The following is a 57,671-nucleotide window of genomic DNA, read 5'->3' on the forward strand; positions in this document are numbered from 1 at the left end:
AAGCCACCTCAAAAATAACTGATGCTAACCTGAAAGAAGATCTGCAATACTCCATAGCCAATAATCACATCCTAAAATTTGGATTTAACATTTTGCATCATGACATCGCCCCTGGAGATATAACAACCACTAAGGCATCGGCTTATAATAACAGGCATGTAGAACAACGCTATGGATATGAAACCGCCGCTTACCTAAGTGATGAGTGGAAAGTGGGTAATCATGTAACGCTATTATATGGAGTAAGGTTTAGTTATATGTTTTTATTAGGCCCCGGAACATTTAAAACCTTTGATAGTAATGGTGCCACTACATCTTCTATAACTTATAAGGCGGGATCGGTGGTGCGGCGGTATTTGAACCCGGAGCCCCGCTTTTCGGCCAGTTATTTAATTAATGACGAAAACTCGCTTAAAGCCTCTTATAGCCGAAATACACAAAATATACATCTGCTCAGTAATTCTACCAGCAGCACCCCTGTTGATCTGTATGTGATGAGCAGTAAAAATATTAAACCCGAGATAGCCGATCAGGTATCTACCGGTTACTTTAAAAAGTTTAACAACAATGCCTATGAGTTTTCGGCCGAAGTTTATTATAAATGGATGCAAAATCAAATTGACTACAAAGACGGTGCCCAGCTTTTAGTTAATCAGGATGTAGAATCACAGTTAACCTATGGTACAGGAAGGGCATACGGCATTGAATTATTTTTAAAGAAAAAATATGGTCGGTTCACAGGCTGGGTAGGATATACGCTATCCAGAACTGAAAGGAAATTTGATGTCATCAACAACGGAAGCTATTATCCTGCACGGCAGGACCGAACACATGATGGTTCTGTGGTGGGTATTTATCAGTTTAGTAAACGTTGGACTTTCTCAGGAACTTTTCTGTATGGTACCGGGAATGCGGTTACCTATCCCACAGGGAAATATAATATAGGCGGTATAACCACTTTTTCTTATTCTAAACGGAATAACTACCGCTTGCCTTCATCAAACAGATTGGATATAGGTGCTACGCTTGAAGGAAAAGAACATAAGCGGTATCACTCCAGCTGGACATTTAGTATTTATAACGTATATGCACACAGAGATCCTTATAGCGTAACCTTCAGGGATAGCAAAACTGATCCAAACATGACGGAGGCTGTTGAAACCAGCATTTTCGCTACACTGATTCCTTCTGTCACCTGGGATTTTAAATTTTAACTTAAATATAATCATATGAAAACTCCCCTATTTTATTTGATGTTATCCCTTATCCTGCTGACCGTTTCATCCTGTGATAAAGTGATTGATGTACGGTTAGACAATGATTCAGACAAACTGGTGATTGAAGGGAATATTACTAATGTTTCAGGTACTCAAACCATAAAGCTGAATACCAATGTTGCCTTTTCAAATACAAATACCTATCCTTCGGTAACGGGGGCGCAGGTGAAGGTGAATGATCAGTATGGTAATGTTTACGCGTTTCAGGAAGGCTCACCCGGTATTTACACTATACCCAAAATGGCAGGAATTACAGGAGGTGTTTATAAATTAAGTGTAACAACTAAAGGTAAAACCTATGAGGCCAGTTCCAAAATACCTGTGCAGGTGGCTTTAGATAATGTGAGGGCTTTTAAAGATAATTTTAGCACTGATGAAAACAAGAAAAAGATAACGGTTTATTATACCGACCCCAAAGGCTTGGGCAATCAATACAATTTCTTACTGTATGTTAATGATGTACAGGTTAAACGCGTTTTCGCTAATAATGATGACTTTACAGATGGCAATAAAGTAGCTTTTGATTTAGCGCAGGACGATATAAGTATATATGCCGGAGATAAAGTAACCGTTGAAATGCAGAGTGTTGATAAAACTATGTATACCTACTGGTATACTTTAATGCAACAAGGTTTTAAAGGCCCGATTGGGGGGGTAACGCCATCAAACCCACCTAACAATATTACCCCGGAAGTATTAGGGTATTTTAGCGCCCATACCATCCAAACTAAAACTATTACGGTGAAGTAAAATAAGAGATCTTTACAAGGATAATCCCGTATACTTCTACTTTTCGTGCATGAAAGTAAAAGTATACGGGATTACTGTTAATTAGGCCGTTGGCCTCTCTTTATATTCCTCACTTATGTTTACCCGCAGGCGTTTCATGGGGGCCAGCTCAGATTCGTAAACCTTCTTCTCACCATCACCCAAAGCGGTTTCTATATCGCGGATATCACGTACAAGGCGTTGCAAGCCTTGTGGCTCAACAGAAGCAGCATGATCAGATCCCCACATTGCACGATCGAGCGTGAAATGACGTTCTACAAAGGTGGCGCCCAGCGTAACGGCTGCTACGGTCGTGGCCAGCCCGGTTTCGTGGCCGGAATAACCAACCGGGATACCTGGATATTTGGCTTCCAGTGTTTGTATCATTTTCAGGTTAAGTTCCTGCAACGGACATGGATAAGCCGAGGTAGAGTGCGCGATGAACAACGGATAATTTTCATCAAATGCCATAATATAATTCATGGTAGCCTCTATCTCTTTGATGGTTGACATACCGGTCGACAGCATTAGCGGTTTACCGGTTTCCAGGATGCGCTGTATCAGTGCGAAATCAGTTAATGATGCCGAGGCCAGTTTATACATAACGGTATCAAACTGTTCCATAAAATCAACTGATGGCACATCCCAGGCAGATACGAACCAATCGATACCCAGTTTTTTGCAATATTGATCTATCGTGGCGTATTCGGCGATGCCAAACTCTGTTTTACGCTTATAATCAATGTAAGTGATACGGCCCCATGGAGTATCGCGCATAATTTCCCACTGATCTTTAGGTACACAGATCTCTGGCGTACGTTTCTGAAATTTAACGGCATCGGCTTTAGCGGCCACAGCTTCGTCAATCAGTTTTTTGGCTGTTTCCAACGATCCGTTGTGGTTAATACCAATTTCTGCAATGATATAGCTTGGCTGGCCTTTGCCTATCACCCGGCCATTATTTAAGGTAATGGTACCGTTAAGGCTACTGGCCGAAAACGTATTGCTTTTAATATCGATGATCAGTTCGGCAAATTCGCGGAAGCAGCCTTCACCGCCGTTTAGTGTGCAAATAACATCCGCCTGATTTTTGATGCGGGGTAAGGCATCTGCAGGGCATGCGGTTAAGCCAGCCAGCCTCATTACTTCCAGATCATTATGATCATCGCCTATGTAGGCTATTTCTTCGGGCTTTAAGGCCAAGCGGTCGCATATCTCTTTAAAAACAATCACTTTGTCTTTTATACCTAAATGCAGCTCTGTTATTTGTAGTTTTTCGGCTCTTTTAGCTATTGATGGTGATAATTCACCGGTGATGATACTGGTTTGTACACCCGCATATTTGCGTAAACGTTCAACACCCATGCCATCGCGCATGTTAAATTTTTTCAGATCCTCACCATTGCTGCCGTAATAAACTCCGGCATCTGTTAATACGCCATCGCAATCGGTTATCAGTAATTTGATACCGGCCGCTTTTTGTTTTAAAATTTCATTCATCGGGTTTGTGAATTAAATTGCCAATCGGCATAAGCCTTTCGCAAAATCCATTTTTTAGGTTGTGACCTTCAGGGGTCTTTTATTTTATATAAGTAATATTTTCCTTTACAAACCGGACAAACCGGATTTATTATAATTGATTAAATGTAAGGCGGCAGCTTTTACATAATGCGAAGTTTAGATTATGAAATTATTAAGTAATGGCCTGTAAATTAACCCTGTATTTACAAGGTAGGTTTTAGAGGAAGGATATACGGAATAAGGATATAAAGAATAAGGCTTTTTCTTTACTTCCTCAGTCCTTGTTCTTTGCTCCTTATGTCTTTGCTCCAAATAATTGAATGGTATTTCTTAATTTTGGAGTTCGACTTTTTACCCATGCCCGAAAAAGAAAAACTGAGGATAGATAAATACCTGTGGGCCATCAGGCTTTTTAAAACACGTACCCTGGCATCTGATGCCTGCAAGGCAGGGCGCGTAAAACTGGATGGCAAAAACATCAAGCCATCCTATGAAGTAAAAATTGGCGATACTTACCAGGTAGCTAAAGGAATTGAACGTAAAGTAGTACGGGTAACAGGCTTGCTCGAAAACCGCGTAGATGCCAAAACCGCGGTGAATTTTTATGAAGATATAACTCCTGTGGAACAAACCCAGGCCTTCAAATCCATGTTTCACGCCCCAATATTAAAACGGGACAGGGGTACGGGGCGCCCTACCAAACGCGACCGCCGCGAAATTGACGATCTGAAGGATGATTATTTTGACAAGAAGGAAAAAGGGAGCGAATAGGGTGGCATTTCTAAAGAATAAAACAGGGTGTCATGGTGAGCCTGTCGAACCATGGTAGGCAGGCCTCTGCGCGCGAGTCTTCGACGGAGCTCAGACTGACAAGCCCTTCTGATATATTCTTTCCTGAGCGTAGCAAAGGATGACAAGCTTGTTTGTTTTTTAATAGTCTGTTTTATTTTCGGTTGTTTCCCAAAGCTTAAAGGCTGTCATGGCCTCATCGCGAAGTAATTGTACAAAAGGTAATTTACGTTCAGCCATCGGGGTTTCCAGTTCATTATAAATAAAATGATCGTCAAAGCCAATAGCTGCAGCATCGGCCTTGGTATTAGCATAATAAACTTTATCAATACGCGCCCAGTAAATAGCGCCCAGGCACATAGGGCAGGGCTCGCAGCTGGTATATATTTCACAACCCGACAGATCATAAGTTTCCAACTCCTGGCAGGCCAGGCGTATCACCGAAACTTCGGCGTGAGCAGTTGGGTCATTGGTAGGTACCACACGGTTGGCGCTGCGGGCCACAATCATTCCATCCTTTACTATAACGGCGCCAAAAGGGCCGCCGGTGCCCTGCTTTACATTATATTCAGATAGTTCAATAGCTATCTGCATAAACTTTTCGTGAACCGTATTTTGCATATACTTCTAAATTAAAAAAACCTCAGCCGAAGTTGAGGTTTTTAAAGTTAATATTTTATGATTTTTTTGAAGGTTGATCTCATCTGCATATTTGCACATCCGAGATCTGCACATCCGAAAACTTACTTCTTGTCTTTAGCGTAAGCTTCGTTCAGGCGTTTTACCACATCGGCAGTAACATCTAATGATGGATCGCCATATAGTACGGTAGGGTTAGCCTTTGAATAGGTTAACACCAGTTTGTAGCCTTTTTCTTTAGCGTAAGTTTTTGTAAAATCAGCTATCTTATCATATAGCTTGGCGTTTTCAGTGGCCTGCGCATTCTGAAACTCTGCATTGGCATTTTGCTGATAACCTTGTAATTCCTGTTGCTTACGTTGCAGACGCTGTTCTGTAGCCTGGCGCTGATCGGCGGGAAGAGTAGCTGCATTTTTTTGATACTCTGCAACCTCACGCTGAAAAGCCTGACCTTTAGCCTGCAGGTCACCTTGTGAAGATTTGCCTTTATCTTCCAGGCGTTTTGACATATCTTTAAAATAGTCGTATTTGTTAAGCAAGCTATCTGAATTTACATATACGATAGATTCTTTAACCTCTGCTGGTGCGGTTGTAGCAGGTTTGTCGGCAGTTTTATTTTGATTGCAGGCGGCTATGCTCCCGGCAATTAATATCCCTAATGTGAACTTTGTTAATGTTGAAGCCGTAGTTTTCATTTAATTAATTGATTTTTTCGTGTTTTATTTAGCTGGCGGTCGTTAAAATTTGCGCCTTTATTTATTCTTATCAAACTCCTTTGTGCAATTATAACGTTTTGTGCAGCTGCACACGAAGGTTTATCTTTTTTAAGTAAAAATTTTGACAAAGATAATCTTTCATTACAAGTATCCTAATTTCATTGTCTGAATCAGAATTTAGGAATTGTAGAATTTTCAGAATTTTGACGGATCAATTTTGTTAATTCTTTAATTCTGTAAATTCTGATTCAGACAGTATTCCACACAGCGTTTTTTATCAACAACTAATCGTTAATCTCGTGTTAATTTCGTACTTTTGAAGGTTGTTGTACTAAATAAATATGAGCGAAGAAAATCAGGACAAATCCAATTATTCAGCAGATAATATACAGGTATTAGAAGGTTTAGAGGCGGTGCGTAAACGTCCCTCTATGTATATTGGTGATACAGGCGTTAAAGGTTTGCACCATTTAGTATATGAAGTTGTCGATAACTCCATTGACGAGGCCCTTGCCGGTTACTGCGATACTATAAATGTTACTATACATAAAGGAAATTCCATTACCGTTGTTGATAATGGCCGGGGGATACCTACCGGCATCAATACTAAAGAAGGTAAATCGGCACTGGAAATAGTAATGACGGTTTTACACGCCGGTGGTAAATTTGACAAGGATACCTATAAAGTATCCGGCGGTTTGCACGGTGTGGGTGTAAGTTGCGTAAACGCGCTTTCCATCCACATGAAAACACTGGTTTACCGTGAAGGCAAAATATTTACCCAGGAGTATGAAAAAGGTAAACCGCTTTTTGAGGTTAAAGAAATTGGTGTATCTGACCATACAGGTACTACCCAAACTTTTCAGCCCGATCCGGAAATATTCCAGTTCACTACCGAATACAAATACGAAACGCTTGCCGGCCGCTTACGCGAACTGGCATTCTTAAATAAAGGTATCCGCCTTACTTTAACTGATGAACGTTTCCCTAACGAAGATGGTTCTTTCCCTTCGGAAGAATTTTATTCAGAAGGTGGCTTGCGCGAGTTTGTTAAGTTTTTAGACACAACACGGGTATCTATTATCCCTGATCCTATTTACCTGGATGGTATAAAAAATGGCATCCCGGTTGAACTGGCTTTTCAGTATAATGATACCTACTCCGAGAATGTATTCTCCTATGTAAATAACATTAACACTATTGAGGGTGGTACCCACGTTGCCGGTTTCCGCCGCGGACTAACCCGTACGCTGAAAGCTTATGCCGATAAATCGGGCTTGTTGAAAAACATGAAGATCGAAATTACCGGCGATGACTTCCGGGAGGGCCTAACCGCGGTAGTATCGGTAAAAGTGCAGGAGCCACAGTTTGAAGGACAAACCAAGACTAAGTTGGGTAACAACGAGGTAATGGGTGCCGTGGATATGGCAGTGGGCGAAATTTTAGGTAACTTCCTGGAAGAAAATCCGAAAGAAGCCCGGTTAATTGTTAATAAAGTGATACTGGCCGCTACTGCCCGTGCAGCTGCCCGCAAGGCCCGCGAACTGGTACAACGCAAGAGCGTGATGACCGGATCTGGTTTGCCAGGTAAACTATCTGATTGTGCTAATAACGACCCTTCACTTTGCGAATTATACCTGGTGGAAGGTGACTCGGCGGGTGGTACCGCCAAACAGGGCCGCGACCGCGAATACCAGGCTATTTTACCTTTACGTGGTAAGATCCTAAACGTGGAAAAAGCCATGGAGCACAAGATATATGAGAACGAGGAGATCAAGAATATGTTTACCGGTCTTGGTGTAAGCCGCGGTACACCTGAAGATGATAAGGCGCTTAACATGTCTAAACTACGTTACCATAAGATCATTATCATGACAGATGCCGACGTGGATGGTTCACACATTACTACGTTGATCCTTACCTTCTTTTTCCGTTATATGAAAGAGCTGGTTGAAGCCGGTTATGTTTACATCGCTTCGCCGCCATTATACCAGGTTAAAAAAGGCAAAGAAGCAGAGTATTGCTGGAACGATGCGCAACGCGATGCCGCTATACAGCGCCTTAAAGGTGCCGGTAAAGAGGAGAGTGTACAAGTACAGCGCTATAAAGGTTTGGGTGAAATGAACGATATCCAACTTTGGGATACCACCATGAATCCGGCAACCCGCACACTGAAACGCGCTACAATTGAAAATGCCGCCGAATGCGATCATACCTTCAGTATGCTGATGGGTGATGAGGTAGCACCACGCCGCGAGTTTATTGAGCGCAATGCCAAATACGCCAAAATAGATACATAGACTATTAAATCCCCTGATGATATACAGATTAAGCCCTGCTTTAGCAAAGCGGGGCTTTTTGTGTTTTTTAAGTTTGTATGTAATAAATACTAAGCTGTTACTGCTTGATGCCGGTGATCATATATTTAATTTTCGTTTACCCTTGCTACACCTTCAGATGTCATTATTATTCGTTTTATAGTGTCATCGGCGTTGTAGTATAAGTAGTCGATACAAACAGAGCGCCTGTGGCTTCCACCACCTGGCAGTGCGCCGTTATGGTAAAAGAAATAAGTTTTTCCTTTAAAATCAATAATGGCAGGTCGGTTTGTTTCACAATTGCCAGCTATTTCGCTCAGTATCCCTTTAAATTCCCAGGGGCCGTTGATATTTCGGCTCCTCGCATAAGCAACTTTTTCTGGTGAGCCATAACCATAAGAAAAGTAATACCATTGATTTTTTTTGTGCAAATGCGCTCCTTCCATAAATTTTGGCAGTAAGAAAGTTTGGATGGGGCCATCAAGCTCAATCATGTTTTTCTTCAATTTTACATAATAACAAGTTATGCTACCCCAAAACAGGTAAGCCTGGCCGTCGTCGTCAATTAAAACAGTGGGGTCCATGTTGGCTTTATTATTATCTGTCGGTGGGATCATATTCTGTGTGATCAGAGCATTTCCAAGTGCATCGTAGAATGGCCCCGAAGGATGATCGGCAACTGCTACACCAATTGCTTTTCCCTCAATAGTGGCGTGGGTAACGGCTGCATACCAATAAAATTTACCATTCCGGCTGATCACTTTAGAGGCGTAGGCATCACCGCTTGCCCAGGCAAAGTCTTTAGCTTTTAAAGGAACCGGGTGTTCCTGCCAGTTTACCATATCTGCTGATGAAAAACATAACCAGTCATTCATTACGTAATCATCGATACCTTCAGGAGGTTCGTCATGTCCGGTATATAAATAAACGATATCATTATGCACTAAAACTGTTGGATCAGCAGTGAATTTATGCTTGATAATTGGGTTTGTGTGGGTTGATTGGACGTCTTTCATACCATTATCAAGCATATTTCATACCGAATAAGTGAAAAACGACATGTTTTTGTCGTGAAATTGCTTAAACTATCTGGTTTTCAGCTTTAGCACCTGCTTTCCATAATCAATCACGGCTTTATATTTCATCAATATATCACCACCCAAAACGCCTAATACCTGCGGGTGACCCATCTGGCTGTAAGCTATGTTAATGGTAGAAAGATCAAGCACCGCAACTTCAAAATCAGCGATGGGCATATCGCCTATCCGCATACCGCTGATGACTGCTGTGAATGATTCCATGGTATTGGTGCCTAAACCGGTGGAGAGCCTGTCGCTGGTCAACACGGCCATAGTTTCATTCGCTTCGAAAAGTGCTGTGCGGTCAAATGCTGTTTTAGAAGCCCCGGTATCCAATACTACAGTAAAAGCTTTGCCAAATAAATTAACCTCCAACAGTGGATGAAAGCCGTCATCATGCAGGTCAATGATCTGTAGAGGGATAGATATCATTTATTTATAATTAGTGAATTAGTGAGTTAGTGAATTAGTGATTCTCAAAGCTCAACTGTAAAACGAACAAAAATGAACATTTCATTCAATAATTCACTAACTCACTAATTCAATAATTAAATTAAAATGGGTAACCAATAGCCAGGTTAAATACACTGTAGCGGAAATTCATGTCCCATTCTTTTTTTCCTGGTCGTGAGTAGGGGTATCTAAGCGGTACGCCCAAATCAGTACGTAATACCAATACAGAAAGGTCAAAACGTAAACCAAAGCCCGCGTCTACAGCCATATCATTTAAAAAGTTTTTGGTGAAAACTGCTCCGGGTTGTAAACCATTGGAGTTTTTTAGCCATATATTACCGGCATCCATAAACAAGGCCCCATATACTATGCTAAACAGCTTGGGCCGGTATTCGATGTTAGCTTCAATTTTGATATCACCCGACTGATCAGGGAAAAAGTTACCAGCCGCCACCTTAACAGCATAGGAACCCGGACCAATAGTGCGTGCCTGAAAACCACGCAGACTGTTAGGTCCGCCTATGAAAAATTGCTGGCTGTATGGAAGCTGCGTTGAGTTGCCATAAGGCAGGCCAACACCCACCAATAACCTGCTGGCAAACTTGCTGTTGGGACCTGTTTTATGAAAAAACCTGATCTCGTTCTCTATTTTAACGTACTGGTTAAAGTTGGCGCCGAAAATTTGTTTCGCTTTGCCGTGCACGCTATCAGCTCCGGAAATGATACCATATAAATTGTTCGATAAACTTATTTTGCCATTATAGTAAAAAGTGTTGGTGCGATTGTCCTCGGTGGTATTGGTATAGGTATAACCATAGCTCGGGCCGAAAATAAATTGTTTATCAATAACATGTTTTAAAGCTGGATTGGTATTTTTTGGATTATTAATACTATCCACGTACAACTGTGATATATGTTGAGGATTAACAAAATTGAAATTGAAAATATTCAATTCATGTGAGCGATGAACCGACTCTTTCCACTGATATCCAAATGAGGCATTAAAGGAATTTAGCCGGTACAGCTTTTGACGATCAACCAATGTGTATCCCAACGTTAAATTAGTATGGGGAATGTAGGCATTATCGGCCTTAGGATAAAAAGGACTTATAAAACGGGGCCACGACAGGGTTGTTTGAATACCCGCCTGGTACACATTAAAACCGTTGTTATTACCGCCAAATTGCACGTCGGTGCTACCAAACAGGGTTACCTTTAGTGCCTCGCCACTTTTAAACGCGTTTCGGTTAAGCCAGTTAATATTTACCTGTGTACCGGTATAATTGGCCGATGTAGTACGCCCCAATAATTCGAGTTGTAATGATTTCTTTTTATAGGGTGTTAAAAAATAGTACACATCCAGCTTGGGTGAATCGGTTACATCTTCAAACCGGTTTTTTACAAACTTGTACGGCCCGAGATTAACAAAACGGTTTAAGGAATTATTATGATTGGTACGGTTATATACTTCGCCAGGACGCAATAAAACGGTATTGGCAAAAATATAGCTGTTCACTGTTTTTCTTTTTTCAACAATGTTGTACCAGCGATATTTTTGTGCTTTATCCAGATTTAAGGAAGTATCACGCAGGGAGTAGCTTGGGTATACATATATGTTATTAATCGTATAAATTTCTTGCGCTCTCTCTGAAATATCGCGTTTAATGGCTACAAAAATATCAACCTGGTGACCAGTTATGGTACTATCAACCCGCATGATCAGGTTTTCGGGGGCGAAGAAATAAAAACCCTCTTCCTTTAGTTTGGCATCAATGCGTATACGTTCATTTTTAATAATATCCAGATTATAGTTGTTCCCCGGTTTCAAGAGCGTTTGCGCGGCTGTTCCGGCCACGGCTGTATCAATACTTTCACTACCTGTTGGGAAGATTACCTTTCGTATTTTGTAAGCAGAACCGGTTAGCACGCTGTATACAGCTTTAGCCGTTTTTTTCTTGCCAACGGTATCTCCGTTAACCTGGGCCTGAAAATAACTCTCATTCTGCAGCCTGTTTTGTAATATATCGCTATTATTCTCCAGGTTAACAGAACTTACCAGAACTGGAGGTTCGCCAAATTTGGTATTGAGCCAATGAGCAAGGCCCTTGGTCTTTTTTGTACGGGTTTTATTATATATCCAAAGTTTAACCCTTAAACCCAATATAGCACTATTGGGTTTGGGCCGCAGTAGGGTCTGCAGCTCTTCGGTTAATGCTTTGGCATCACTTTTTTTAATATCCTTATCCTGAATTTTTACTTCGCCGCCGGTATACAATTTCTGACCCGAAGCCAGGTATTTGGTATTGCTGCAGGCGTTCAACAAAACAGTAAATATGAGTATATATCTAAAGTGCTTGATCATAAGCTTAATTTGAGGTAGTTGTTTGTTTTTTCTTTTCCTGCTCTTTTTGTTCCTCAGCTTTTGCCGCGTCATTAGCTTTATTAGTGGCCTCGTCCTGTGCTTTTTTCTTATCTTTTTCCTGCTGCAAATATTTGCGGCGCATTTCGCGTTCCTGTGCCGTACGCTTGCGGAATATTTCTCTGAAACGATTATAATCCACGGTGAGCGTGAACCCTAAACCTGTTTCAATGATTTGTCCTTGAAATACAATAAACTCATCGCGACGGTAGGCACGCAGCGTATAGCGCCCATCCTTACTCAGCTTATAATTCGCGGATACGTCGCCCGCAATATTGGTTGCTTTTTGGCCTTCCTGATTACCTTCCAGGTTAAAGTTATTACCAACGGTTACCGTAAGTCTGTCGTTCAGGAACCGTTTGGACAATCCAACATTCAGATCCGTTCGGTTAGTGGCAGTTCCTGTAGAATAGTCTTCACCCGATGTTAAGCCGAAGTTCAGATCTACACCTTCAATAAGATCACCCGCCAGTCTGTTTAGCTGATCGCTTAGCAGGCTGCTTACACTATTACGCACCAGACCTTCGGCCGAAAAACCTGCCCCCTGGCTTTGCAATGGATTATCACCTATAAAATGTCCTAACACCAATACACCAAGTACTTGCTTGTTCATCTCATTAGGGTCTTGCCGTACCTGGGCCAAACGCGTATTAATGTTGGCAATTACATCACTTTGTACGTTATAGGAGCTATCAGGCAGTACAATATCAAAGCTGATATCAGGGGTAAGCAGTTGGTTTTTAAGGCTCAGGTTTACATTAAAGGGTAGTTTTTGCTTGTATAGACCTGTGCTCTCAGTACTTTGCTTTTCAACCAGATCAATAGGAGGAACATTGGCCACATAAATCGCCGTCAGGTTGATATTGGCGCTGGTTGGGTCGCCGGTCCAAACAATAGTACTGCCTTTTTTAAAGTTAAACTTACGTTTTACAGTAGCATAGGATAATTCATAAGAACCCGAATTTACTTCATAGGTTCCTGTGAGATTGATCTTACCGCTCGGATCTATAGCTGCATTTAAGCTTGCTTCGCCTTTCAAGTGCACCACATCACCATTGTTTTCATCTATAACAACGGTAAAGGCAGCATTTTTATTTACATTGATGGTTGCCGATACATCCAGACCCTTTACATTTGATTTTTTCAATGAATCAAGCTGCCTGGCCAGTAATATGGAATCTAATTTAGGTGCGTTCTGATCAATAAATTCTACCACACCTTTCCGGTCCTCCACACTCGGATCAGTAGTGGGCAGCACTATTGTCATATCTGTTTTTTCGTTTACTGTCAGGTTGGCGTCCACAACAGGTTTGTCCATATTTCCCCTCACTTTAATACGGGTATCCAGGAACAATTTTCCATAATACAATTTGTTATCATCCTGGGTAGAGTTCATTGCCCTGAAATTGCGGGCGTTGATATCTAAGCCAAAAGCAAAATCGGTATACGTTTTGGTGAAAATGCTACCGCTGATAACGGCTTTGTTGTTGGTAGAATCAACTAAGGTGAAATTATTAAAACGGATGCCTTCGTCGTTAAAAGTGATGCTTTCCTGCGGCATGCGGAAGTACGAATTGAGCATGACCACATTAAAGCCAACTTTATTAAAGTTAATATCTCCACGCACTGCCGGTGCTGTGGTGGTGCCGGCTATTTTGAGCTGACCGGTTATGTTACCCGATGAATTGCGCAGGCTGCCAAAGCTAAAGCCCTCAATGCTTTTCATATTGAGGTTTACAATATTCAGGTTCATATCAAAGCGGCTTTCGGGGTTGGTATAGTAAGTGCCGTTCAGATCAACCTGGTTACCTTTACCCGTAATGCTCATGCTGGCGGCATAAGCGTTCTCGGTTTGATTATTCACTTTAAGGGCTATATTACCCACAGTGTCACCCTTGAAATTAAAGTCTTTAACATCAATAGCCGCTGTAAACAAGGGTGATTTCTGGAAATTACTGATCTCGGCCTTACCATCAATTACGCCGCCAACCAGCAAGGAATCCTGCTTGGCTATTTTGGTCAAAGCTTCGATTCTGAAATTATTAAAATTAACGGTAACAGGCGCATTAAACTCTTGCGGATTGCTGTTTACGCTGAGTATTTGATTGGTGTTTGAAATAGTAAAATTATGTGCCAATATTCCTTTAGGGCCATATTGCAGGTAATTGTCGGGATTAACAGCCCAAGGCATATAATCAAGCAACAGACCGTCTTGCACAAAACTAAACTGGTATTGATTGGTTAAGATGCTGAACACGCCGGCAAGCCTGTAACGATCCTTTTTGGCCGCATCGCGTACTTCCAGGCTTACGTTAAGCTTATTATCCTGTGCCTTGCCCGATATACTGGTATATAACAGGTCTAAGGATGAGCCTACTTTTATTTCGTCAGCAGCTAAATTGTAGTTTAGGGCGTTGTTGTTGGTATTAATATCCAGTTTGACGTTGTTAACCGTATTGGTGCCATAAATAACCTTTGGTATAGAACCTTTAACCACTAATTCGCCCGACTCACTGTTAAAACTGCCATTCAGCAGGACAGGATCAAGCTGTTTCAGATCGGGCGCAAATTGGGTAAGCAGCGGCGTTTTAACCAGGCGCGCGTCAAATACAAACTGTTGCGGCGAGGAGTGAGTGGTAAGTGGTGAGTGTTGAGTAGCTGGTTGTGGGTTGCGGGTTATGTGTTCAGTTTTTCCACCTTTCACCTTTACCCTTTCACCTTTGGCCTTTTCACTTGCCAAGGTTGTATTGAAATATTTATTGATCACATCCTGCAGGGCATCAGCTATCTGGGTTAGCTTGTATTTTCCAGCCATGTGAGCTGTCATAATGGGGGTTTTTAAACGCAGGGTGCTGCTATCGGCATTAGCGGTGGATTTAAGGCTTACCGTATCCAGCTTTATCCGCTGTCCTTTATTTACCACCAGCAGATCAGTGGCCAATATATCGGCGTTCAGGTAATCCGGATCGGCGGTAGGTACGTTGGCCACCATTTTACCATGAAAACGCATATCGTCCTTTATAAAATTTAATTTTTGCAGGTTAATGCTATCAACCAATAAAGTTCCGTTAACCGATGGGTATTTGCGGTTCAAATAAGCTTTGGCATCCAGATTGAAATTAATGTTAGGATCCTTCATGCGGGCAATGGCCGTGTAATTGCCATTTTCAGAGCTGCCTTTCAACACCAGGTTTTGATAGGTATAACCCTTTACATAAGCTTTAGTAAGGTTGCCGTTAAACTGTATGCTGGCCTTTTTAGGGTCGAGGCTTACGCCCTTTAGGCTGGCATCCATCGTTATTTTACCAACCATTTGCGGCTGTTTGGTTAAAGCGCCAACATTCAGATCATTGGCCTTGATATGAGCCGTATAGATTTCCTTACCTTTATGCTCACCATTTTTCATGGCCGCGACCAGGTCAACCGCGCCATCGCTGGAGCGCAGGCCCATTTTAGTATCAAAGTTGGTCATGCCGCCTTTAAATGTACCTTTCAGGTTCATTTTTTCGGGGATGCTTACATTAGGAGGGATGCTGCCTGCGGGAGCCAGTTTGGCAATATCTGCGCTGCTGGTGGTAAAATCGACTATGTTAACATCAAAATAAGCTTTATTCACATCGGGTAAACCTTTTATTTTGGCTGATGCCTTAATATGGGTACTGCCTAATCCGCTTACCTCCATGCTGGGGATATCCAGATTATTCACCTGGCCTTTAACTTTACCGTTTATTTTGAAAACCGTGCCTGGCGAACTTTTAAAAGGTTCCATGGTAGCCATGGTTGGCATCAGGAGTAACACATCCTTTAAGCCTAAACGGCTTCCATCTAAATTAGCATTAATACCCAGCGCGCCAATATTTTTGGTAATGGCATCAATAGAAGGGTAACGCACCTGTACTGATTTTTGAAGAATGGTTTGGGGAGTCTCCAGCAGCAGATCATTCATGTAGGCATTGGTTGGCCCATAAAAGAAAGTGGTATGGAACTTATTGATCTTTAACCCGCTTTTTTCACTAAAAGTAAAGGAATTGATCTCGCCAGAGATGGTATCTGGGTTATAAGAGATATTCTCCGCCTCGGCGTTGAGATTCCGGATATCCATGTGTCCAAAATCAAGCCCTTTAGGGATGGCCTTTTGCGCTTCGTTATCAAACTTAATATTATCATTGCTGAAGTTCACCTTGCCCAAAGTAACGGCCCACCTGGATGTTTGTGGTGACGATACCAGGGTATCGAGTTTTTTAGCGGCTTTTATAATGACCTTTTGTACCATTTTGGGTTTAGCAAGGCTCAGGGCCGCCTGGGCATTATTGAGCTCGATACTTTTAATACCCACCTTTTGTTTTTTTAGGTCGATCTTATCCATATTCACCAAAAGCTTGTTCAGATCAACGTTGGCATTCATTTCACTGCTTTGGTAATCCACTTTTATTTTCGATATATCGATAACGCCCAAATTCAAATCCATATTTAATGGCGTGGTGGCCGTATCAACAGGAGGAGGGCCGGTTGGCGTTTGGATAATGCGCGCGTTAATATCTGATAGTGTGATCTTTGGTATGGTAAATTTCATTTTATCCATATCAAAATCCTTAATGCGGGTATCAAAATGTCCAAGTAGGAATTTAACGTCGTTGCCGGTGATCTTATCTTTGTATTTGATATTAATGCGGTCAAGATTGATCTTATCCAATGAGAACTTCATTGTTGAGGTGGTGTCTTCTGGTTTCACCTCCTTTTTTTGTTCACCCATAAAAGCCTTAATAATGTAATCGAAATTGAAAACGCTATCGGCCCCACGGCTTACATTGGCGGTAATGCCCTGCAGATTGATCTCATTGATCTCTACCTTATTATGAAGTAACTTAAACAGACTGATATCGACCTTTAATTTTTCGCCGGCAATCAGGGTGTCCTTTTTCTGATCTTCAAAATAAACATTTTCTAATACCAGTAGTTTAGGCAGGCCCAGGCTAATGTGGCCTATTTGTACTTTGGTATGAATTTTCCCCTGCAGAAAATTCACCGCTTTATCCTTGGCAAAATTCTGCACAACAGGAACCTGTATCAGAATAACAACAAGCAGCACCAGAAAAATGATACTTGCAATTATCCAGAGTATGGTTTTTAGGGCTATTCGTCCAAACTTTTTCAATTGTATATATTTTTCAAGGGTGGAGATCGTTCACTGTAAAAATAATCAAATAGTCATACTACTAAATGGTTATTTGATTAGTCCGGTTTAAGTTACAGCTTCATTGGCATAATAACCAAACACCACAACCCATAGATAAAAAAATTATTCGGGCTTAGTTTTTCAACACATGATGCGGCAAAGTTGTTTTATTGATAACTTTGTATTTCTACAGGATTTTGCTGAAAAGGATTCATTATGCCAGATTTTTCTCATTTACACGTACATACCCAATTTTCATTACTTGATGGTGCCGCCGATATAGGAAAACTATATAAAAAAGCAGCAGCTGATGGTATGAAAGCGTTAGCTATAACCGATCATGGTAATATGTTCGGGGTGTTTAAGTTTGTTGCCGAAGCAGGCAAACACAACGTAAAACCTATAGTTGGCTGTGAGTTTTATGTGGTTGAAGACAGACATAAGAAGCAATTTACCAAGGAGAAAAAAGACGTACGCCGCCATCAGCTGATGCTGGCTAAAAACCCCGAGGGCTACAAAAACCTGGTGAAGCTATGCTCATTAGGCTATATGGAAGGCCTGTACAGTAAATGGCCGCGTATTGACAAAGAACTGATAGTAAAATACCATAAAGGCCTCATCGCTACCACCTGCTGTATTGGTGCATCGGTACCCCAGGCTATATTACGGGAAACACCCGAAAAGGCTGAAGAAGAATTTAGATGGTGGCTTGACCTGTTTGGTGAGGATTTTTATATCGAGCTGCAACGCCATGAAATTCCAGAGCAAACTACTATTAATAATGTGCTGCTTACTTATGCCAAGAAGTATAATGTAAAGGTGATATGCTCCAATGATTCGCACTATGTGGATCAGCAGGATTCCAACGCTCACGATATTTTGCTGTGTGTAAATACCGGCGATATGCAAAGTACGCCAATTGCTACTGACGAGGAAGGTGGTAAGGGTTACCGTTTCGGTTTTCCGAATGATCAGTTTTACTTTAAAACGCAGGCAGAAATGGGTAGCCTGTTCTCTGACGTCCCTGAATCACTGGATAATACCAATGAAATAGTTGATAAGGTAGAGGTGTTGAAGTTAAAACGGGATATCCTGTTGCCAAACTTCGTGATCCCTGATGAATTTAAGATCCATAACACGCCCGATGCCGATACGCTTAACCAATGGGAGTACTTAAAGCATTTAACATTTACGGGTGCTAAAGAACGTTATAAAGATATTTCGCCCGAAACGGAGGAACGCATCAACTTTGAGTTATTTACGATACGTACCATGGGTTTTGCCGGTTACTTCTTAATCGTAGCCGACTTTATTAGGCATGGCCGCGATATCGGCGTATTTATTGGGCCGGGCCGTGGTTCAGCGGCAGGCTCGGTGGTGGCTTATTGTACCGGGATCACCAATATCGACCCGATGAAATATAACCTCCTGTTCGAAAGGTTCCTGAATCCGGATCGTAAGTCGATGCCCGATATTGATACCGACTTTGATGATGCAGGCCGCCAAAAAGTGATCGATTATGTGGTCGATAAATATGGTAAAAATCAAGTAGCCCAAATTATTACCTATGGTTCTATGGCTGCCCGCACCAGTATACAGGATGTGGGTCGTGTATTGGACATGCCGCTGCCCGAAATGGCTGCGCTGAAAAAGCTGGTTCCTGATACATTAGGCATTACGCTTAAAGAAGCTATTGAACAGGTACCCGAGCTGAAAGAAATTGTAAAAGGGAACGATTTGCGTGGGCAGGTACTGCGCGAGGCCGAAAAATTGGAGGGCTCGGTACGGAATACAGGTGTACACGCCGCGGGTATTATCATTGCGCCTTATGACTTAACTGATATTGTCCCGGTAGCTACGGCCAAAGACTCTGATCTGTTGGTGACCCAGTATGACGGTCGTGTAATTGAGGATGCCGGCGTTATCAAGATGGACTTTCTGGGCCTGAAAACCCTGACTATTATTAAGGATGCGCTGCGGATGATCAAGCAAAATCATGGCCGGGAGATAGATATTGATTATATACCGCTTGACGATGTTAAAACATACGAGCTTTATCAGCGTGGTGATACCAACGGTACGTTCCAGTTTGAAAGCGACGGTATGCAAATGTACCTGCGCGATCTGAAGCCGGATAAATTTGAAGACTTGATCGCGATGAACGCCCTTTACCGCCCGGGGCCGATAGAGTATATCCCTAACTTTATTAAGCGTAAGCACGGACAGGAGCCTATCGTATTTGACCTTCCGGATATGGAGGAGTATCTGGGCGAAACTTATGGTATTACTGTATATCAGGAACAGGTGATGCTTTTGTCGCAAAAGTTAGCGGGCTTTAGTAAAGGCGATGCCGATGTTTTGCGTAAGGCCATGGGTAAAAAGCAAATTGAGGTTTTGAACAAAATGGAGGCCCAGTTTATGGATGGAGCCATGGCCAAAGGTCACCCCAAAGATAAGCTCACCAAAATATGGACTGATTGGAAGGCTTTTGCACAATACGCGTTCAATAAATCGCACTCCACCTGTTACGCTTTTGTGGCCTATCAAACTGCTTATTTAAAGGCGCATTACCCATCTGAATATATGGCCGCGGTTTTAAATAACCAGAACAATATAGAGAAGATCACTTTTTTTATGGAGGAGTGCCGCCGGATGAATCTTGAGGTTTTGGGGCCGGACATCAATGAATCGGACATGTCATTCGCTGTAAATAAAAAGGGGCATATCCGTTTCGGGTTAACCGGAGTTAAAGGCGTTGGTGATAAAGCGGTTGAAAGTATCATTGAAGAACGCGAGGCTAATGGCCCGTATGAAACTTTATATGATTTTGCACGCAGGTCAAATACCAGGAGTGTAAACCGTAAATCATACGAAAACTTGGTTTATGGCGGGGCTTTTGATGGCTTTGGTGTAAACAGGTCCCAGTTTTTTGCAAAAACAGATGTGGGTGTTTTAACCGGTGTAGAACGGTTGATCAAATACGCCAATGATTATCAGAATGTACAAAGCAGTTCACAATCATCATTATTTGGTGGTTCGGTAGCATCATACGTGCCTGAACCTGCTATGCCCGAAGCCGAAGAATGGCCGCTGATAGAGAAACTGAAATACGAAAAGATGGTGATCGGGATATATTTAACCGGGCACCCGCTTGATAATTATAAAGTTGAGCTGGAGCGGTTTTGCAACAGCACCATAAGCGATCTGAAACTGGTGCAAAAGGCTCGTACAGGCGAAGGCGGCGAAGAGATCATGAGTGCATTTAACGAGCTGCGAAAACGGGGCGAGATACGCATTGGTGGCCTGGTTGGTAATGTGCAGCATAAGATGACTAAAACCGGTAAGCCTTTCGGCACATTTGTTCTGGAAGATTATAACGAATCGTACGAATTTGCCCTGTTTGGCGAGGATTATGTAAAATTCCGTAACCTGATGATGGATGGGTACTTTTTGCATATCAAGGGTAACATCGAAGAAAAATTCAGGCAAAAAGATAACTGGGACCTGCGTATACAGGTAATGAGCCTGCTATCAGAAATGCGCGATAAAATGACCAAATCATTAACCGTATGCCTGGATGTGCATAGCCTGAACAGTAAGCTGCTGGATGATATTCAGCAAGCCATTATGGTAAATAACGAAAAATACCCCGTGCAAAACTGTAAGCTGCGCTTTTTGATCAAAGACAGGGAAGAAGCGCTACAGGTTGAGCTGGCCTCCAAATTATTCAAGGTAAATCCCAGCGATGATCTGATGGCTGATATTTTTAATTTAACCAATATACAACCAGTGCTGAATTAAATCGTCTTAAAACCAACTTGTCATCCTGAGTTATAAAATCCGCTGGATTCTGAAGGTGAAATGACGGATCCGGGGCTGATGCCAGACTTACGAAGTTTTTGAAACTTCGTAAGTCTTTACTCAATTTACTAAACACGTCATGGGTAACGCTGTGAAGGATCTGTTTAGCCCGTTGTTTGGTCCTCACCATAGGTGTTCGGAAGAATAAATTGTGACATCACATTTTATAAAGTATCTGAAACAAGCTTGCTCCGTTAGGAGCTACCTGTTTATAGCACCGAATCGCCCTTTTTTATGCCTCGTAGAGGCTACCCTTATACGATTTACCTGCTCATTTAGGGTTGCACCTACGGAGCAAAAAGATATTTTGTCTTGTATTTCTACAAACAGGTAGCTCCTTACGGAGCATATCGACAATAAAATGCAATAGGTCTATTTACCCTTTAATCTTCCGAACACCTATGGTGTTATCACCGACCACAGGCTAAGATCAGCATGATATGGTTATTGTAGTTGAGGTTTATGCTGGTTGTAATATCGTATATAACTTATAATTGCAATAAGTGGTGTAATTATAACTATGTTAAATATTCCCAAAGATATAAAGACGGTGCAGCCGGTTGCGCACTTTATACCTGGTGATAACCCGTATAAGGATATCCAAAATGCGGCTGCCGATAGCAACACATCAAGTAAAAGACTGAGTAAAGTAATTGCCCAAAGTGGTAGATTGATTTGGTCATTTATCCTGCGTGATGAGAACTTCCATTGCAATATGGGGGATGTAAGTATCAGAATTAAGGGAATGATAAAAACTAACATCGTAATTGATTTACATTCATTAATGCCAATAGTTATAAAAAGTAACCCTGCTTAGTAAGCCACTTTTCCTCTGAATTATTTGATTTTTATAATTTCTGACTAAATAATTCAAACAGTCAATTATTAAACAAAATGTTGATAACTTGGCTTAGTTAATGATCGGTAATACTTTGCATTTGCCATCATAAAGTGGGTTTACACTTATTAGCTTGAAATTTTATTAATTAGTTGATTTTCAGTAAAGTAAGTGAATTTTAACCATGAAATGTGTAAACCATGTAAACCCACTTTTGGGGCTTTAGCCGAACTCATTTTTAAAACTTTACGAAGGGATAATTGTGGTGGATGTTTAAATTTATATTAATATAATTGTCACATTGTCAGGTTGTAGTTGTGGCAAGCTATTTGAATAGTATATATTTGTAATACAAAAATTTAAAAAATAGAAATCATGGCTTTAGAAATAACTGATGCGAACTTTGACGAACTTGTGCTGAAATCAGACAAACCCGTACTTATTGACTTTTGGGCAGAATGGTGTGGCCCTTGTAGAATGGTAGGTCCGGTTGTTGAAGATATTGCAAAAGAATACGCTGGCAAAGCCGTTGTTGGTAAAGTTGATGTGGACAACAATCCAGGTATATCAATGAAATACGGAATCCGTAATATCCCTGCCTTATTATTCTTTAAAAATGGCGAAATCGTTGATAAACAAATTGGCGCTGTTCCAAAATCAGTTTTAACCGACAAATTGGTTAAGCAATTAGCATAATAACAAAAGGCAAAAATTAAGTTTATTGATAGCTTAATTCACCATATTTATTACCTTAAAAAAGCGTTACCTATTTGGTGACGCTTTTTTTATACCATATATTAGCCCTATGTCCCGGTTAAATGATGATCAGCAAATAAGGCAAATGGCCAATCTGGAGCTGCTGGCCCGCCAGGTGGTGGAAGGGTTTATAACCGGCCTGCACCAGAGTCCTTTTCATGGGTTTTCTGTAGAGTTTGCCGAACATCGCTTGTACAATAATGGTGAATCGGTAAAAAATATCGACTGGAAGCTGCTGGCCCGCACCGAAAAATTGTTTGTAAAGCAGTTTGAGGAAGAAACCAACCTTCGTTGTTATTTATTGCTGGACACCTCATCGTCCATGAATTTCCCCGAAAAAGGGTTGAATAAGCTGCAGTTTTCGGTTTATGCAGTAGCCTCATTAATGTATCTGTTTAAAAAACAGCGCGATGCTTTTGGCTTGTGCCTGTTTTCGGATAAGATAGATTGGCTGAGTGCCGCCAAATCAACCAGTACTCATTTATTCTATTTGTATGCTGAGCTCGAAAAAATGTATAACACTCCCCGGGTAAATACGGTTACCGATATTACCGGCGTACTGCACCATATTGCGCAGGAGATACACCAGCGTTCTATGGTGGTTATCTTTAGCGATATGCTGGAGAATAGTCTCAATACCGAAAAGTTACAAGCATTATTTGCGGCCATACAACACTTAAAGTTTAATAAGCACGAAGTGGTTATATTCAATGTCCACGATAAGCAAAAAGAACTCGATTTTGATTTTGATAACCGGCCTCATCATTTTATTGATATGGAAAGTGGCGCCGAAATAAAAGTACATCCCGGTAAGATACGCGATGCTTATCAAAAAGCTTTAGCAGCGTACCGGCATGAGCTGGAGCTTAAATGTGCGCAATATCATATCGACCTGATTGATGCCGATATACAGGAAGGTTATCAGAACATACTGAAAACTTACCTGGTGAAACGGAATAAGATGATATAAAAAAAGGCTATTCTTAAATAAAAATAGCCTCTCTCAATAGGGGTAACACTTACTAAAACTGTTCAAAGTAATAAAGTTTGAATGAAGATTTAGTGAAGTTAAGTCAGGTGGTCAAATATCAGCTTTACAGCAGTTCCCTTGTTTTTTACGGAGTTTATTTTAATCTTAATGTTATGGAACGCGGTAATACTTTTTACTATAGCGAGACCCAAACCATAGCTTTCCTTTTCGTCAGTATCAAATTTCTCAAAACGATTAAAAGCATTATCAATTTGTTTTTGCTCCATACCCGCGCCCGTGTCGGCAATGGTGATAGCGTAAATATCATCAGTAAGGTCATCACTAATGGTTATGCTGCCTTTAAGATTGTTGTATTTTATAGAATTGTTGATGATGTTGAACAGTAACGTATGCATAAGCGGGCGGTTACCTTGTATCGAATAAATGTATTTGAGGTGATTGGTAAATGTTAAGTGTTTTTCCTCTATACGATCTTCTAACTCTTCGTGTATTTCTTTAATCACTTCGGCTATCATCACCATATCGCCTTTGTCAAACTGATTGTTTTCTACCTTTGATATAAGCAATAGGCTGTTGATAATTGATTTTAGGCGGTTGAGTGTTTTCAGTGAAGCATGCATCTTATTTTCACTGCCTTCGCTTAAATTATCATGCAGTAATATATTCTCAAGCCTCGAACTGATGATGGAAATAGGAGTAAGTAATTCGTGCGACACGTTGGCTATGAATTGCTTTTCCAGTATAAAAAGATTGGAGATCTTTTTCATTAATGAACTTATACTGTCATCAAGTAATTCAAAATCCTGAGTGGTGGTTTTAATTTTTTCGTAATCAAAATTCATAGGATCGTTCACCTTGATCAGCTTTCGGTCAATGATCTTATAAAATGGAGCAAGTAAAAATTTGGTGAATACCAGGTCGCTAATGAGGGTAAGTACCAAGGCAATAAACAATACCAGCAAGGTAAACTTTTTGATGATGGATTTTAATTCCTCAACAGATTCAATCGTTTCGCCTATTTGCAGCAGATAAGTATATCCGTTAAAATTAAACCGGTTAGATAATATACGATAGGTTTCCATATTTTTATCAACCTTCTTCGCCTCGGTAGTAAATATTACTTTGGTGTTAGTATTTGGTTGATATTTGACAGGGGTTATCGTAATAAACTCCTCCTTTAATATATTATAGTCGGTATATACTTTTTGTGCGGCTAAAAAACTGTTGATCTCCTTGGAAGAAAGGCTTCTTAATGTTGCTTCCTTCTTTTCCTCTAAACGTACCTCAATATGATTGTAGGATATTTTTTCTATTGATAGCAGGATAAGCAGGCCCGTAAATAAAATGATGGATACTTTGGTTAACGTATTGTATAGTGCCAGCTTTACCTGAAGTTTCATTTGGCGGGATATTTAAATTAAATATTAATGCGGTAACCAATGCTTCTTACGGTTTCAAACCAGTCGATAGAGATGTATTGCGATAGTTTTTTACGGAGATTTTTAACATGCACGTCTACAAAGTTGGAATCGGAATTGATCTCCAGTACATCGCCCCAAACATGCTCTGTAAGGTTAGTGCGCGATATTACCCGGTTTTTATTCAGCACCAGATAATTAAATATCTCAAACTCTTTTTTAGTCAGGTTAATTCGCTCTTCATTATACATCACCGTACGGTTCTGAATATTAACGCGTAATCCCTTGATATTAATATCATTACTCTCCAGGCGGTGTTTGCGACGCGTTATAGCGTGCATACGAGCCAAGAGTTCGCTCAGGGAGAATGGCTTTGCCAGGTAGTCGTCGGCGCCTTGTTCCAGGCCCATTACCCGGTCGTCAACAGCTCCGCGCGCGGTGAGTATAATAACGGCATCCTCGCGCTTTTCAAGTCCCTTTAGCATTTTTAGCAAGCCAAAGCCATCTCCATCGGGTAAACCAAGATCAAGTAATATAAAATCATAGTTGTTTACAAATATCTTTTCCTCTGCCGATTTCTTGGTGCGTGCATGTTCAACCGTAAAGCCTTCATGACTTAAAAACTCATCTACTTCAAGGGCCAAACCCTTTTCGTCTTCAACAATTAATACATTCATACGCCTGCAATTTACAAAAGATATAAGAATCAAGGTGAATTTCGGATTTCGGATGTTCAATTTCGGATTTTTATTTTAAAAACTGATTTCTCACATTCTGTCCCTCTTTTTGTTTGCGAATCCGAAATTTCAAATCCGAATTTCGAAATGAATGTAAATTATCGAAATCAAATTCAGTTTAATGCTGTTAAAGAATAAATACTACCTTCTATATATGAGACTTTCCATCGAACGAAAACCCATAAGAGTTAATCCCGATCCCAAACGCGTTATAGCCAGATTTTTTTTCAATGGGAACGATCGTGCCAAAGAAGTGATAAAACGGGTTATGGATATCAGCGAGGAAGAAGCATTTGGCATCATTTCGCCATTGTTGCAGGAGTATTCCAAGCGGCACCGCAACATTACCAGGGTACTAAACCGGCATTGCAATAAGCTAAAGCCATTATTTAGTGAACTGAATATTGATTTTGATACGCTCACCGTTTACCGTAAACTGCTGATCGGATCCTACTTTACGCATGAGTATTCTATCGAATCGGCAGCGTTCTTTAACCCATCAATCGTAGAAGATCCTGACCAAACCGAACTGGAAGATGGCCAAAAACGGGTGATCATCAGTTTTAGGGCAGTGGGCGAAGGCCATATCTCCTCCATCACTTTCAGAAGAGCCCTGATCGATAAACATAACGACATTTCCATTCAGCCCTCAGGCAGTTATATTGATGAGGCTGAGATAATCAGAAACGCGGTTTATAACAAAAAACTCTTTTTTGAAAAAGCCGCCATTACCCAGATCAATATCGACGTGATCAACGAGCTTGAATCAAAGCTCGACCATCATTTTGAATATGCCAACCTGCGCCGTATCATCCTCGACTCGCAGAAACTGCAGGAAAGTGATATAAAGCGGCTGGAGTATGATAAGGTACTCTGGCTGGCGGATTCCTACTATGAGATCGTATTTTCGCTGGATACTGATATATCCGACAGGGTCATATTCCCGATATCTGAGTATGAACGCAAAGGCATTGAGGATGCCCGCTTTGTAAAATTTATTAATGACGATGGTACCTATGTATACTATGCCACCTATACGGCTTATGATGGTTCGCTGATTATGCCCAAACTGTTACAAACTACTGATTTTTATAATTTCAAGATTATGCCCCTTTATGGTGCAGGCGCCCAGAACAAGAATCTGGCACTTTTTCCGCGCAAGGTGAATGGCAAGTTTGTGATGATATCGCGTATTGATGGTTGCAATAACTATATCATGTACTCAGACAAGATCAATATTTGGGAAAAGCCCATATTACTGCAGCAACCTAAATTTACCTGGGAGTTTATCCAGATAGGTAACTGCGGATCGCCGATTGAAACTCAGGAGGGCTGGATCGTGATTACTCATGGTGTAGGGCCGATGCGGCGTTATGTGCTGGGAGCCAGTCTCTTAAAGCTGGATGATCCAACTATTGAAATAGGCCGTCTGCGCGAACCCCTCCTAATCCCGAACAGCGACGAGCGTGAAGGATATGTACCCAATGTACTGTACTCCTGCGGAACCATTGTGCATAACGACAAGCTCATTATTCCGTATGGTGTGTCGGACTCATCAACTGCCTTTGCCGAAGTTTGTTTGGACGAATTGCTCAAGAAATTAAAGGAAGGCGCGGTGGAACACGAGGCTAAAACCAATAAGCATAAAACCTGATTCAAAAACTTTTTAAACCCTTTATTTTAACACTTTTCAGATCAAAACAGGATGAAAATCATTCAAAAGTTGCTTTGAAAACCCTCATTTTAACACTTTTTAACAAATTTTAACGCGATTTTGAGTGGTTTTAGAAACTTTAAAAAGTATTGAATAATTGTCAAATAACTAAATGCCAAATGGTCAGTTTCCGAAGCCCATACCAGTTGCCTGCAGGGTACAGGCAATAATAAAAAGCCTTAACTTTACCTTCACCAATTAGTAAAACATATGGGTAGCAAAGAACGCGTTGAACGTTTAAAAGCAGAGGTCCATCAGCTTATTATTGATGCGGCAATGGGTATCGTTAAAAATGAAGGATGCCAGGCCGTAAGCATCAGGAAAATTGCCGATACTATAGAATACAGTCCCACTATTGTATATTCCTATTTTCTGAATAAAGAAGCCGTTTTGATCGAACTGTCCAAACGTGGTTTTACCATGCTGATCAATTGCATCCAACAGCGGTTGGTGTCCGTGACCGACCCGAAAGAAAGAATGGATGCTATACTCAAAGCCGTTTTGTATTTTGCCACCAACGAAAACGAGCTTTACCAATTGATGTATACGGTAGGTACCAGTGTTGAGGATGTGGGAAAAGCCTTCCCGGCGCTGTCGACCTTTATCAACCTGTTCCGGGAAGAAATGAAACCCCTGGTAAAAGGAAACAAGCTTACAGAAAAAACTTTCTGGTGTAATTATCTTATCTGTATGTCTTTTGTGCACGGCCTGGTAGCCCTAAACCGCTATTATAAGGACATAGACCCCGCTATGAACAATATGGTATTAAAGAAAGCCATCGGTGGAATCATTAACACGATTGAGCTTTCATGATGTAAAATTCCCTTTAAGGCTCAGGGGGCTAATATCCGTTGATACAAACCTAAGTAATCAGCCACCATTTTATCCTTCGAAAACCGCGAGGCGGCCCAGGTATGGCAAGCCACCCGGTCGATGGTATTGATCTGATTTACAGCTTCCACGGCCTCATCAACGGTATCAATCAAAAAGCCGGTTTCGGTATCCCTGATCAGTTCGGGCATCGAACCACGGTTAAAAGCTATCACCGGGGTACCGCTAAGCATGGCCTCGGCCACACTCATGCCAAAAGGTTCGTTAAAACTAATGGGATGCAGCAGGGCATAGGCATTACCCAAAAGCTGTTTCCGCTTTTCCGGTCCGGCATGGCCTATGTAACTGATATCGCCAGATAAATGAGGTTCCACTTTTTCGCGATAATAATTTTCATCCTGAATGATGCCCGCTATCAGCAATCTGCGCTTACTTTTTTGGGCAATGGCAATAGCTTCGGCTGTGCCTTTATCCGTGTGGATGCGACCAAAGTACAGCAGGTATTCATCAGGCTTCTCGTAAAACTCAAAATCGGCGGTATCAAGCCCATTATAAACCGTAGCCAGATATTCCAGTTCCGCACTGCGATCGGCATTGCTGATACTCACATAATGATTATTGTGGTTGTATTTTTTATACACCGGGATAATGCGGGGCGATGAAAAACCATGTATGGTAGTGATCATGGGTGTTTTGATGAGGCCCGAGTAGGTAAGCGGCAAAAAATCAAAATTGTTATGGATGATATCAAACCGCCCGGCCTGCTCCATCAGGTTGCTGATGTGCAGGCATTCCAGCACTTTGGCATCCTGGCCGCGGTCTTCTTCATAACCTACGGCGCAAACCGATTCCAACTTGCCCGAGGTTATGGAATCGCCGGTAGCAAAAAGGGTAACATCGATGCCCAGCTTTACCAAGCCTTCGGCAATGTTTGATGCTATTTGTTCCCAGGGACCATAATGCCTGGGCGGTGTGCGCCAGGCAACGGGCGCTAATACGGCAACCTTCATCTTTTTAATTAGTGAATTATTGAGTTAGCGAATTAGTGAATTAGTGAGTAGTGAAAGGTGAATTGATATTGTTTACCAGCGCTATTCGAAGTCTCTGACTTCGGATGACTATGTTGGTAGTTTGCAGCTACCTATAGGCTCGTTTGTTTATTTTTATCTCTGTAGTCTAAAGACTACAGGCATAATTGTCCGAAGTCGGAGACTTCGGACAGCGCGAGTGAATAGCGAGAGGTGAATGGTGAATTGATATTGCCTACCCTCCATTCACTACTCACCATTCACCACTCACTAACAGATCTCCATTTTCTGATTACCATACCTGTTGTATTCGTATTCCAGCTCAAAGGCTTTCAGCACGGTTAGGTGCGATATCAGGTAGGCCAGTGTGCTTTCGGCGCCCTGGTTGCGGTTGATGCCGGTTGGCAGCAGTCCATCGCAGCAGCCCTTGGTTTCGTGGTCGTACAAGGGTGCCCGCAGCGTGTTTTCGCCCAGGAACCATTTATAACTCAGGAACATTTTCTCTACATATTGTGGTACCCTGAATATCTGGTATGCCTGAAAATGCATCAGCACCATGGCCATGGTTTCAATAGCCTGCTGATCAAATGTTGGGAAACTGCCACCGCGGTAATACCAGCCATCGTTACCTACGGGACTTAAATAACCGTTCGACAGGGTAAGCTTATCCAGGAAGGCCATCGTTGCCAGGGCTATCCGTTTGGCATCCTCGTTGCCGGTTATTTCGCAGGAGTGCAACAGGGCCAGTGGCAGTATGGCATTATCGTAGGTCATTTTTTCTTCGAACCATTGCCAATCGTGCGATTGAGTATTTTCATACGCATCGATCAAGGGCTGGGTAAGCCGGTTCAGTATTTTTATCATACCCTCATCGGTTGGGTACACATGCAGGTACAAACTGATACCGATAATGGTATTGGCCATGCCCCTTAAGTGCTGCAGTTTTTCAAAGTGCGGCACCGATTTATGGAATATTTCCAGTGCAAATTCCCGGTACGAATTGCTGGCCGCGCAGCCAATCAGATGACCCAGCGCCCAAATAGTACGACCGAAGGAATCCTCAGAGCCTACCTCGTCCAGATAGCGGCGGTCGAAACTCAGGAAATTGCGGAAATTGCCATCATCTGTTTGCATATAGTGAATGTAGCTGAGGTAGATGGGCAGCAGTTCGAAAGCTTCGCGGCTTTTGTTTCGCTGGTAAGCCATCAGGGCCATAATAAGGGCACGGGCGTTATCATCCAAACAATAGCCTTCTTTTAAATTAGGTATGCCGTATTTAGCATGTTGTACTATGCCGGTATCATCGGTTAATCTAAGGACATGCGCCAAACTAAATTTGGGCAATATCTCTGGGTCAACAATGCTGTTTTTGAGTATCTTGTCGCTAAAATCGAACTTCACACTGGCTTCCTGGGCCACTTTAATAAATTCGGCACCTACAACCGGCCAGCGTAAATGCAGGCCATACTGGTAGGCCTTTTCTTTTAATTCTTTCAGCACGCGGTCCTGGTCAAGCAGCTCAATAATGATATCGGCCAGGGCATCGGAGTTTTTAAAATCAAACAACCTGCCGCGCTTATCGGCCAGCAGTTCGGTTGCATGCCAGTATGGGGTTGATACTATAGCAGCACCGGCACCAACGGCATAGGAAAGCGTACCGCTGGTGATCTGTGCCTCATTCAGATAAGGTGTAACATAAATTTCGCAGGCGGTGAGATAGTTCACCAGCTCTTCCTCCGAAACAAATTTATTAATGAAAGCCAGGTTAGCCGATACGCCAAGCTGTGCGGCGAGGGTCTTGAGATGATCGCGGTATTCCTCGCCCGAGCTTTTGATGACGCCAGGGTGGGTATTGCCTAATACCACATACATTACGTCGGGGTGTTTGGCTACAATTCGGGGCAGGGCTTTTACCACCGTTTCCAGGCCTTTGTTGCGGCTCAGCAAACCGAAGGTTAACAATACCCGGTGGTTTTTGAATGATGAGAGGTTTTTAACCGGGTTATTGGCCGGTGCCTCCACATCCGGTACGCCGTGTTCAATGATCAGGATCTTTTCGGCCGGAATATCATAAATGGAGGTTAAAAACTCCAGAGCCCGCTGGCTCATCACTATTAATTTTGATGATTGTTCGGCTATTTCGCGAATGATGATGCGCTGCACATAGCTTGGATCTTTTAATACGGTATGCAGTATGGAGATCAGCGGTTTTTCGAGCCGATTGATCAGTGGTAAAATATAAATGCCGCTTTCGCCCCCGTATATGCCAAATTCATGCTCCATGATACATACATCAGCGTTGCTGGTGTTGATATAGTTGGCTGCACGGATATAATCTTTCTGATGGTCCTGGCGAATAACATATTTCACCTCCTCCGGGTACTCATAATGTTGCAGATTTTCAGAATCATTTAGCGCAACCACAAAACCGCCTTGTGCCAGTGATTGCCTTTCGGGGAAGTTAGCGTTAATAGCGCGCATGAGGTTTTGGTTGAAGGTAGCCAAACCACATTCGCGGGGAGGGTAGGTTGATATATATGCTATTTTCATATTAGGTATAAATGTTAAGACCGTAGGGTTATAGATTAAACAATTCTTTTTAATTAATTGTTTAAACTGTGACTATAAAAAAGTGCACTATATGCTTTATTTTAGCTCAAAACACATTTTTTCTGCCGCTTTTATATAGCGTATACCATAAATGCATAAACCATACCAATTTAATTCAAACTATAAAAAATAATATATTATTCAATAAAATAACTTGAAAGTTACTCTGGAGAGGAGGGCGCATTTTTCTCCACGCGTCATTGCGAGGTACGAAGCAATCCCCGATTTACAGAGACGCTCTGTACAGCATAGAGATTGCTTCGTACCTCGCAATGACGCGTTTGTTTATTATATAAGTCTTAATCGTTAACCTGCCGTATAATACTCAATAGCCTCCAATATCACACTACAGGCGTGTTCAATTTGGGCGGAAGTAATAATAAGGGGAGGGGCAATGCGCATGGAGTTGCTGCAATGCAGAAACCAATCAGTAATAATACCGTGTTCAATACAGCGGTCGATTATTTTTTTGTTCAAGTCGAAGCTGTCCAGTTCAACGGCCAGCATCAGTCCCTTGCCACGCACTTGTTTAATAGCTGGATGTACCAATAGTTTGCGGAACAGGGCTTCTTTTTCGGCCACGCCGGATACCAGGTTTTCGTCCAATAATACTTCGAGCGCTGCCAATCCGGCGGCACAACATACAGGATGCCCGCCGAAGGTGGTGATATGACCCAGGATGGGATTTTCCTTGAGCGCGCCCATAATAGTGTTGGAGGAGATAAAAGCGCCCACAGGCATGCCGCCGCCCAGCGCTTTGGCCAGCAGCAAAATATCGGGCACAATACCAAAATGTTCAAAAGCGAAAAGTTTACCGGTGCGACCAAAAGCAGCCTGTATTTCGTCCAGTATTAACAGGGTACCGGTTTCATCGCAGCGTTTGCGCAGTGCTTGCATATATGCGGCATCAGGTACACGGATACCGGCTTCACCCTGTATGGTTTCGATTATGACGCAGGCGGTTTGATCGGTGATCAGTTGCAGATCGTCTGCCTCATTAAAACGGATAAAGCTTATACCGGGTAATAAGGGGCGATAAGCCTGTTTAAATTCTTCGTTACCCATTACGCTTAGCGCGCCCTGGGTACTGCCATGATAGGAGTTATGACAAGCGATGATCTGCTGGCGACCAGTATAGCGCTTGGCTAATTTTAAAGCTCCCTCAACAGCCTCGGCGCCGGAATTGGTAAAATATACCGACTCCAGATTTTGAGGCAGCACAGATACCAGCTTTTCGGCAAAGCGCACTTGAGGGGTTTGCACATATTCGCCATAAACCATCAGGTGCATGTATTGATCAGCCTGGTGTTTAATGGCTGCTATCACTTTTGGATTGCCATGGCCCAGGCTGCTTACGCCAATGCCCGATATGAGGTCTGTATGGGCTTTGCCCGCCGTATCATACATATACACTCCCTCGGCCCGTTCAAACTCCAGTAATAGCGGAAAATTAGTGGTTTGCGCGTTATTGGCTAAAAAGAGCTGACGAAGAGTAGGCATGGGGAGGACAATTATTGAATTATTGAATTATTGAATTAGTGAATTAGTGAATCGAGAATGCAAAAATCAACATTCTGATCAACACTTTATATAATTATAAAATCAATAATTCAGTAATTCGATAATTCAACAATTGAAAACAATCACTAATTCAATAAATCAATAATTCAATAATTAATTAGTTTCCTGCTCTTTCGCTGCGTTCGCTGAGTTGTTTGATAAGTTCGTCGCGGAATTCGCGTTCGCTTTTGTAAAGTTCGCTCACTTTTTCGGGAGGGAGTATTTTCAAGAATGCGTCTTTATAACGCTTGCGTATGGCTACCTGCTGGCTTTCGTAATAAATTTCTTTATCTATTTGTTCGGTACCGTTGGCGGCCGCACTGGAATTGTTTAAGCGCTTAAGTACATTAACGGCAGTAAGCTCCTGCTGATATTGACGGTATACGGGCCAAAATTTGGCCGCTTCTTCATCTGTAAGGTTAAGCTGTTTGGTAATAAACCTGTCATGAGCTGCATCAAGCTTTTGGCGTGTATTTTTTTTATCACGTAATGGGGCAGGGGTTATCTTTTGCTTTTGCACCAGGTTGTTGTTTACCTGTGCAAAGGATTGGTAACCCGCTGCTATTACAAAAAATAAAATAAGAATATGCCTGATCAGTATGCGCATTAAAAAGTTTTGTTAATTAGTAGAATCCAAATAGTCCGACAAATCTTCATCCAAATTTGCAGTATTAATTTGCTGTCCGCCTTCCATCAGGGTACGGGTATCATTTGCATCTGCATGTAACTGCAGGTAGCTTTTAATTTCATCAACCGGCACTGTTGATAGCTGCTCATGTAAAAAAGAATGATCATGATTTACAGGCGAATCGCTGTTTCTGACCACCACACCAATACCCAGTATCAGGGCAAAGCAGGCGGCCGTAGCATACCTAAAGGTAGGCGACATGAACATTCTGCGTACGATGCCTTTCTTTTTAACGGCAGCGGGCAAGGTAACCACTTTAGCAGTAACCACCTCATCCTTGTTAATGGTTTTATTTAAAATATTCTGGCTTAACAGCTCAAAATAGTTCTCAGGTACGGTAAAACCTTCGGCTTCGCTGTTGATATGCTGCTCAACAGTTATCCGGCTTTGAATATTGCTGCTCAGTGTTTCAAAGTAATTTTCAGGCAGGGTAAAACTTTCGGCTTCATTGTTTACCAATTCGTCGATAGCTATCCTGCTTTGGATGTTACTGCTCAGTTCATCAAAATAATTTTCGGGCACACTAAAGCCCTGGTGCTCCGGGTTTAATGCCTCCTCAACAGTTATCCTGCTTTGAATGTTGCTGCCAAGTTCGTCAAAATAATTTTCAGGTACGGTAAAACCGGAGTCCTGTGTGTTCACAGCGTCCTCAACACGTATGCGGCTTTGTATGTTACTGCTTAATTGATCAAAGTAGTTTTCAGGCACAGAAAACCCTGTAGATGAGTTTTTTAACTCTTCCAGCCTTATGCGTGATGTTATATGCTGCGCTAATTCATCGAAATAGCCAGCTGGAACCACAAACGGATTCCTGGCATCAATCCGCTTTAGTGATTCATAATCATCCAGCCACTCTCTATTGTCCATATCGCTTTTCATACAGTACTATAGATGAATTTATTGCTAAAAGGTTTAACGTAATTCTGTATTAATTTTGAATTTAATCTCTCGACAGTAAAAAAGCCTCTATCTTCTTGACAGCCAGGTGAAAAGATGCCTTTAAAGCACCCACACTCGTGCCCAGAACGTCTGATATTTCTTCATACTTCATATCATCATAATATTTCATGTTGAAAACCAGTCGTTGCTTTTCGGGCAGGGTCAGTAATGCTTCCTGCAATTTACGCTGTGCCTGGTCGCCGTTAAAGTAACTTGAATCGGCCAGCGAATCGGCCAGTTCATAAGCTACATCATCCAACGGGATATTATTTTTTTGCTTTTTCTTATTCAAAAAAGTAATACACTCGTTGGATGCTATCCTGTACATCCAGGTGTATAGCTGGGCGTCGTTTCTAAAACCCAGCAGGTTTTTCCAAACCTTTATAAAAACATCCTGCACCAGATCATCCGCATCATCATGGTCAACAACCATACGCCTGATGTGCCAGTAAATTTTTTGCTGGTATTTTTTCAATAACAGGTTAAACGCTTCGTTACGTGTTTTTTCGTCCTGGAACTTACTTAAAATCTCTGAATCTTCAACCTGCAACGACATTTTTTAAATTTTATAGTTAAATGCTAATTACCGCATTTTGTTTTCTTTTCATTACCTTTTTTGCTGCCAGTATAATATGCTCAGCATCAAGGCCATACTTGGTCATCAGCTGTTCTGGTGTACCGCTTTCGCCAAAGCTGTCATTAACGGCCACATATTCCTGCGGTGTTGGGTTATGTACAGCCAGCACCTGTGCAATGCTGTCGCCCAAACCACCCAGGCGGTTATGCTCTTCGGCAGTAACCACACAACCTGTTTTGGCTACCGACTTTAATACGGCTTCGGCATCCAAAGGTTTTATGGTGTGTATGTTAATGATCTCGGCATCAATACCTTCCTCTGCCAGTATTTCGCCGGCTAATATTGCCTGCCATACCAGGTGACCGGTGGCAAATATACTTACATCTGCGCCTTCATTCACCATCCAGGCCTTGCCAATCTCAAATTTTTGGTCAGGATCGGTAAAAATAGGCACCACCGGCCTACCAAAACGCAGGTAAACCGGACCCTCATATTCGGCAATAGCCAGGGTAGCGGCTTTGGTTTGGTTATAATCGCAAGTGTTGATCACCGTCATACCCGGCAACATTTTCATGAGGCCGATATCTTCCAGGATCTGATGGGTAGCGCCATCTTCGCCCAGGGTTAAACCCGCGTGTGAGGCACAAATTTTTACGTTTTTGTTGGAGTATGCTATCGACTGGCGGATCTGGTCATAAACCCTGCCGGTTGAAAAGTTGGCGAAAGTGCCTGTGAACGGAATTTTACCACCAATGGTCATGCCGGCAGCAATGCCCATCATGTTAGCTTCGGCAATACCAACCTGTACAAAGCGTTCAGGAAATTCCTTGATGAAATCATTCATTTTTAACGATCCGATCAGGTCGGCGCAAAGGGCCACTACCTGGTCGTTTTTTCTGCCGGCTTCCAGCAGCCCGGCGCCAAAGCCCGAGCGGGTATCTTTTTTATCTGTGTAAGTATATTTTTTCATGAGCCTCACCCCAACCCCTCTCCAAAGGAGAGGGGCTTTTGGGAAATATTTTTATTGTATTATTTTCAATTTAAGTTGATTTGTAATGCTCCCCCTTCAGGGGGCCGGGGGGCTAATAATCGCCCAGTGTTTCTTCCAGTTGACCGAGAGCCAGTTGCAGCTGCTCGTCGTTTGGCGCTACACCATGCCATTTGTGGCTGCCCACCATAAAATCAACTCCGTAACCCATTTCGGTATGCATCAGTATCATAATAGGTTTACCCTGACCTGTGCGGCTTTTGGCCAGCTCCAGTGTTTTTACCACATCCGCCATATCATTGCCTTTCATTTCCAGAACATCCCAGCCAAAGGCTTCCCATTTGGCATGCAGATCGCCCAGCGACAGTACCAGGTTGGTTGGTCCATCAATTTGCTGACCATTTACGTCGATGGTTGATATCAGATTATCCACCTTGTTGTGCGGCGCAAACATGGCGGCTTCCCATATTTGTCCCTCTTGTAATTCACCATCACCATGCAACGTGAACACTAATGATTTATCACCGTTTAGTTTTTTAGTAAGAGCGGCGCCAATAGCTACCGATAAGCCCTGACCCAATGAACCCGAAGCGATGCGTATCCCAGGTAAATGTTCATGTGTTGTAGGGTGACCTTGTAAACGAGTGTTCAGTTTACGGAAGGTGGCTAATTCTGCCTTGTCAAAATAACCGGCATGGGCCAGTGTGCTGTAAAACACAGGCGAAATGTGCCCGTTTGATAAAAAGAAAATATCCTCGCCCACGGCATCCATGTTAAACTTCGGATCGTGGTTCATTACCGAAAAGTAAAGGGCGGTGAAATATTCTGTACAACCTAATGAACCACCTGGGTGACCGGATTGGCAGGCGTGTACCATACGTACAATGTCGCGGCGGATCTGCGACGCGGTTTTTTCTAATTCTTGAATAGTAGGTTTCATCAATAAAGTTCGGGAAGAGCTAAAATAGCTTTGATATGGTTTTTAAGTTTATGCTATCAGGTCGAGTATTTGCTGTGAAGCGTTTTGCGTATCAACCTTGTGAATTATTTTACTGATGATACCATCGGCACCGATGAGGAAAGTAGTGCGCGCGGTACCCATATATTGTTTGCCGTACATGTTTTTCTCTACCCAAACGCCGTAAGCCTCTACAATCTGTTTTTCGTTATCGGCTATCAGCGTAAAAGGCAGGCTGTATTTAGTCTCGAATTTTTTGTGCGATTTTTCATCGTCGGTGCTTACGCCAATTACTTCGAAGCCAATTTTTGATAAATACTGATAGTTATCCCTAAAGTTGCATGACTCGGCGGTACAGCCCGGGGTGTCATCTTTTGGATAAAAATAAAGGATCACATTTTTTCCTTTGTAATCAGCAAGCGAAATGGTTTTACCATTCTGGTCCTTTGCCGTAAAATCAGGGGCTTTATCGCCTTCTTTTAATGTTGCCATAGGTTTTGTTTTTGTTGCGAGGGTCGTGTTGCCTGGTTCGGGGCTAAGTCGTTTTTAAAACACGATCCTCGCTTCCCGAACCACGATCCCGCCCCCTTATTTATAAAAATCGGCTGTAAATTCCGAAAAATTATTCTTATTGTCGCCAACGGTGAGCTTAAATACGTGCTTACCGGGAGCAATTTCGCCGCTAAAGGTATAACTTAGTATTTTACTTTTATAATCCCACTCCATTAAAACCCATTTATTATCGATAGTGCCTGCATAGCTTTTAATACCCGACAGGTTATCGCTCATTCTGAAGTTGATACTTTTGGCCGCCGCCATGTTTTTACCGTTGATAATATTGAGCGGGCGTATAATCGGTGGAATAGTGTCTATTTTAATAAAATAATCGCCAAAGGCAGTCACTTTTGATTTTATATAGCCATCCTGAAAATACCCTCCCTGGCAACCATTGATTGTACTTACAATCACCGCTTTATCGGCGTATTTACCCAGGTCGGCATCTGGTTTTATCCAAAGGTCATAACTGTCATGGATAGGCGTGAGGCGATTATGGATATGGTGTACCTGCGAAAAGCCGGAGGCTGGTTTGGGTGATACGGAATAAATAAAATCCAGATCGTCATATAAATTGCCCGGCATAATACTCACTTTCACCTTGTCGGTACTAAACTCGCTTTTTTCATCAAAATGGAATAAGGTGCCGGCTACTTTATAAACAGGAGGTGTGAATTTTTCGGACTGTACTTTTAATTTTAAGGTGGATGTATTGCCTGCCACATCTTTTACCACATACTCTACATCATGCAGGGCGTTGTCATCAAAAGTGATGATACCCCGGTTAATGGATTGCGGGTACAAGGATATGTGGCTGCCCGGTAATATAAAGCACTTCTGCATCCAGCGGCGCGATGATTCAAAAGCCGGATAATCAATATAAGCATTGATGGCATGGGTTTGGTCAAAGGCAAAGCGTTCTACCGTAAAAGTGTAAACTGTTTGGCCGTCGAGTTTTAGCTCCAGTGAGTAAATGCCATTATGATTGGCCGAGGTACTGTTCATATCGGTGGTATTGATACCGAAACCAACATACCCGCTCAGGTGCAATACCTGCGGTTTTAATAAATGATAGTTGCCGGCAGCGCCGGTTACCGCTAAGAATTCTTTGGGCGTTTTTTCGCTGAATGGATTACCATTGAGGTGATAGATGCCTATAGAAGTAATGGAAGGCGGAACGCGATCCGGAATAGTTAAACCAAACAATTGCGGGTTAATAGTTTGCTCGGTTTGGGTGTCCCTGATCTCGAAATGCACGTGCGGTCCGGCTGATGCCCCGGCATTACCAGACATAGCAAACACATCACCTTTTTGAAGCGGTACATGTTTAGGATCGAGATTAAAATCGGCCTCATAAGTTTGATGATCGTACTGATAGGCTTTTACGATGGCTGCTATAGCGGGCGAAAAAGCTTCGAGGTGACCATAAACGGTAGTATAACCATTTGGATGGGTGATGTAAACCGCGCGGCCAAAACCACCAAATTGTACTCTCACCCGTGAAACATAGCCATCGGCCGCGGCATGTACCGGATAGCCGGTCCGCTGGTTGGTTTTAAAATCGAGCCCCGAATGAAAGTGGGCTGGCCGTAGCTCGCCGAATGATCCGGCCGTTGTTGGAGGCAGATCAAGCGGGTAACGGAAATAATTTTGCGGGTATTGCCTGCTTTGTATAGGTGTTTGTGCCTGTATGCCCGAATAAAAAATAAGGCATAGCACGGTAATAATCAGCTGTTTTTTGATCATGTTTTATTTAACGTAAAAGTCAAGCAATTTTTCGTCCTCTAAATATCCTTCCAGCCTGTCGCCAACTTTTACTTTTGATACGCCCTGTGGGGTACCAGTAAATATAAGGTCGCCTTTTTTAAGGGTAATGTATCGTGAAACAAAAGCGATAATGTTTTCAAACGGGAACAGCAGATCGCGGGTATTACCCTGCTGCCGGGTTTCGCCGTTTACATCCAGTTTAAAATTTAGCTCATAGATCTGGGCGAATTTGCTTTTAGGTACAAAAGCGCTGATGGGCGCCGAACCGTCAAATGCCTTGGCCAGTTCCCAGGGCAGGCCCTTTTCTTTATGCTTGCTCTGGATATCGCGGGCGGTAAAATCAACGCCGAGAGCAATCTCCTCATAATAATTGGCTGCGAACTTCTCGCTGATATGCTTGCCTTCCTTGCTTACTTTTAAAACGATCTCGATCTCATGATGCACATCGTCAGAAAAATCGGGGTGGTAAAAAGGTTTGTTATCCTTGATAATGGCAGTTTCGGGTTTCATAAAAATAACCGGAACGGCGGGTACCGGGTTATTTAATTCTTTGGCATGTTCGGCATAGTTGCGGCCAATGGCAATTATCTTCATTTATTTTATTTCGGATTTCGGATGTTCGATTTCGGATTTTGTTAATTAATTATAGATACAGATGATATAAATCTGAAAGCCAAAAATTCTAAAATAAATCCGGAATAAAAATTAAATCTGAAACGGCGAAGCCCTCTTGAACACCATTGAATACAAAAAAAGTGAAAAATCGAACATCCGAAATCCGAATTTATTACAATACCGAGATCCGTTTGATAACCGATTCGGTACCGGCTACAACGCGTACAAAGTAAAAGCCGCGGGAAAGTTTGTTGGCTATGGGATAGTTGATGTTATGATCGCCGGAATCAACCCTTGACGAAAACATAGTGGTAATATCGTTACCCAAAACATCCATTATTTTAATGGTGATAATAGTATTGCGGGATAGGGTATATTTTAAATTGATTTGATCGGTAACCGGATTAGGATATACCTGTACATCATTCAATAATTTCTCGTAAGGCCGCGAAACGCTTACTTTTACACTTGATGTTATTGCCGGCTTTGTTGGGGGTAATACCAGGTGCAGGCCATTTTTAAAATAGGATAGTTTGCCTGCCTTCTCTTTTGAAACACGCAGATAAGTAGTATCTTTTTTGGCATGGGCAGGCCGGGCATCGGAGACAAAAGCCATGTTCATAAAAACTGCCATCGCAATTAGTATGAACCTGGTATAGGTATAAATAAAAGTATAAGTTATTTTTCGCCTCATTTTAAGTCTTCGCTTACAAAAGTATAAATAAAGCCTTCATCAATTAAAAAAATGATGCTTTTATAAAATTTTTTAACAATTTTTAACAAAATATGTCCGTTTTACAGTTTAGACTCCTCTTTCATTTATACGTTTAATGTTTATTTAAGTTTAACCGAAAAAATTAATATTTTTGCAGCTTTAAAATATAATAGTGTCGAACCATAAAGATCTGCAAAAACTGACGGCCGCGGGCCTGCTCATCAGTTTAGGAATAATTTACGGTGATATTGGTACCTCCCCATTATACGTATTTAAGGCTATAGTTGGTCAGCAACAAATTTCCGAAACGTTAATACTCGGAGGTGTATCCCTCATCTTCTGGACGCTTACCCTGCAAACTACACTAAAATATGTAGTGATTACCCTACGAGCCGATAACAAGGGCGAAGGTGGCATTTTCTCACTGTTTTCGCTGGTTCGCCGTAAAGCCAAATGGCTTATTGTGCCTGCCGTAGTAGGTGGCTGCGCCCTGCTTGCCGACGGTATCATTACGCCCCCTATTACCATATCATCGGCCATTGAGGGTTTGCAAACCTATTATCCAAATTTGCCGACGGTTGAAATAGTAATGGCTATCATCACGGTGCTTTTTATAATACAGCAATTCGGTACATCATTGGTGGGTAAAGCTTTTGGGCCTATCATGTTTATTTGGTTTACCATGATGGGGGTATTAGGTATAACTTATATTGTGCATGATCCTATCATCATAAGGGCTTTAAACCCGTACTACGCTTATAAATTACTAAGTTCAAGCACCAGCGGCAACGCGTTTATTGTATTGGGCGCGGTGTTTTTATGTACTACCGGAGCCGAGGCTTTATACTCCGACCTTGGGCACTGCGGTAAAGCCAATATCCGTATCAGCTGGATATATGTTAAAACCTGTTTGATATTAAATTACCTTGGGCAGGCAGTTTGGCTGTTGCAGCGCAATGGTACTACGATGGATCTTAATATTAATAATCCATTTTATAAGATAATGCCGGTGTGGTTTCTGCTATACGGTATAGGTATAGCTACTGTGGCGGCTATTATTGCCAGTCAGGCGCTTATATCAGGTTCATTTACGCTCATTGCGGAGGCAGTACGACTTAATTTGTGGCCTAAGGTGCGTATCAATTATCCCTCAGAACAAAAGGGCCAGCTGTATGTGCCCAGCGTAAACTGGATACTTTGGGCAGGCTGTTTGGGAGTGGTACTTATATTCCGCCATTCGGACAGGATGGAAGCTGCCTATGGTTTAAGTATAACCGTGGCCATGCTCATGACCACTATATTGGTGTCTAAATTCCTGAAGCGCAAAAAGGTACCCAACTATATTATTACCATATTTTTGGTCGTTTATGTGTCTATCGAAGGTACTTTCCTGGCGGGTAACTTGCACAAGTTTCTGGATGGTGGTTGGTTTACCTTATCCATAGGTTTTGTGTTGTTCACCGTAATGTGGACTTGGCATACCGCCCGTAAGATCAGGAACCGGTATGTGAAATTTGTGAGCATCGATGATTACTTTGATATTCTTAAAGAACTGAGCGCGGATGAAACCGTGCCTAAATACGCGTCGCAATTGGTGTATTTAACAAGCGCCAATTTCAACTCCGAAATTGAATCGAAAATAGTTTACTCCATTTTACAAAAGCAGCCCAAACGGGCCGATGTTTATTGGCTGGTGCACGTTGATGTAGTTGATGAGCCATACAAACGCGAATATGAAGTAGAGTTCCTGGTGCCCAATAAACTAATCAGGATCGACTTTAAACTGGGTTTCCGGGTAGAGCAGCAAATAAACCTGCTGTTCCGCAAAGTGGTGGAAGACCTGGTTAAAAAAGGTGAAGTGGATATTACCAGCCATTATAAATCATTAAACAAACATAAGATCGTTGGTGATTTCAGGTTTGTGGTGATCGAGAAAGTATTGTCGCGCTCACACAGCTTGTCGTTCTACGAACGGTTTATCATGGATTTTTATGTGCAGCTTAAAAAGGTGAGTTTGTCTGAAGAGCGGGGCTTTGGTCTCGACCTGAGTTTTGTTACGGTAGAGAAGGTGCCATTGATGCTGTCGATACCTGAAGCGATAGAGATACACCGGGTAAATTAAACGGAAAGACATATTAAGTTTGATATCCTAAACGGGGTGAAGTGTTTGTTAGGCATAGGCCAGCAGATACTTCATCCCGTTTTATGTTTTACCGACTGGTAACCAATACGGCTGTGTTGTGTTAAATTTACGTAACCCCTTATATTAAAGCGAAATAAAATTTTTTTATAAAGAAATTATTTTAATATTTGTTATCTAAACCCAAGTTAATGAAAAAAGAATTACTTTATGCGGTAATAGCCATGATCTTGCTTGGCTCCTGCAAAAAAGATCATTCGTCAGGTAATACCCCCCCGCCAGATGGAAAAAAATATACGGTAACTTTTACAGTAGGTAATATAGTTAAATTGACTGCTGCCGTAAAAAAACTTAAGGTAAACGCTACCAATGATACTTTAAAAAAATATGTAAGCAAGCTAACCTACCTGGTTTATAATAGTTCAGGCAGCTTGATAAATCAGGCAGTGCAGGATACCACTACCGTTGGTTTTGGAATTATATCCAATAGTTTTGCTCCTGGTACTTACACCGTAGTTTTTGTAGCTAACACCAACGTTAACCTTGTTGGTTCGGGAACATTGAGTACTGATAACTTTCCGGTAAATCCAAATATCGAGGTTTTTTATAGTAAAGTTATCATTACTGTAACATCAGGCGGGATAACTCAAACGGTAATATTAAACAGGCTTTTAACGCAGCTCAGGCTTTTGTCAACCAATAATGTTCCGGCTAATATTGACAGCCTGCGGGTAACAATACCTGATAATAACTCTTTTTTGTGCTCAACCGGCGCACCAGCTGCAAACAGCTCATACATGCGGACAATCACACACAAATTTTTACCGGCCGAGAAAGGGCAGGCTAATTTTCTGTTACCTATACTTAACTATAGCATTATTACACCATTTACGGTTAAAGTACAGCAGTATAGTTCAGGTGCTTTCAGCCCTTTGATCACTATTAACAATGTAACTTGTTTGTCCAATCAAATAACCGTGTTGAGAGGAAATGTGTTTGCTTCAGGTATTCCTAATCAACCTACAGATTTCCAATTAACATTTGATCCAAACTGGAATGTAACAAACGGTACCTTTTAATTTAAAGCGATGAAAAGATATATATACTTTATGCCGGTGTTGATGATAATGATGCTGCTTTCATGTAAAAAGGAGCACTCCAATACACAACCCTTGCCAACGGATAAACATAAATACGCGGTAACATTTAATGTAAATACTTTTACACAGCAAATGGTTAGCAGCAATGGTAAATTAACCACTAATAAGCTTTCTGTAAACACTACGCCAAACTGGGCTGTATTTGATAGCGTTTATTACACTGTATTTGATTCAACTAAAAAAATTATTAAGCATAAAAGCTTCAGTGGAAGTACATTCAATTCGGGTTCTATTGCTGATTCATTAATAAAAGGCAACTACACTATAGCTATATACGCTGGAGGAGTAGGCTTTATACCGAATATAAATACGGGAATAGTAGGGTTTACCGGTGCCTATTATGGACGCCCTGAATATTCGGGTGATGATATTAATCCAGCGAATTTCTGGAAAGATACTTTTGGTAAAACATTTAATTTAGCAGTTACAGGCCCTGTGGCCAATCAAAGCGTAACGCTTGAACGAATAGTTGGCCGGGTAGATATAAAGTTTACAGATAATATGCCGAATAATGCGACAAGCATCGGGATTACATATCTTAACCGGGAACCTGCCATGTACAATATGAATACAGGAGCAGTTGATGCCTTTTTTAGTATATTTGATTATTTACCAACCACTTACATCATACCTGATTCTGTAAAAAATAAACCAAATTATGTTTTTAGTTTGATTACACCGAATACTGTGAGCCCTTTTTCTTTTACAATTTCATGCGCAGGTTCAAGCCATACTTTTACAAATATCAGTGTACAGAAAAACCAGGATTTAGTTCTTAGCGGTGCGTTTTTTGGAAGCGTATCTAATGCCTGGCAGATACAGGTAAACCCAGTTTGGGGGAATACCACTATCGTTCCGTTTTGACCATTGAATTATCGAAAATAGGGTTCTGGTTCTAAGTTTGTAAAATGTCGATATATTATCCTGATTATATGTTAGGATAATATTATTCCAATATTACTACAGAATGTTTTTTCACATTTACAGCGTTTGAGTAAAATCCTGTAAGTGAAAAAGAAAATATATTTAACGTGTTGGGCATTGTTTTTTGCCACCAGTTTATTTGCGCAGGGGCTTGATCTTAACCTGTTAAAAGATATGAATGGCCCGGTTAGCGGTGTCGATAAACCTGGAGATTTGTTACCAAAAAAGCTATTTATGTTGATGCCGCTGTACCAGTTGGTTTGTTGGTAGCTGGTTTTGTAAACCATGACGATGATCTTAAAATTACTGGTTTACAAGCTGGTGCCTCACTGGTAATTGCCGGTGGCTCCACTTATGTATTAAAGAAAATATTTAATCGTACACGGCCGTATATAGTACACCCGATCTGATAACGCTGAAAGAATCGCCAGGTCCTACAGACCCTTCGTTTCCTTCCGGGCATACCGCATTTGCTTTTTCGGCGGCTACTTCTTTAAGTTTGGCTATACCCAAATGGTATGTAATAGCACCTTCGTTTTTATATGCCGGTGCTGTAGGATATTCGCGGATGTATTTAGGAATGCATTACCCGAGCGATGTTATAGGTGGAGCCCTTGTAGGGGCAGGATCAGCTTACCTGAGCTTTAAAGCCCAGCAATGGATACTGGGTAAGAAGAAACATAAGACCTATCCGGAGTAGATAGTTTTGAGTATCCAAGCTATATCCCTTTTTCGTGTGCCATTTTCATGTATTTTCTGACCTCATCGTTCAAGTCTTCTTTATAATACATCCGGAAATAATGGTTATGGTCATTGGTACCTGGTACCGTTTTTATTTTGGTAAAGCACAGATTATCCTCATACATTTCCTTAAAAGAAAACACCACATCAATAAAATTTTTACCTAATTGCGTAACATAAGCAAAATTTACACGGGTGCCTATAGCGATCATGCTTTTGGTAGGATAAACTTTGATGGGCGCTATCTGCAGGTATTCGGTAATGAAATGATCAAAAAGCCCCACCGTGTACTCCGACTTACCCTGCAAAAAATCGCTCAGGTTGCGCTCACGACAAGAATGTACCTGGTGGGTAGCAGAAAATTCGCGGTTACATATGGGGCATATCCAGGTCATTAGAGTTATGAGTCTTAAGTTTTGAGTTCGAAGTACTAAAATAAGTAACTGGAATAAAGATAAAGTTTTATCTTTTATACTCAGAACTCAAGACTTCAACTTAAGACTTAGAACTTACCTCCCTGCCCAGTACGCTGTTTTTATAGCTGTAGGTAAAGTAAATAACCAGACCTATCACCAGCCATATTAAAAAGCGCAGCCAGTTGGTATAGCCAAGTTCCGTCATTAAATAAAAACAACTCATGAGGCCCAGCACCGGTATCAGCGAAAAGTTTTTGATAAAGCTATAAATACTGATAATGATGATGAGTATAAAAAACAGGTAATTCGGGAAGTTATAAAGGAAACCATCTAAACCCAGGTAATATTTTTTAGCATCGCTGATATGGGTTACTCTTAGCGCGGTGTTAAATTTATCTTCCTCAATATCTTTAAAATATTTTGTGGCATTAGCGGGAGTTATATGCTGATCACCATACAGCGTGTTGAAACTGATAAGCAGTGCAGCATTATCTGTAGCGTCTAGATTGTCAATAATAGCTGACCGGTCTTTTAGCTTTTTAAACTGCATCATCTCTACCTGGGGAGCAGGTTTAAAATAAATACAGGAGCCTAAAATAACCAATGTTATCAGCGGTATAATGAGTTTACCGTTAACATACGGCAAATGGAATTTACCTGCTTGTGCCGCTTCACGTGGTAGTAAGAGTACACCACCGCACACCAGTACAAAAGCAAACAGGGTACCGATGCTGGTCAGGTCGGTAACTTCGGTCAGGTTCATGAACAGGGCCGGTATAGCCACTACAAAGCCGGTAACTATTGTTGCAAATGCCGGTGTATGAAACTTAGGGTGGATACGCGAGAAAGCTTTTGGCAGCAAACCATCGCGGCTCATACTCATCCATATACGAGGCTGCCCCAGCTGAAATATCAATAGCACACTGGCTGTAGCAATAACCGCGCTGATAGATATGGCATAACTGATATTGTGCAGACCAACCTTGGCAAATACAAATGCCAGCGGGTCGCCAACTTGTAGTTCCTTGTAACTCACCATGCCGGTGAGTACCAAGGCAATTAGTATATACAATACAGTACAAATAATGAGCGAATAGATCATGCCCCGGGGCAGATCGCGCTGTGGTTTTTCGCATTCTTCGGCGGTGGTAGATATGGCGTCAAAACCAATGTAAGCGAAGAAAACGCCGGATACGCCTTTCATTACACCGCTAAAGCCATTGGGCATAAAAGGGTGCCAGTTGGCCGGGGTAACATAAAAAAAACCGATAACGATAACGGCTATAACAATTACTATTTTTAAGATAACCATGGCATTGGTTGCCTTTTTTGTTTCGCGGATGCCCACATAAACCAGGTAAGTAATAACTATTACAATACCTAAAGCAGGTAGGTTGGCTATCAGTTTAAAATTGCCGATGCCAGGCGCGGTGTTCCAGGCCAGGGCGGCTATTTTTACCCTATCGCCAATATCAGCCAGGTGGCTCCCGGCAGCCTGCACTTGTTCATGCGCCCGCAGGGCTGATACATAATCCATGGTTAGATACTTGGGCAGGTGGATGTTAAAGCCTTCGAGCAGATTTACAAAATACTCGCTCCAGGATATGGCCACCGCGATATTACCAATGGCATATTCCATTAAAAGGTCCCAGCCTATGATCCAGGCAATAAGTTCACCAAAGGAAGCGTAAGCATAAGTGTAAGCGCTGCCGGCAACCGGTATGCGCGAGGCAAACTCGGCATAACAAAGGGCCGAAAAACCGCAGGTAATTGCCGTAACTACAAATAAGATGGAAACTGCTGGTCCGCCGTGAAAGGAAGCCTCGCCTATGGTTGAAAAGATACCCGCACCCACAACAGCGGCTATACCCATGAGGGTGAGGTCTTTTACATTAAGTTCTTTTTTGAGTTGCGATGTTGGTGTCCCGGGATGCTCGCTATCACTAAATCCACACTCCACATCATGTAATATTTTTTCTACAGATTTCTTACGAAATATACTTTTCGACATTTAATTCAGCTAATTAGTTCAACTCAAATTCAAACATAATCATTTTTTTGCATTGAATAAGTATATGCTTATTTTGCGCCATGAAGATAGGGATAAAAGATGTTTTGTACCGGATAAGGCCGTTTTTTATCCCATACCTGTTATTGCTGTGCGCCTGTTTAATTATCAAATTAACTTATAGCCGCGAAATCATATATTTTACCGTAAATGGTTTAAACTGGCCCTGGGCAGATACATTGGCCCCCTATGTAACCGATATTGGCGAAGGGCTCACGGCGGTGATACTTTCCCTGATTGTTGGCTTATTCAGTTATCGAAAAGGACTATTATTGGCTACAAGCTATGCCGTTACCAGCTTGGTTGCCCAAATTTTAAAATACATTTTCGATGCCCCCCGTCCCAGGATATATTTTGAAAGCCAGCTCGGTCGTATTCACTTTGTAAAGGATATATATATATTGGCCACACATAGCTTTCCTTCGGGGCATACGGTTTCCATATTTTCGGCTACCGTAGTGATCACTTATTTGTGCAAAAACAAATTATGGGGGATACCTGCTTTTTTGGTAGCTGTTTCGGTGGGCTACTCCAGGATGTACCTGAGCCAGCATTTTTTTGAGGATGTGATGATGGGATCAGTTATCGGTGTAATAGTAACCGTAATTTGGCTGAGCTGGTTGGATAGTAAGACTTTTATCCATACGGATAAATGGAATAAGGGGTTAATACATACACTTCGCAAATAAAAAAAAGCCCGGTTTCAAAACCGGGCTTTTGACTTTAGTTCAATAGTTTAAAATTAGGCTATCATTCTTCGGTTCCTGCGCACTACCATCAACACAATGATCAATACTATAGGTATACCGCCGTATATAGCCACTTTGGCCCCAAAGGATATTCCCTTGGCGTTTGATATATATTGATCATGACGCTGCAGCTCCGGAGCTATTTTTATTGAGCTGGTAAATGTTTTTAACTCTGCTTTAGCTATCTCCTGGCGTTGTTCGGGGATCAGATACTCAATGGTATAAGCGGCATCCCGGGTATATATCAGGATAAAGTTCCTTAACTGCGGCGATTCGCCGGTAGTATTACTGTTGTCCACGCGCAGTGTAAACACTTTAGCTTTTAATGAACCCACCGTAGTATCGCGCAGGTTCATGATATGACCGGTACGTGATTGTTTCTGGATATCATTCACGGTGTTTTTAAGTACCTCATTCAAATCGCGTTCTTTATCCAATGGTTTGGTATTGGCTGGGTTTTTAGCCTTGATCACTACCATATAACCCGAAGCCCCATTGGCAGAATAGATCTGCTGGCCCAGTGTGTCTTTTTTTACAAAATTAGCAGGTAACGATATCGAAACCAGGCTATCTATCTGTACTGGTTTTAAAGCCTGGCTAAAACCCAGTGTTGCAAACAAGCATATGATTGTTATACTTAAAATTATCTTTTTCATACTTAATTTAACCTCCAAAGGAGCGGTTAGTTTAAAATAATAGTTAATAATGAACTTGTTATGACAATTATCTAATTGATTGTCAAATAGATATAAATTCTTTTTGTCTGTATAGTTAATGCAAGAGTTATGCCAGCGATAGTTGATAGCGGCTTTTAAAGCAGGTATGATCAGGAAATAGATGGTGGATAACGCTGTTACAGAGTTGGATAGGTGCAAACAGCTTTCACCACACCTGGAAAAATAGTATAATGACTTTTTTGTATTAAAAACAATACACTTTGGGTTGTTTGTAAATAAAAAAAGCCCATTCGTTTGGAAGGGGCTTTGGTGTAACCCAATTTCAGGGCATCCAAATATGTGTTAGGTATTTAACAAAGTATTGTTTTTATCGTTAAATCTACTGTGGAGGTTAAAATGCTTCGCTGATCCTGAGATTAATAATATATCTTTAGCAACATAAACTTTATCAACTACAACAACAAGCATGCGAACTATTAAATTATTTATTGTATTAACCGTAGCTTTCGGGACATTAACCTTTTCTTCTTGCGTAAAGAGCAAAAAAGAGGATACTAACGTTTCTTATTACGTTACTGCTGATATTGACGGAAAGGCAACCTCTTTTAATACCAATGCAACAGCTACTGTCGCCAGTGTTGAGGGTCACCCCTTCACTATCATTACTGGCACAGCAAAGGACGGAACAAACTTATCTATCACCTTATCAGGTACCGCAATTGTGGGAAAAACTTATAGTGATGCGGCAGTGAAGGACGAGGATAAACCTTTAATTTTATTCACACCTCCAGGAAATGATGCCGACAGTTTTCTGAACAATGATGATGATGCAGCCAACCTGCCCAGTGTTACTATAACCTCGATAAGCTCCGGTAAAATTACCGGCACATTTAAAGGACGGATAGAGGGAGGTATTGCGTTGGGCGGAAGTGATGACCTTCCTAAAAAACTAATAACGAATGGGAGATTCAGCTTAAGTTATTCCAAATAAAAATATTTACCATCAGGTTAGTAAAAAGGCTGTATCTAAATCAGATACAGCCTTTTGCTTGCATTCGCTTGGAAGGGTATCAAGCTTCCACATTCATCATAATCTTTCCATTTCGGCTTTTACAAATTCGGCCAGTTCTTTTACGTAAGCCGCGCTGAAATCAAATTTGATCCCCGCGGTTTCGTAGATCTCTTTAATGGTTTTAGTATAACCGAGTTTCAGCGCATCCAAATATTGTTGTAAGCCTTTTTCAGGGTTTTCTTTATAGTTTTTCCATACAGCTATAGCGCCTAATTGGGCCATGCCATATTCAATGTAGTAAAACGGCACTTCAAAAATATGCAGCTGTTTTTGCCACAGGTTGGCTTCGGCATCAGGATGTTCGCTCCAATCTACAAAGCCGGCGCCAAATGACTCATATATTTTGATCCAGGCTTCGGTGCGCTCCGCATCAGTATGATTGGGGTTGGTGTAGATCCAGTGTTGAAACTGGTCGATCACAGCTACCCATGGTAATGTCTTCAATACATCAACAAGCTGGTCGCGTTTGGCACGTTTCAGATCTTCTTCATTATCAAAAAATACATTCCAGTTATCCATGGAGATCAACTCCATCGACATGGAAGCCAATTCGGCCACTTCTGATGGGCAATGTTTAAAATCATTCAGCTCCAGGTCGGCAGTTAAAAAAGTATGTACCGCGTGCCCGCCTTCGTGTACCATAGTAGTGAGATCACGGAAGGTATTGGCCGAGTTCATGAAAATGAAAGGCGCGCCGGTTTCGGCCAGCGGATAATTGTAACCACCCGGGGCTTTGCCTTTACGGCTTTCAACATCAAACAGGTTATTATCCTTCATGATCTCCAGGCGCTCACCCAGGTAGCGATTAATATTGGTAAAACACTGGATCGATTTTTCGATTAGCTCATTGCCGTTACTAAAAGGCTTTAAAGCAGGTTTGCCCGATATATCCACATCCATATCCCAGGGCTTTAATTCCGGGAGGTCAAGGGCGGCTTTACGTTTCGCGGCCTGTTCGCGCAGGATAGGTACAATTTCAGTTTCAATGGCCGCATGGAAGGCATAACAGTCCTGCGGGGTATAATCAAAACGTCCCAGCGCCTGGAACATATAATCTCTGAAATTTTCAAAGCCTGCATTGGTAGCTACGGTATGCCTTAATTTACGCAGGTGATCAAACAGTTCATTTAGTTGTTCTTTATCCTGCAGGCGGCGTTTGGTTATCTTTTCCCAAACCTCATGACGCTTAACACGGTCGGTTCCTTTCAGAAATACCGAGGCTTGCTCTAAAGTAAATTCTTTATCATCGATATGAACCGACATGGCCCCGGTGGTCGACTGGTATTTTTGCTGTTCAACCTGTATTTCGGTTTGTATCGGGATATTCTCTTCCCTGAATAGCTCCAGGGCTTTTTTCACGGCACGTAAAAAAATGAAATATTTTTCGCCATCGAGCTTGTCAACATATTCACTGGCAACCAGCTTTTTATTGAGCTCGTTGCTGTAAGGCGCAACTTTTGGTTCAATTTCGGTAGCAAAGTATTGAAAGGCCTGTAACAGTTCTTCGCTGGCAGTATCACAGGTCATGCGGATGTAGCGCCAGGCAAAATCTTCTTCCAGGGCCGCTTCCAGCTCGCTTTTGTCATGCAGCCATTTTTCCAGTTCCTGAACGGAATTGATAGGGCGGTCGAGCAGTTCTTTATAAATAGGTTCCAGATTCTCCCACTTCATTTCGAGTGTAGCCGGAATATATGTTCTTGTTTTTTTGTGGATCATTTTTTAGATGTGCAAATTATAGATGTGCAAATATGCAGATTAGTCGGGAAGTCCGAAAGTCCGAAAAGTCGGGAAGTCAGGAAAGTCCGGAAGACTGAAACCCTTAGAGTTTTGTGCTATCCTATCTTTCGGACTTTCGGACTTTCCTGACTTCCTGACTTTTCCAATTTTAAACAGGAATTGAAAACAAAGGAATATTTAAACCCGAGGCCATGATCCTTGTCTTACTGCGGTGTACCATCGAACCCCAGAATCCATGTTTTTCGGGAACCATGATTAAAAGATCGGCCCCCATTTTTTTGATCTCGTTAGCTATACCGTCAATAATAGAGTCGGATTTAACGTTTTTATAATAATAATCAATACCCTCCAGGCCATCATCAATGCGATTTAATGCGGCTGCATCTGCACCCGCTGCCTGCAATTCTTCTACGGTTTGATTGATCAAAAGCACTTCTATTTCTGCCTGCGTAACCAAAGCAACCTCTTTAATCTGAGCAAGGATTTCTTCAGAAACGCCATTCAATACATCGCAAGCAAAAAGTACTTTTTTTGGAACACTGAATTTTGCTTTCGCAGGAACTGCCAACACAGGAACGTGCAGTTTTTTGATAATGGAAGTGGTTGTGTTTCCTAAAAGTTCTTGCTCCAGTGACTTTTCTTCCATTCCCATCACAATAAACTCCGGCTGATATTCGGCAACTACCTCCTTAATGGCATTATTTATAAAAGAGAACGTAGCTCTGGCTACAGTTTCAATGCCGTATTCGTCGGCCAGTAATAATGCTTTTGACTCGAGGAGCAGCCGATTGGCTTCTATCATTTCTTCCACGTGCGTGGCCGAAAGACGGGCGTTCTCCACGTGTACAGAAATCGTAAAATCATTCAGCAGAATTAATTTATGATGGTTTAAACGGGCAATGCCAGCGGCCCAGCTAACAGCGTTTTCTGCCAGATCGGTATAATTGGTTGCAGCTAATATGGTTTTCATAATAAGGATGAAATTTATAAAGGTTGAAATTAGCTGCAATTATTACATCAATTGTTATCAGAAGGTAAATATTGCGGAATGTAATACATCTTTAAGCGGATGCCTTATACAACGTTTCAGACATGTGCTTTATACCATCCTCATAACTGGTGGTTTTAAAATCAAAAGCTTTTTCAAACTTGCTTGAATCAAAAACATAGTCGTGATCATATTGGTAATACATTTCTACTGTGCCCTTTACAGTTTTGTTGAAGAGACCATATGCCCACAATAAAAATTTATTAACCGCGAAGAATTTTGGTTTCACTTTGTAAATGCTGGCGGCAAGCTCAATAAATTGCCGCCCGGTTATGGCTGGTGCGGTAGGCATGTGCCATATCTGGTTATCACTTTCGGGGTGTTGACCCAACAGGAACATAGCTTTACCGGCATCAGGGATATAGGTGAAACTGTGCAGGGTTTGGGCCTTGCCTATCCATTGTGCGCTCAGTTTTTTTGAAAAGCGCTCCAACACCATCATATCAAAAAAGGCATTCATGGAGTTGGTGCCATAAAAATCGGCTCCGCGGGCAATACTGGCCCTGATGTTACCCGCTTTAACTTCGGCCATTAAGGTGTTGGCAACACCGGCACGAATTTCACCTTTAACACTGCTGGGGTGATAAGGGGTGTCTTCGGTCATGGCGCCATTAACCAGGCCATAGCTGTAAACATTATCAAAAAATATCAAACGTGCATTTGTTGCTTTGGCTACATTCATCACATTTTGAATAATTACAGGCCATTGCTGCCTCCATATCTCTTTGTCGTAAACTAAACCTGCGCACAGGTAGATGACTGTTGAACCTAAAGAGGCTTGTAATATTTCGTCGTAATTTAACAGGTCGGCTTTTTGCCAGGTTACATTAGGCGCTTCTATTTGTACGGGTTTACGACTTACCAAACGTACAGTATCATTGTTGTTGATTAATTCCTGGGTGAGGGCGTTGGCTACCGGGCCGCCGGCTCCTAATATAGTGTGCATATGTTTTCTTGTTTTGTGTATAACAAAGGTAGTGGCCCTTTGTAAATCAAAACGTTAACTTAAGATAAGAATTTGAGAGGAATTCGGAATTGGGATGTTATTTTGATTTCGGAATTGGGAATTTCGATTTCGGATTTAGAAAGGGGCTTTCGGCTTTAGACTTTTGGCTTTCAGCTTAATCAAGCGCTTATCTTCATGATCCTTCTGCGGATTCGGGAAAGCGAAACGGGGGTTATACCTAAAAAGTTGGCGATATAATGCTGCGGGATGCGTTGTAAAACCTCGCCGCCGGTTTCCAGCAGTTTATGATAACGTTCTTCGGGTGTCTGAGTAACGAAGGATGCCACACGGTCTTCATAACAGATCAGGTAATGTTCGGCTACTAAACGGCCAAAACGTTCCATTTTCTTCCCGATCTGCTCATGATCATAAATTTGCTGTATGGCATTATAGCTCAGGGTTACTATCTGTGTATCCTCTAAAGTTTGTATATAGCTGAGGGCGGGTTGGCGGGTTAAAAAACTTTTGTAGGAACTGACGAATTCATTTTCAAAGCTGAAGTAGCCGGTAATTTCCTCGCCATCTTTAACATGAAAAAAACGAACCGACCCTTTTACAACCAGGCCAATATGGTTGCACACTTTACCGGGCTCGGCAAAGTTTTTCTTTTTCTTAAGCGTGCTTACCTCCAGGTAGGGCAATAAGGTTTGCCATTCCGTTTCATTTAAAGGAACGAACACACTGATATGCTCCCTGAATTGGTTAAGCGCGGTTAATGAATCCATACCCTGTCTAACAAAAACAATGCGGCAAATACCACGCTGGCAATGCCATTGGTGGTCATAAATGCAAAATTTACCCGGCTCAAATCGTTTGGCTTTACCAGCAGGTGCTGATAAATAAGCATAGCACAAAAGAATGCGATACCTATATAATACAGAAAACCTACATGCGTAAAAAATACCGGCATAATAATAAAAGTGGCCGAAAGCACGTGTAAAAAGGTAGATAACCTTAATGCGTTTACTTTACCCAGATAAGCCGGGATGGAATGCAGTTTGAGATTACGGTCGAAATCTTCATCCTGCAGGGCATAAATAATATCAAAGCCGCTTACCCAGCATAAAACCGAAAGCGAGAAAAATAAAGGTGTTAAAGCGAAAGCCCCTGTCACTACCAGGTAAGCGCCGATAGGGGCCAGGGATAAACCTAAACCCAATACTAAATGACAAAGCGCGGTAAAACGTTTGGTGGCGCTGTAACCCATCACCACAAACAAAGCCACGGGTGATAGATAAAAGCACAAGGGGTTAATGAACCAGGTAGCCGCGATGAATAAGGCGCAGTTAACTAACGTAAAAGTTAAGGCCGCGGAAGCACTGATACGCCCCGCAGGAATATCGCGCTGTTTGGTGCGTGGGTTTTGCGCGTCGATATCCCTGTCAAGGTAGCGGTTAAAGGCCATAGCCGAGTTACGGGCAAATATCATACAGAGTACCATTAAAACCAGTTTACGCCAATCAAACTGATGTTGTGTGGTTGTAACTGCCAAAAAAAAGCCGATAAAGGCAAACGGCATAGCAAAAATGGTATGTGCAAATGTTACTAATGATAAGTACTTTTTCATGCTTTATTTAATGCTCCTCCTCTTGAGAGGGGTAAGGAATGTGTTCTACAATATGTTTTTACTTAATGCTCCCTTCTCAAGAGGGGAGCCACTTCTTACTCTCGATCTTGTGGGAGTTGGTAATGCGGTATTACAAAATCCTTATTAATAGTATCTATAAAAGCCAAAATTTCTTCGCGGCCCAAATGGGTTTCTGATGAGGTTACAAAATAATGTGGCGCTTCTTCAAAAGTAGCTAACACGGCTTTTTTAAATTTGGCGATGTTCTGATCAGTTTTGATGCTTGATTGTTTATCAGCCTTGGTAAATACCAATACGAATGATAATCCTTTCTCGCCAAGCCAGTTGCAAAATTCCAGGTCGATCTTTTGCGGCTCCAGGCGACTGTCGATCAGCACCATTACGCATTGCAGGCTTTCGCGTTTATCCAAATAGGTATGAATAAACTTGCTCCAGTTAGCTTTATTGGTTTTGGAAGCCCTTGCATAGCCGTAACCCGGCAGATCCACGATATACCAGCTCTCGTTGATATAAAAATGGTTAATAAGCTGGGTTTTACCGGGTGTTTGCGATGTTTTAGCCAGTCCCTTTTTTGCGGTAAGCATATTGATCAGTGACGACTTACCCACGTTTGAGCGCCCGATAAAAGCATACTCGGGCTTTACCGGTGGCGGTAGTTTGGAGATCTGGGTATTGCTGCAAATAAATTCGGCCGATTTAACAATCATGCTGCAAAGGTAGGACTTTTTGTTTTGTTTAAATGTTGTTGTAATGTTGGAAGGTTATAAAGTTGTAACATCTGTGAAGCTGTACTTATAACCTTTGGCAATAATACAAAAGTTTAACAGGTAAGTTAGATGTTTAAACATCTTTTACATCAATTCAACATTACCAACATTAAAACATTGTAACTTTACAACATATAGCAAAAAAATGAACGATTATAAAATCCCTGCCCAAACACGTATAGGCCATGTGCATTTAAAGGTAAGCGACCTGCAGCGTTCGCTTGATTTTTATTGCGGTTTGCTGGGTTTTGAAAAAATGGCTGTCTATGGCGATCAA

The 57,671-nt window shown here is 41.8% G+C and carries 48 protein-coding genes (2 of these 48 cut by a window edge); 18 read left to right on the forward strand and 30 right to left on the reverse strand.

Annotated elements, in window-relative coordinates; genetic code table 11:
- Both ACNURT_RS07545 and ACNURT_RS07550 read left to right on the forward strand, forming a co-directional pair.
- Positions 1–1,214: the 3' portion of a TonB-dependent receptor gene (locus ACNURT_RS07545; RefSeq protein WP_419701212.1), read on the forward strand. It extends 1,111 nt beyond the left edge of the window; the window shows 1,214 of its 2,325 coding nt (coding positions 1,112–2,325); its start codon lies beyond the left edge, outside the window; its stop codon occupies positions 1,212–1,214.
- A 15-nt stretch (positions 1,215–1,229) separates the two neighbouring features.
- Positions 1,230–2,027, forward strand: coding sequence for a DUF4249 domain-containing protein (locus ACNURT_RS07550; RefSeq protein ID WP_419701213.1), 798 nt, complete (start codon positions 1,230–1,232; stop codon positions 2,025–2,027).
- Positions 2,028–2,108: 81 nt separating this feature from the next.
- Here the strand turns inward: ACNURT_RS07550 and ACNURT_RS07555 are convergent, their stop codons facing one another.
- Complete coding sequence (locus tag ACNURT_RS07555) at positions 2,109–3,545, reverse strand: N-acetylneuraminate synthase family protein (protein WP_419701214.1); 1,437 nt, start codon at positions 3,543–3,545, stop codon at positions 2,109–2,111.
- Positions 3,546–3,923: 378 nt separating this feature from the next.
- Between ACNURT_RS07555 and ACNURT_RS07560 the strand changes: the two genes are divergently transcribed.
- The gene (locus ACNURT_RS07560; RefSeq protein WP_419701215.1) at positions 3,924–4,337 is read left to right on the forward strand and encodes an RNA-binding S4 domain-containing protein; all 414 of its coding nucleotides are present in this window, start codon (positions 3,924–3,926) and stop codon (positions 4,335–4,337) included.
- A gap of 159 nt (positions 4,338–4,496) precedes the next feature.
- Here ACNURT_RS07560 and ACNURT_RS07565 read toward each other — a convergent pair whose 3' ends face one another.
- Both ACNURT_RS07565 and ACNURT_RS07570 read right to left on the reverse strand, forming a co-directional pair.
- Positions 4,497–4,976: a nucleoside deaminase gene (locus ACNURT_RS07565; protein ID WP_370999276.1), complete on the reverse strand. Its 480-nt coding sequence runs from the start codon at positions 4,974–4,976 to the stop codon at positions 4,497–4,499.
- Between the two features lie 122 nt (positions 4,977–5,098).
- Positions 5,099–5,689, reverse strand: a complete 591-nt coding sequence (locus ACNURT_RS07570; RefSeq protein ID WP_419701216.1) for an OmpH family outer membrane protein — start codon at positions 5,687–5,689, stop codon at positions 5,099–5,101.
- 362 nt (positions 5,690–6,051) lie between these two features.
- Here ACNURT_RS07570 and gyrB point away from each other — a divergent pair, with 362 nt between their 5' ends.
- Positions 6,052–8,010 (forward strand): DNA topoisomerase (ATP-hydrolyzing) subunit B, encoded by a 1,959-nt coding sequence (gyrB, locus tag ACNURT_RS07575; RefSeq protein ID WP_370999274.1) that lies wholly within the window; start codon positions 6,052–6,054, stop codon positions 8,008–8,010.
- 125 nt (positions 8,011–8,135) lie between these two features.
- Here gyrB and ACNURT_RS07580 read toward each other — a convergent pair whose 3' ends face one another.
- The 4 genes from ACNURT_RS07580 to ACNURT_RS07595 all read right to left on the reverse strand — a co-directional run bounded on the left by ACNURT_RS07580 (position 8,136) and on the right by ACNURT_RS07595 (position 17,134).
- Positions 8,136–9,044, reverse strand: coding sequence for a glycoside hydrolase family 43 protein (locus ACNURT_RS07580; RefSeq protein WP_419701217.1), 909 nt, complete (start codon positions 9,042–9,044; stop codon positions 8,136–8,138).
- A gap of 69 nt (positions 9,045–9,113) precedes the next feature.
- Positions 9,114–9,539, reverse strand: coding sequence for an aspartyl protease family protein (locus ACNURT_RS07585; RefSeq protein ID WP_419701218.1), 426 nt, complete (start codon positions 9,537–9,539; stop codon positions 9,114–9,116).
- Positions 9,540–9,660: 121 nt separating this feature from the next.
- Positions 9,661–11,922 (reverse strand): BamA/TamA family outer membrane protein, encoded by a 2,262-nt coding sequence (locus ACNURT_RS07590; RefSeq protein WP_419701219.1) that lies wholly within the window; start codon positions 11,920–11,922, stop codon positions 9,661–9,663.
- Positions 11,923–11,926: 4 nt separating this feature from the next.
- Complete coding sequence (locus tag ACNURT_RS07595) at positions 11,927–17,134, reverse strand: translocation/assembly module TamB domain-containing protein (protein ID WP_419701220.1); 5,208 nt, start codon at positions 17,132–17,134, stop codon at positions 11,927–11,929.
- A gap of 237 nt (positions 17,135–17,371) precedes the next feature.
- Between ACNURT_RS07595 and dnaE the strand changes: the two genes are divergently transcribed.
- The 4 genes from dnaE to ACNURT_RS07615 all read left to right on the forward strand — a co-directional run bounded on the left by dnaE (position 17,372) and on the right by ACNURT_RS07615 (position 23,580).
- Complete coding sequence (gene dnaE / locus ACNURT_RS07600) at positions 17,372–20,956, forward strand: DNA polymerase III subunit alpha (protein WP_419701221.1); 3,585 nt, start codon at positions 17,372–17,374, stop codon at positions 20,954–20,956.
- Positions 20,957–21,536: 580 nt separating this feature from the next.
- Complete coding sequence (locus ACNURT_RS07605) at positions 21,537–21,833, forward strand: hypothetical protein (protein WP_419701222.1); 297 nt, start codon at positions 21,537–21,539, stop codon at positions 21,831–21,833.
- Between the two features lie 396 nt (positions 21,834–22,229).
- On the forward strand, positions 22,230–22,550 hold the full coding sequence (gene trxA / locus ACNURT_RS07610) for a thioredoxin (RefSeq protein ID WP_370999267.1): 321 nt from the start codon (positions 22,230–22,232) through the stop codon (positions 22,548–22,550).
- A 109-nt stretch (positions 22,551–22,659) separates the two neighbouring features.
- Positions 22,660–23,580, forward strand: a complete 921-nt coding sequence (locus tag ACNURT_RS07615) for a DUF58 domain-containing protein (protein WP_419701223.1) — start codon at positions 22,660–22,662, stop codon at positions 23,578–23,580.
- Positions 23,581–23,678: 98 nt separating this feature from the next.
- On the opposite strand, the gene ACNURT_RS07620 is transcribed toward ACNURT_RS07615, so the two are convergent.
- On the reverse strand, positions 23,679–25,001 hold the full coding sequence (locus ACNURT_RS07620; protein ID WP_419701224.1) for a sensor histidine kinase: 1,323 nt from the start codon (positions 24,999–25,001) through the stop codon (positions 23,679–23,681).
- Positions 25,002–25,018: 17 nt separating this feature from the next.
- Positions 25,019–25,696, reverse strand: coding sequence for a response regulator transcription factor (locus ACNURT_RS07625; RefSeq protein ID WP_419701225.1), 678 nt, complete (start codon positions 25,694–25,696; stop codon positions 25,019–25,021).
- 214 nt (positions 25,697–25,910) lie between these two features.
- Here ACNURT_RS07625 and ACNURT_RS07630 point away from each other — a divergent pair, with 214 nt between their 5' ends.
- On the forward strand, positions 25,911–27,410 hold the full coding sequence (locus ACNURT_RS07630) for a glycoside hydrolase family 130 protein (RefSeq protein WP_419701226.1): 1,500 nt from the start codon (positions 25,911–25,913) through the stop codon (positions 27,408–27,410).
- 270 nt (positions 27,411–27,680) lie between these two features.
- Positions 27,681–28,283 carry a TetR/AcrR family transcriptional regulator gene (locus tag ACNURT_RS07635; protein ID WP_419701227.1) on the forward strand — a complete coding sequence of 201 codons (603 nt, stop codon included), beginning with the start codon at positions 27,681–27,683 and terminating at the stop codon, positions 28,281–28,283.
- 20 nt (positions 28,284–28,303) lie between these two features.
- On the opposite strand, the gene ACNURT_RS07640 is transcribed toward ACNURT_RS07635, so the two are convergent.
- The 12 genes from ACNURT_RS07640 to ACNURT_RS07695 all read right to left on the reverse strand — a co-directional run bounded on the left by ACNURT_RS07640 (position 28,304) and on the right by ACNURT_RS07695 (position 41,280).
- Entirely contained in the window at positions 28,304–29,311 is a 1,008-nt protein-coding gene (locus ACNURT_RS07640; RefSeq protein WP_419701228.1) for a glycosyltransferase family 4 protein, read from the reverse strand.
- Positions 29,312–29,599: 288 nt separating this feature from the next.
- Positions 29,600–31,879, reverse strand: coding sequence for a glycosyltransferase (locus tag ACNURT_RS07645; RefSeq protein WP_419701229.1), 2,280 nt, complete (start codon positions 31,877–31,879; stop codon positions 29,600–29,602).
- Between the two features lie 366 nt (positions 31,880–32,245).
- Positions 32,246–33,439 carry an aspartate aminotransferase family protein gene (locus tag ACNURT_RS07650; RefSeq protein ID WP_419701230.1) on the reverse strand — a complete coding sequence of 398 codons (1,194 nt, stop codon included), beginning with the start codon at positions 33,437–33,439 and terminating at the stop codon, positions 32,246–32,248.
- 178 nt (positions 33,440–33,617) lie between these two features.
- A complete protein-coding gene (locus ACNURT_RS07655; RefSeq protein WP_419701231.1) occupies positions 33,618–34,106 on the reverse strand; it encodes a hypothetical protein in 489 nt (162 codons plus the stop codon).
- Positions 34,107–34,118: 12 nt separating this feature from the next.
- Positions 34,119–35,066 carry a hypothetical protein gene (locus ACNURT_RS07660; protein WP_419701232.1) on the reverse strand — a complete coding sequence of 316 codons (948 nt, stop codon included), beginning with the start codon at positions 35,064–35,066 and terminating at the stop codon, positions 34,119–34,121.
- Positions 35,067–35,127: 61 nt separating this feature from the next.
- Positions 35,128–35,682 (reverse strand): RNA polymerase sigma factor, encoded by a 555-nt coding sequence (locus tag ACNURT_RS07665; RefSeq protein WP_370997538.1) that lies wholly within the window; start codon positions 35,680–35,682, stop codon positions 35,128–35,130.
- Between the two features lie 16 nt (positions 35,683–35,698).
- Entirely contained in the window at positions 35,699–36,673 is a 975-nt protein-coding gene (locus ACNURT_RS07670; RefSeq protein ID WP_419701233.1) for a transketolase family protein, read from the reverse strand.
- Positions 36,674–36,785: 112 nt separating this feature from the next.
- On the reverse strand, positions 36,786–37,631 hold the full coding sequence (locus ACNURT_RS07675; protein ID WP_419701234.1) for a transketolase: 846 nt from the start codon (positions 37,629–37,631) through the stop codon (positions 36,786–36,788).
- A 48-nt stretch (positions 37,632–37,679) separates the two neighbouring features.
- Positions 37,680–38,141 carry a thioredoxin-dependent thiol peroxidase gene (gene bcp, locus ACNURT_RS07680; protein WP_370997543.1) on the reverse strand — a complete coding sequence of 154 codons (462 nt, stop codon included), beginning with the start codon at positions 38,139–38,141 and terminating at the stop codon, positions 37,680–37,682.
- A 96-nt stretch (positions 38,142–38,237) separates the two neighbouring features.
- Positions 38,238–39,950: a M23 family metallopeptidase gene (locus tag ACNURT_RS07685; protein WP_419701235.1), complete on the reverse strand. Its 1,713-nt coding sequence runs from the start codon at positions 39,948–39,950 to the stop codon at positions 38,238–38,240.
- Between the two features lie 3 nt (positions 39,951–39,953).
- On the reverse strand, positions 39,954–40,565 hold the full coding sequence (locus ACNURT_RS07690) for a fumarylacetoacetate hydrolase family protein (RefSeq protein ID WP_370997545.1): 612 nt from the start codon (positions 40,563–40,565) through the stop codon (positions 39,954–39,956).
- Positions 40,566–40,758: 193 nt separating this feature from the next.
- Entirely contained in the window at positions 40,759–41,280 is a 522-nt protein-coding gene (locus tag ACNURT_RS07695; RefSeq protein WP_370997547.1) for a T9SS type A sorting domain-containing protein, read from the reverse strand.
- 193 nt (positions 41,281–41,473) lie between these two features.
- Here ACNURT_RS07695 and ACNURT_RS07700 point away from each other — a divergent pair, with 193 nt between their 5' ends.
- The 5 genes from ACNURT_RS07700 (at position 41,474) to ACNURT_RS07720 (ending at position 46,225) form a co-directional block, all read left to right on the forward strand.
- Positions 41,474–43,423 (forward strand): KUP/HAK/KT family potassium transporter, encoded by a 1,950-nt coding sequence (locus ACNURT_RS07700; protein ID WP_370997549.1) that lies wholly within the window; start codon positions 41,474–41,476, stop codon positions 43,421–43,423.
- Positions 43,424–43,632: 209 nt separating this feature from the next.
- Complete coding sequence (locus tag ACNURT_RS07705) at positions 43,633–44,520, forward strand: FimB/Mfa2 family fimbrial subunit (protein WP_419701236.1); 888 nt, start codon at positions 43,633–43,635, stop codon at positions 44,518–44,520.
- Positions 44,521–44,529: 9 nt separating this feature from the next.
- Positions 44,530–45,465, forward strand: coding sequence for a hypothetical protein (locus ACNURT_RS07710; protein ID WP_419701237.1), 936 nt, complete (start codon positions 44,530–44,532; stop codon positions 45,463–45,465).
- Positions 45,466–45,609: 144 nt separating this feature from the next.
- On the forward strand, positions 45,610–45,795 hold the full coding sequence (locus tag ACNURT_RS07715; protein ID WP_419701238.1) for a hypothetical protein: 186 nt from the start codon (positions 45,610–45,612) through the stop codon (positions 45,793–45,795).
- A 145-nt stretch (positions 45,796–45,940) separates the two neighbouring features.
- Complete coding sequence (locus ACNURT_RS07720) at positions 45,941–46,225, forward strand: phosphatase PAP2 family protein (protein WP_419702118.1); 285 nt, start codon at positions 45,941–45,943, stop codon at positions 46,223–46,225.
- A 19-nt stretch (positions 46,226–46,244) separates the two neighbouring features.
- Here the strand turns inward: ACNURT_RS07720 and ACNURT_RS07725 are convergent, their stop codons facing one another.
- Positions 46,245–46,661 carry a DUF5655 domain-containing protein gene (locus tag ACNURT_RS07725; RefSeq protein WP_419701239.1) on the reverse strand — a complete coding sequence of 139 codons (417 nt, stop codon included), beginning with the start codon at positions 46,659–46,661 and terminating at the stop codon, positions 46,245–46,247.
- 100 nt (positions 46,662–46,761) lie between these two features.
- Positions 46,762–48,693 carry an amino acid permease gene (locus ACNURT_RS07730; RefSeq protein WP_419701240.1) on the reverse strand — a complete coding sequence of 644 codons (1,932 nt, stop codon included), beginning with the start codon at positions 48,691–48,693 and terminating at the stop codon, positions 46,762–46,764.
- Between the two features lie 80 nt (positions 48,694–48,773).
- Here ACNURT_RS07730 and ACNURT_RS07735 point away from each other — a divergent pair, with 80 nt between their 5' ends.
- Entirely contained in the window at positions 48,774–49,439 is a 666-nt protein-coding gene (locus ACNURT_RS07735; protein ID WP_419701241.1) for a phosphatase PAP2 family protein, read from the forward strand.
- A gap of 53 nt (positions 49,440–49,492) precedes the next feature.
- Here ACNURT_RS07735 and ACNURT_RS07740 read toward each other — a convergent pair whose 3' ends face one another.
- Complete coding sequence (locus tag ACNURT_RS07740; RefSeq protein ID WP_419701242.1) at positions 49,493–50,155, reverse strand: hypothetical protein; 663 nt, start codon at positions 50,153–50,155, stop codon at positions 49,493–49,495.
- A gap of 487 nt (positions 50,156–50,642) precedes the next feature.
- Here ACNURT_RS07740 and ACNURT_RS07745 point away from each other — a divergent pair, with 487 nt between their 5' ends.
- Entirely contained in the window at positions 50,643–51,167 is a 525-nt protein-coding gene (locus ACNURT_RS07745; RefSeq protein WP_419701243.1) for a hypothetical protein, read from the forward strand.
- 96 nt (positions 51,168–51,263) lie between these two features.
- Here the strand turns inward: ACNURT_RS07745 and ACNURT_RS07750 are convergent, their stop codons facing one another.
- The 6 genes from ACNURT_RS07750 to yihA form a co-directional block, all read right to left on the reverse strand.
- On the reverse strand, positions 51,264–52,964 hold the full coding sequence (locus ACNURT_RS07750) for a M3 family oligoendopeptidase (protein ID WP_419701244.1): 1,701 nt from the start codon (positions 52,962–52,964) through the stop codon (positions 51,264–51,266).
- A gap of 169 nt (positions 52,965–53,133) precedes the next feature.
- Positions 53,134–53,955, reverse strand: coding sequence for a universal stress protein (locus tag ACNURT_RS07755; protein WP_419701245.1), 822 nt, complete (start codon positions 53,953–53,955; stop codon positions 53,134–53,136).
- Between the two features lie 91 nt (positions 53,956–54,046).
- Positions 54,047–54,979, reverse strand: coding sequence for an NAD-dependent epimerase/dehydratase family protein (locus ACNURT_RS07760; protein WP_419701246.1), 933 nt, complete (start codon positions 54,977–54,979; stop codon positions 54,047–54,049).
- A 179-nt stretch (positions 54,980–55,158) separates the two neighbouring features.
- Positions 55,159–55,764, reverse strand: coding sequence for a Crp/Fnr family transcriptional regulator (locus tag ACNURT_RS07765; protein ID WP_419701247.1), 606 nt, complete (start codon positions 55,762–55,764; stop codon positions 55,159–55,161).
- Positions 55,752–56,606, reverse strand: coding sequence for a UbiA-like polyprenyltransferase (locus tag ACNURT_RS07770; RefSeq protein ID WP_419701248.1), 855 nt, complete (start codon positions 56,604–56,606; stop codon positions 55,752–55,754). Before ACNURT_RS07770 ends, ACNURT_RS07765 begins: the two co-directional genes overlap by 13 nt.
- A 95-nt stretch (positions 56,607–56,701) precedes the next feature.
- Complete coding sequence (gene yihA, locus ACNURT_RS07775; protein WP_419701249.1) at positions 56,702–57,334, reverse strand: ribosome biogenesis GTP-binding protein YihA/YsxC; 633 nt, start codon at positions 57,332–57,334, stop codon at positions 56,702–56,704.
- Positions 57,335–57,539: 205 nt separating this feature from the next.
- On the opposite strand from yihA, the gene ACNURT_RS07780 reads away from it, so the two are divergent.
- On the forward strand, positions 57,540–57,671 hold the beginning of the coding sequence (locus ACNURT_RS07780; RefSeq protein WP_419701250.1) for a VOC family protein. Its footprint extends 360 nt past the window's final position; 132 of the gene's 492 nt are visible here — the first part of the coding sequence; the start codon lies at positions 57,540–57,542; the stop codon falls past the right edge of the window.

Origin of the sequence: Mucilaginibacter sp. NFX135 (assembly GCF_048565145.1) — a bacterium.
GTDB lineage: Bacteria > Bacteroidota > Bacteroidia > Sphingobacteriales > Sphingobacteriaceae > Mucilaginibacter.

Coding starts and splice junctions, on each gene's coding strand:
- ACNURT_RS07550 (WP_419701213.1), top strand. CDS start 1,230: ATGAAAACTCCCCTATTTTATTTGATGTTATCCCTTATCCTGCTGACC.
- ACNURT_RS07725 (WP_419701239.1), bottom strand. CDS start 46,661: ATGACCTGGATATGCCCCATATGTAACCGCGAATTTTCTGCTACCCAC.
- ACNURT_RS07640 (WP_419701228.1), bottom strand. CDS start 29,311: ATGAAGGTTGCCGTATTAGCGCCCGTTGCCTGGCGCACACCGCCCAGG.
- ACNURT_RS07745 (WP_419701243.1), top strand. CDS start 50,643: ATGCGAACTATTAAATTATTTATTGTATTAACCGTAGCTTTCGGGACA.
- trxA (WP_370999267.1), top strand. CDS start 22,230: ATGGCTTTAGAAATAACTGATGCGAACTTTGACGAACTTGTGCTGAAA.
- ACNURT_RS07630 (WP_419701226.1), top strand. CDS start 25,911: ATGAGACTTTCCATCGAACGAAAACCCATAAGAGTTAATCCCGATCCC.
- ACNURT_RS07580 (WP_419701217.1), bottom strand. CDS start 9,044: ATGAAAGACGTCCAATCAACCCACACAAACCCAATTATCAAGCATAAA.
- bcp (WP_370997543.1), bottom strand. CDS start 38,141: ATGGCAACATTAAAAGAAGGCGATAAAGCCCCTGATTTTACGGCAAAG.
- ACNURT_RS07695 (WP_370997547.1), bottom strand. CDS start 41,280: ATGAGGCGAAAAATAACTTATACTTTTATTTATACCTATACCAGGTTC.
- ACNURT_RS07740 (WP_419701242.1), bottom strand. CDS start 50,155: ATGAAAAAGATAATTTTAAGTATAACAATCATATGCTTGTTTGCAACA.
- ACNURT_RS07765 (WP_419701247.1), bottom strand. CDS start 55,764: ATGGATTCATTAACCGCGCTTAACCAATTCAGGGAGCATATCAGTGTG.
- ACNURT_RS07590 (WP_419701219.1), bottom strand. CDS start 11,922: ATGATCAAGCACTTTAGATATATACTCATATTTACTGTTTTGTTGAAC.
- ACNURT_RS07685 (WP_419701235.1), bottom strand. CDS start 39,950: ATGATCAAAAAACAGCTGATTATTACCGTGCTATGCCTTATTTTTTAT.
- ACNURT_RS07655 (WP_419701231.1), bottom strand. CDS start 34,106: ATGCGCATACTGATCAGGCATATTCTTATTTTATTTTTTGTAATAGCA.
- ACNURT_RS07645 (WP_419701229.1), bottom strand. CDS start 31,879: ATGAAAATAGCATATATATCAACCTACCCTCCCCGCGAATGTGGTTTG.
- ACNURT_RS07615 (WP_419701223.1), top strand. CDS start 22,660: ATGTCCCGGTTAAATGATGATCAGCAAATAAGGCAAATGGCCAATCTG.
- ACNURT_RS07585 (WP_419701218.1), bottom strand. CDS start 9,539: ATGATATCTATCCCTCTACAGATCATTGACCTGCATGATGACGGCTTT.
- ACNURT_RS07770 (WP_419701248.1), bottom strand. CDS start 56,606: ATGAAAAAGTACTTATCATTAGTAACATTTGCACATACCATTTTTGCT.
- ACNURT_RS07570 (WP_419701216.1), bottom strand. CDS start 5,689: ATGAAAACTACGGCTTCAACATTAACAAAGTTCACATTAGGGATATTA.
- yihA (WP_419701249.1), bottom strand. CDS start 57,334: ATGATTGTTAAATCGGCCGAATTTATTTGCAGCAATACCCAGATCTCC.
- ACNURT_RS07750 (WP_419701244.1), bottom strand. CDS start 52,964: ATGATCCACAAAAAAACAAGAACATATATTCCGGCTACACTCGAAATG.
- gyrB (WP_370999274.1), top strand. CDS start 6,052: ATGAGCGAAGAAAATCAGGACAAATCCAATTATTCAGCAGATAATATA.
- ACNURT_RS07730 (WP_419701240.1), bottom strand. CDS start 48,693: ATGTCGAAAAGTATATTTCGTAAGAAATCTGTAGAAAAAATATTACAT.
- ACNURT_RS07675 (WP_419701234.1), bottom strand. CDS start 37,631: ATGAAACCTACTATTCAAGAATTAGAAAAAACCGCGTCGCAGATCCGC.
- ACNURT_RS07690 (WP_370997545.1), bottom strand. CDS start 40,565: ATGAAGATAATTGCCATTGGCCGCAACTATGCCGAACATGCCAAAGAA.
- ACNURT_RS07760 (WP_419701246.1), bottom strand. CDS start 54,979: ATGCACACTATATTAGGAGCCGGCGGCCCGGTAGCCAACGCCCTCACC.
- ACNURT_RS07605 (WP_419701222.1), top strand. CDS start 21,537: ATGTTAAATATTCCCAAAGATATAAAGACGGTGCAGCCGGTTGCGCAC.
- ACNURT_RS07650 (WP_419701230.1), bottom strand. CDS start 33,439: ATGCCTACTCTTCGTCAGCTCTTTTTAGCCAATAACGCGCAAACCACT.
- ACNURT_RS07555 (WP_419701214.1), bottom strand. CDS start 3,545: ATGAATGAAATTTTAAAACAAAAAGCGGCCGGTATCAAATTACTGATA.
- ACNURT_RS07560 (WP_419701215.1), top strand. CDS start 3,924: ATGCCCGAAAAAGAAAAACTGAGGATAGATAAATACCTGTGGGCCATC.
- ACNURT_RS07565 (WP_370999276.1), bottom strand. CDS start 4,976: ATGCAAAATACGGTTCACGAAAAGTTTATGCAGATAGCTATTGAACTA.
- ACNURT_RS07660 (WP_419701232.1), bottom strand. CDS start 35,066: ATGAAAAGCGATATGGACAATAGAGAGTGGCTGGATGATTATGAATCA.
- ACNURT_RS07670 (WP_419701233.1), bottom strand. CDS start 36,673: ATGAAAAAATATACTTACACAGATAAAAAAGATACCCGCTCGGGCTTT.
- ACNURT_RS07755 (WP_419701245.1), bottom strand. CDS start 53,955: ATGAAAACCATATTAGCTGCAACCAATTATACCGATCTGGCAGAAAAC.
- ACNURT_RS07705 (WP_419701236.1), top strand. CDS start 43,633: ATGAAAAAAGAATTACTTTATGCGGTAATAGCCATGATCTTGCTTGGC.
- dnaE (WP_419701221.1), top strand. CDS start 17,372: ATGCCAGATTTTTCTCATTTACACGTACATACCCAATTTTCATTACTT.
- ACNURT_RS07625 (WP_419701225.1), bottom strand. CDS start 25,696: ATGAATGTATTAATTGTTGAAGACGAAAAGGGTTTGGCCCTTGAAGTA.
- ACNURT_RS07665 (WP_370997538.1), bottom strand. CDS start 35,682: ATGTCGTTGCAGGTTGAAGATTCAGAGATTTTAAGTAAGTTCCAGGAC.
- ACNURT_RS07620 (WP_419701224.1), bottom strand. CDS start 25,001: ATGAAACTTCAGGTAAAGCTGGCACTATACAATACGTTAACCAAAGTA.
- ACNURT_RS07735 (WP_419701241.1), top strand. CDS start 48,774: ATGAAGATAGGGATAAAAGATGTTTTGTACCGGATAAGGCCGTTTTTT.
- ACNURT_RS07710 (WP_419701237.1), top strand. CDS start 44,530: ATGAAAAGATATATATACTTTATGCCGGTGTTGATGATAATGATGCTG.
- ACNURT_RS07635 (WP_419701227.1), top strand. CDS start 27,681: ATGGGTAGCAAAGAACGCGTTGAACGTTTAAAAGCAGAGGTCCATCAG.